The following is a 55,810-nucleotide window of genomic DNA, read 5'->3' as shown; positions in this document are numbered from 1 at the left end:
ACTGCCGCGCCCCGGCCCGCTGCCCGCACTGCGCCGGGCCGCTGGCGCTGCCCTCGGCGCAGGGCACGCCCGCCTGCCGCTGGTGCGGCCGGGTGGCCGCCGCGTACGCCTGCCCGGAGTGCGGCGGGCGGCGGCTGCGCGCCTCGGTGACCGGCGCCCGGCGGACCGCCGAGGAGCTGGGCCGGGCGTTCCCCGGCGTGCCGGTGCGGACCTCGGGGCGGGAGGAGGTGCTGGCGAGCGTGCCGGGCGGGGCCGGACTGGTGATCGCCACCCCGGGCGCCGAGCCGGTCGCCGAGGGCGGCTACGGCGCGGTGCTGCTGCTCGACTCGTGGGCGCTGCTGACCCGGGCCGACCTGCGGGCCGGCGAGGAGGCGCTGCGGCGGTGGATGGCCGCCGCGGCCCTGGCCCGGCCCGGTACGGCCGGCGGCCGGGTGGTGGTGGTCGCCGACGGCGCGCTGGCCCCGGTACAGGCGTTGCTGCGCTGGGACTCCGCCTGGTTCGCCGCGCGGGAACTGGCCGAGCGGCGGGAACTGGGCTTCCCGCCGGCGGTGCGGATGGCGAGCGTCACCGGCGCGGCCGAGGCGGTGGCCGACCTGCTCGCCGGCGCCCGCCTGCCGGGCGACGCCGAGGTGCTCGGCCCGGTGCCGGCCGAGGAGGGCCGGGAGCGGATGCTGGTACGCGTGCCCCGGTCCCGGGCCGCCGCGATGGCCGAGGCGCTGCACGCCGCCGCCGGGCAGCGCAGCGCCCGCAAGGCGGCCGACCCGGTACGGCTCCAGGTCGATCCGCTCACGCTGTTCTGACGAATGCAGGCGGGTGTGACAGTGCGCACGCGGACCCTCGCGTACGGTCGTGAGCTGGGGTTTGCCGCACACCTGGTCCGGCAATCGAGTAGCGGGCGGTGATAGCATCGCCCGTCATGCCCAGCCGCGCGGTTTCCCCGCGCGGGACGCGGCGCGGCGGGTGCCAGAGCACGTCGGGCCGACACTCGATGTCGTCAGTCAGCCGGTGAGCAGGGGTGGACCAGTCGTGACCGTTCGTCAGTCGATCGTCTTCAACGGTGACCTCGGCAGTGGCAAGAGCACCGTCTCGGTCGAGATCGCCAAGCGGCTCGGGCTGCGCCGGGTCAGCGTCGGCGACCTCTACCGCCAGATGGCCCAGGAGCGGCAGATGACCGCTCTCCAGCTCAACCTGCACGCCGAGCTGGACCAGGCCGTCGACGGCTACGTCGACCAGCTCCAGCGCGACATCGCCGCCTCCGGCGAGTCCCTGGTCATGGACTCCCGCCTGGCCTGGCACTTCTTCACCGACGCGCTCAAGGTGCACATGATCACCGAGCCGACCGAGGCGGCCCGGCGCGTGCTGGCCCGTCCGTCCGGCCCGGCCGAGAGCTACACCTCGCTGGAGGAGGCGCGGGCCAAGCTGCGCGAGCGCAGCGAGAGCGAGCGCGGCCGGTTCATCGTCCGGTACGGCGTCGACAAGGCCCGCCTGCGCAACTACGACCTGGTCTGCGACACCACCCGGGCCAACCCGGAGCAGGTCATCCAGCACATCATCGACGTCTACGAGGGCCGCCTGGGCGCGGACGTGCTGCGCGCCGGCCAGCCGTTGCTGCTGCTCGACCCGACCCGGGTGTACCCCACCGAGGACGTGTCGACGCTGCGCGGCCTCTGGGACTCCGGCGCCGCCGCCGAGGCGGCCGGCAGCGGCGACGAGCCGGAGCCGCTGAGCATCGGCTACACCGGCGAGTACTTCTTCGTCGTGGACGGGCACCGGCGGCTCAGCGCGGCGGTGCGCGCCGGGCTGCCGATGGTCCCGGCCCGGCTGGTCGCCGAGGTGGACGAGCCGGTGGTCGGCGGGATCAGCGCTGTCGACTTCTTCACCGCGCAGGCCCGCCCGGGGCTGATCCACGACTGGGAGGACGCGCACGGCATCACGCTGCCGCTGCCGGAGCACGCGCTGCTCGACGGCGGCCCGGTGCTCGCCGGGGAGCCGGGCGCCGGCGCCTGACCGCGCGGGACACCGCCACCTCGCCGTCACGGGTTCACCCGATCCGGCGCGCCGGAGCATGATGAAGGCCTCCGATGCCTGGGGAGGCGGAATCGTGGATCCGACCGACGCGCTCGCGCTGCTGATGTCCCCCGAGGGCCGTCTCGACCCCTATCCGACGTACGAGCGGCTGCGGGCGCACGGTCCGGTGGTCCAGGCCGGGCCGGTCTTCTACGTGGTCACCGGGTACGCGGAGGCCGACGCGATCCTGCGCGACGCCCGGTTCGGTGTGATGGACGACGTGCTGCGTGACCAGTTCATGCCCGGCTGGCGGGAGAGCCCGGCGGTGCTGTCGATCTCCCGGTCGATGCTGCGCACCAACCCGCCCGACCACAGCCGGATGCGGCGGCTGGCCGCGGGCGCGTTCACCCCGCGCCGGATCGCCGCCATGCGGGACGTGGTGCGGGCGCAGGCCGACGAGCTGGTCGACGGGATGCTCGCCGCCGACGGGCCGGTCGACTTCATGGCCGCGTTCGCGTACCCCCTGCCGGTCGGCGTGATCTGCGCGCTGCTCGGCGTGCCGGCGGCGGACCGGCCGTTGTTCCGGCGCTGGGCCACCGACCTGACCGGCGTGCTCGAACCGGAGATCACCGCCGACGAGCTGGCGGTGGCCGACCGGGGCGCGGCCGAGCTGCGGAGCTACTTCACCGAACTGGTGGCGGCCCGCCGCCGGGCCCCGGCCGACGACCTCACCACCGCGCTGGTCCAGGCCCACGACGGCGGTGACCGGCTCTCCGGCGACGAGCTGCTGGCCAACCTGATCGTGCTGCTGGTGGCCGGTTTCGAGACCACCACCAACCTGCTCGGCAACGGCCTGGTGGCGCTGCTGGACCGTCCGCGCGCCGCGGCGGCGCTGCGCGAGCGGCCCGACCTCGCGCCCGCCTACGTCGACGAGCTGCTGCGCTACGACTCGCCGGTGCAGCTCACCTCGCGGATGAGCACCGCGCCGTCCCGCTACGGCGACGTCGACCTGCCGCCGGAGAGCTGGGTCATCGTGCTGCTCGGCGCGGCCAACCGCGATCCCCGCCGCTATCCGGATCCGGGCCGCTTCGACCCGTGGCGGGCGCAGATCGCGCCGCTGTCCTTCGGCGCCGGGCCGCACTACTGCCTCGGCGCGGCGCTGGCCCGGCTGGAGGCGCAGGTGGCGTTCCCGCTGCTGCTGCGCCGGCTGCCCGGGCTGGCCGTGGCGGGCCGGCCCGAGCGGCGGGTCCGGCTCACCCTGCGTGGTCACGCCACGCTGCCGGTGACCGTGGGGCGGGAGGCGGCCCCGGTCACCGTTCCCGGTACGCGACCCGGGGCGGCCGGGCCGACTCCGTAGACTGGACGCGCATCGTTCGACCCAGACAAGGAGCCACGCCGAGTGACCGTCCAGCCCATCCGTCTGTTCGGCGATCCGGTGCTGCGCACGCCGGCCGACCCGGTCGTCGACTTCGACGCCGAGCTGCGCAAGCTGATCGCCGACCTGACCGACACGATGCGCGAGCAGAGCGGCGCCGGCCTGGCCGCGCCGCAGCTCGGGGTGGGCCTGCGGGTGTTCACCTTCGACGTCGACGACGTCCTCGGTCACCTGGTCAACCCGGTGCTGGAGTTCCCGGACTCCGAGGAGCAGGACGGCCCGGAGGGCTGCCTGTCCATCCCCGGGCTCTACTTCGACACCAAGCGCCGGCAGAACGTGATCGCCAGGGGCTTCAACGGCTACGGCGACCCGTTGCAGATCGTCGGCACCGGCCTGATGGCCCGCTGCGTGCAGCACGAGACCGACCACCTCGACGGGGTCCTCTTCGTCGATCGGCTCGACCCGGCCGGCCGCAAGGAGGCCATGAAGGCGATCCGCCAGGCCGAGTGGTACGACCAGGCCGCGCCGCCCACCGTGAAGCTCAGCCCGCACGCCGCCGGCAACCCGTTCGGCCTGGGGCGGTGACCCGGATGCGCCTGGTCTTCGCCGGCACGCCGGCTGTCGCCGTACCGGCCCTGGACGCGATCGCCGCCTCCGGGCACGAGCTGCTCGCCGTGGTCACCCGCCCCGACGCCCCGGCCGGCCGGGGGCGGGGACTGGTCCGCTCGCCGGTCGGCGCGTGGGCCGACGCGCACGGCGTCGAGGTGCTCACCCCGGCCCGCCCGCGTGAGCCGGAGTTCCTCGACCGGCTGCGCGAGCTGGCGCCGGACTGCGTACCGGTGGTCGCCTACGGCGCGCTGGTGCCGCCGGCGGCGCTGGAGATCCCCCGGCACGGCTGGATCAACCTGCACTTCTCGCTGCTGCCCGCCTGGCGCGGCGCCGCGCCGGTGCAGCACGCCGTGCTGCACGGCGACGAGCTGACCGGGGCCAGCGTGTTCGAGCTGGAGGAGGGGCTGGACACCGGCCCGGTCTACGGCACCGTCACCGACGAGATCCGTCCCACCGACACCTCCGGTGACCTGCTGGAACGGCTCGCGCACTCCGGCGCCGGGCTGCTGGTCGCCGTCCTCGACGCGATCGACGCCGGGACTGCCCGGGCCGTGCCGCAGCCCGCCGACGGCGTGTCGCTCGCCCCGAAGCTCACCGTCGAGGACGCCCGGGTCCGCTGGGGCGACCCCGCCTTCGCGGTGGACCGGCGCATCCGCGCCTGCACGCCCGCGCCCGGCCCGTGGACCACGTTCCGCGACGAACGGGTCAAGCTCGGCCCGGTCACCCCGCTGCCCGACGGCCCGGATCTGAAGCCGGGGGAGCTGCACGTGGAGAAGTCCGGCGTGCTCGTCGGCACCGCCACCACGCCGGTGCGCCTCGGCGAGGTGCGCGCCGCCGGCAAGAAGGCCATGCCCGCCGGCGACTGGGCGCGCGGCGCCCGGGTGACCGCCGGCGAGGTGTTCGCGTGACGGGGCCGTCGCGCCCGGACCGGCCCGCCGAGGGCGAGCGTCCCCGGGGGTACGCGCGTGAGCACGCCGACCGGCCCGCCGCCGAGCGACGGGGCGAGGACCGGTTCGGCGACCGTGAGCGCGGCGACCGGCAGCGGGCCGACCGGCCTGCCGCGGACCGGCGTGCCGGCGACCGGTTCGGCGGGGACCGTGAGCGTGCCGACCGGCGTGGCGGAGACCGGCCCAGCGCCGACCGGCGTGGCGGGGACCGATCCGGCGGCGACCGGTTCGGTGGGGACCGGCGCGGTGGGCGCCGTCCGGTCCGTCCGGCGGTGGACCTGCCCCGGCAGATCGCGTACGAGGCGATCGCGGCGGTGCACCGCGACGACGCGTACGCCAACCTGGTGCTCCCGGCGATGCTGCGCGAGGCCGGGCTGACCGGCCGGGACGCCGCCTTCGCCACCGAACTGACCTACGGCACGCTGCGGCACACCGGCACGCTCGACGCGATCGTCACCGACGCGGCCGGGCGGGACGTGCAACGCATCGACCCGCCGGTGCGCGACGCGCTGCGGCTCGGGGCGTACCAGATCCTGCACACCCGGGTGCCCGCGCACGCCGCGGTGTCGTCGACGGTGGACCTGGTCCGGTCGGTGGGGCCGGGCGCCACCGGGTTCGCCAACGCGGTGCTGCGGGAGATCACCACCCGCGACGCCGACGCCTGGGTGGCCAAGCTCGCCCCGGTGGAGGAGACGGACCCGATCGGGCACCTCGCGCTGGCGTACAGCCATCCGCAGTGGATCGTGCGGTCGTTCGCCGAGGCGCTCGGCGGCGACATGGGCGAGACGACCCGGCTGCTCATCGAGGACAACGAGCGCCCGCCGGTGCACCTGTGCGCCCGGCCGGGTCTGGCCGATCCGGTGGCGCTCGCCGACGAGGTGGGCGGCGCGCCCGGCGCGTTCTCGCCGTACGCGGTCTACCTTCCGGGCGGCGCGCCGGGTGACCTGTCGGCGGTGGCCGACGGGCGTGCGCACGTGCAGGACGAGGGTTCCCAGCTGGTGGCGGACGCGCTGGCGGCGGCTCCGCTGGACGGCCCGGACGGCCGGTGGCTGGACCTGTGCGCCGGTCCGGGCGGCAAGTCCGGCCTGCTCGGCGCGCTCGCCGCGATCCGTGGTGCCCGGCTCACCGCGGTCGAGGTGGCCGAGCACCGGGCGCGGCTGGTCGAACTGGCCACCCGCGGGCTGCCGGTGACGGTGCTGAACACCGACGGGCGCAGCGTGGGCAGCGACCCGAAGCTGCCGGAGGAGCACTTCGACCGGGTACTCGTGGACGCGCCGTGCACCGGGCTGGGCGCGCTGCGCCGCCGCCCGGAGTCGCGGTGGCGCCGCCAGCCGTCGGACCTGCCGCCGCTGACCCGGTTGCAGCGGGAACTGCTCACCGCCGCGTTGCGGGCGGCCCGGCCGGGTGGCCTGGTCGCGTACGTGACGTGCTCGCCGCACGTGGTGGAGACGCACGTGACGGTGACCGAGGCGGCCCGGCGGAGCGGCTTCGGCGTCGACTTCGTCGACGCGCGGCCGCTGCTGCCGGCCGGTATGCCGGGGCTGGGTGACGGCCCCACGGTGCAGCTCTGGCCGCACCGCCACGGCACCGACGCCATGTTCCTGGCGGTCCTCCGCCGGGTCTGACCCACCCTCTCGCAGTCGATCAAGGAGTTCGTGTCCCCGGGGGCCGCCGTGCCCGGACACGAACTCCTTGATCGTCATGCGGAGAAATGGGGAGGGACGGAGCGTGTGCGGCATCCCGGTGGGGAGAGGGGGCCGGTGGGATGTGACAGCCCGTTGACTGTTTGATCGATGCATGTAACTGTTTCGACCACCGGTCCCGGCACCCCCGCCCGCCGAACCCCCACGAGGAGTCTCCATGAGACGCAGAACGCCGACCACGAGCCTCGCGCTCGCCCTCGTCGCCACCCTGACGACGGCGAGCCTGGCCGGCACCGCCTCCGCCGCGCCCGCTCCGGCCCCCGCCCCGGCCGTCGCCGCCCTCGCCGCGCCGGACGTCTCCCTGAGCAACATCCAGGCCCACCTCACCCAGTTCAACTCCATCGCCACCAGCAACGGCGGCAACCGGCGCTCCGGCTCGGCCGGCTACACGGCGTCGGTCAACTACGTCAAGGGCAAGCTCCAGGCCGCCGGCTACACGGTCACCGAGCAGAACTGCTCCACCTGCACCTACCCCGGCAACAACCTGATCGCCGAGTGGCCGCAGGGCCCCTCCGACCAGGTCGTCATGTTCGGCGCCCACCTGGACGGCGTCTCCGCGGGCCCCGGCATCAACGACAACGCCTCCGGCTCGTCGGTGCTGCTGGAGAACGCGCTGGTGCTGGCCGCGCAGAACCCGACCATGACCAAGCGGGTCCGGTTCGCCTGGTGGAACGGCGAGGAGCAGGGCCTGCAGGGCTCCAAGCACTACGTCAACCAGCTCAGCTCCACCCAGCGCGGCTACATCAAGGGCTACTACAACTTCGACATGGTGGCCTCGCCCAACGGCGGCTACTTCATCAACCGGATCACCTCGGCCACCGCCGCGCCGCTGAAGGCGTACTGGGACTCGTTCGGCATCTCGCCGGAGGAGAACACCGAGGGGCAGGGCCGCTCGGACGACTACTCGTTCGCCAACGCCGGCATCCAGACCTCCGGGTACGCGGCGGGCGCCAGCTACACCAAGAGCTCGGCGCAGGCCAGTAAGTGGGGCGGCACCGCGGGCGCGGCGTACGACGGGTGCTACCACCGCTCCTGCGACAACACCAGCAACATAAACACGACCATCCTCAACCGGGCCGCGGACGGCGTCGCGTACGCGATCTGGCAGCTCGCGGTCGGCGGCGGCACGCCGTCCAACGACTTCTCCGTCTCGGTGAGCCCCACCTCCGGCAGCGTCGCCCGGGGCGGCTCCACCACCGCCACGGTCAGCACCGCCACCACCGCCGGCAGCGCCCAGACCGTGGCGCTGTCCGCCAGCGGCGCCCCGAGCGGCGTCTCGGTGAGCTTCAGCCCGTCGTCGGTCACCTCGGGCGGCTCGGCCACCATGACCGTCACCGCTTCGTCGACGGCCACCACCGGCACGTTCACGCTCACCGTGACCGGCACCGGCTCGGCCACCCGCACCGCCGGCTACACGCTCACCGTGACCGGCGGGAGCGGCGGCTGCACCGGCGCGCAGCTCATCGGCAACAGCAGCTTCGAGTCCGGCACCACGCCGTGGACGGCCAGCTCCGGCGTGATCACCAACAGCTCCAGCCAGGCGGCCCGCACCGGGTCGTACAAGGCGTGGATGAACGGGTACGGCACCTCGCGTACCGACACGCTGTCCCAGTCGGTCACGCTGCCGGCCGGGTGCAGCAGCTACACGTTCTCGTTCTGGCTGCACATCGACACGGCCGAGACGACCAGCTCGACCGCGTACGACAAGCTGACCGTGCAGGCCGGTTCGACCACGCTGGCCACGTACTCGAACCTGAACAAGGCCACCGGCTACACCCAGCGCACCTTCAACCTGGCCGCGTACGCCGGTCAGACGGTCACGCTGAAGTGGACCGGGGTCGAGGACTCCTCGTTGCAGACCAGCTTCGTCGTGGACGACGTGACGCTGCAGGTCGGCTGAGTGGTCCCGGGCGGGGTGGGCGCCGGCCCGCCCCGCCCGGGTCTCAGGTGATCGGCAGCGCCTTGGCGCCCGCGCCCTTGACCGACCGGGTCAGCGAACGCTCGGAGACCCACAGGAAGCACTGCACGCCCCGGTCGCCGTCGCGCCACTGCTCCTCGAACGGGTGGTAGATGATGGTGCCGGCCCGGTACTGCATGTTGCCGTCGTTCGGCAGCTTCGCGTACTTGGCGATCAGGCCGCGGCACGCCTTGTGCGTGCGCAGCGGCGTGCGTTCGAACTCCGCGTAGGTGATGTCCGGCGCCTGGTAGACGCCGACGAACTCGGCGTGGTGCCGGGAGGTGCAGGCCACCGGCCGCATCGACTGCACCTCGTCCTTGCTCAGCTTCGGGTTGAAACAGCCGAGCGCGAGCTTCGAGCCGGGCTTCAACGCGCCCCGCAGGCTGCCGGTGCGCTGGGTGACGGCGCCCTCGTCCAGATCGGTGATCTCGGCGACGTCGCAGCGGTACCAGCGGGCGCCGCCGGACCAGGCGAGCGCCGAGGGGAACACCACCGCCAGGCGCAGCCGCCCGCCGCGCCAGTCCGCGCCGACGGCCCGGGTGACCTGCCGGGCGCAGTCGGCGTGCGCGGCGCGCATCCCGGCCGAGCCGGTACGCGGCGGCGCGGAACGCTCCGCCTCCGCGCCGGTCATCGTGCCCACGTGCAGCGTCTCGGTGCGGTGCGGGGTCGCGCAGTCGACCGGCTGGTAGCCGCTCAGGTAGCCGACGTCGGCGACTGTGGGATGACAGGCCCCGCTCTGCGGCACGAAACCGGCCGGCGCGGCGAACGCCGGCCAGTCGTCGATCAGGTCGCGGTCCACTCCGGCCGGCGCGGCACAGCCGCCGAGCGCCAGCGCCAGCGCCGCGCCCACGGTGACCGCCACCCGCCATCGCCGCATCCCGACCGACCTCCCCCGCGCATCCGGCGCCGCCCGGTCGACCGGTACGCCTCGGCGGTGCAGCATACGGCAGCCGATCAGGTGACCGGGAGGCCCTCGGGTCCGGCGCCGCGCACCGAGCGGTTCAGCTTGCGGTCGTCACTCCACAGGAAACAGCGCACGCCCCGGTCGCCCTCCTCCCACTCCCGCTGCGACGGCGGGTAGAAGATGGACCCGGCCCGGTACGGCAGCTCGGCGTTGTCCGGCACCTCGGCGAACGCGGCGATGAGCGTCATGCAACGCCGGTGCGTGGCGGGCGCGCCCCGGGTGAACTCCGCCCAGCTCATGTCGCGTTCCTCGTACACGCCGACGAACTCGGCCCGGTGCGGTTCGGTGCACAGCACCGGGGCCATGTAGTTCAGGTTCTGGCCGATCAGCTTCGGGTCGAAGCACCTGTGGACCAGCGGGTTGTCGCCGACGAGCGCGCCCCGCAGGCTGCCGACCCGGTTGACCGGGCGGGTGTTGTCGATGCTGTCGGTCTCGGCCAGGTCGCAGCGGAACCACCGGGCCCCGGACGTCCAGGCGGTGACAGTGGGCAGCGCGATGTTCAGGGTCAGCCGGGCGGCGTGCCAGTCCCCGCCGATCATCTCCCGGGCCCGCTGGTCGCACTCGGCGCGCGCGGTCCGCAGCGCCGGTGAACCGGGTTCCGGGCGTGCGCCCTGCGCCGCCGGCCCGCTGAACCGGCCGACGTGCACGGTCTCGGCCAGGTGGCTGCCCGCGCAGTTCACCGTCTCGTACGTGGCGGCGGCCACCACAGTGCTCAGCCGGGGCAGGCACGCCTCGGTCGCCGGGACGAACAGCTGCGGCACCGGCAGCGCCGCCCAGTCGTCGATCAGGTCGCCGTCGGCCCGGTGCGTCTGAGCGCATCCCGCGAGCACCGCAGTCGCGGCGCCGGCCAGCGCGAGCACGTGGAGCCACCGTCGCATCGTCCGCCCCTTCCGGGAGAGATGACAGCCGGTCGCCACAGGCCCGACCGGCTTCCCCCGCGCCCGGGCGTGCAGCATACGTGACCGTCCCTGTAGGAGTTTCGTCATCTTTCAATCGATCGGCCAGTCACCGAAGACTATTCGTGCCGATTTTCTCTCCGGACGGCCCGGCGGTGCACCGGCGGTGAACGGGGAATCACCACCTGTCACTCCGGGAGACGTGCCGCGACCTCCGGGTCACCGCGTTCGTACACTGGCCCGGTGACCGTACCGCCGCCGATCGTCGCGCCGAGCATCCTGGCCGCCGATTTCGCCCGCCTCGCCGACGAGGTCCGTGCCGTGGAGCCCGCCGCCGACTGGCTGCACGTCGACGTCATGGACAACCACTTCGTGCCCAACCTGACCATCGGGCTGCCGGTGGTGCAGAGCCTGCGCGCCGTCACCGGGATCCCGTTCGACGTGCACCTGATGATCGAGGACCCGCGCCGCTGGGCGCCCGGGTACGCCGACGCCGGAGCGTACAACGTCACGTTCCACGCCGAGGCGTGCGACGACCCGGTGGCGCTGGCGAAGGACCTGCGCTCGGCCGGGGCGAAGGCGGGGCTGGCGATCGACCGGGACACCCCGATCGAGCCGTACCTGGAACTGCTGCCGAGCTTCGACACGCTGCTGATCATGACGATCAAGGCCGGCTTCGGCGGTCAGCGCTTCCTGCCGCAACTGCTGGACAAGGTGCGCGCGGCCCGCCGGCACGTCGACAGCGGGCACCTGGAGCTGCGCATCGAGGTCGACGGCGGCATCGCCGCGGACACCATCGAGCAGGCCGCCGCGGCCGGCGCCGACGCGTTCGTCGCGGGCACCGCGGTCTACGGCGCCGACGATCCCGCGGAGGCGGTACGCCGCCTGCGGGGCCTGGCGGAACGCGCGATGACCGGCGCCTGAGATGGAACCGGCCGACGATCGACCCGACGTGATCCTCGTCGTCGACGACGACGAGGACATCGCCCGTTTCGTCGAGTTCAACCTGCGCCTGCACGGCTTCGAGGTGCTGCACGCCGCCGACGGCCAGGAGGCGTTGGAGATCATCGAGCGGCAGCGGCCCGACCTGGCGGTGGTCGACCTGATGATGCCCCGCATCGACGGGCTGGAACTGACCCGCCGGCTGCGCGCCGACCCGATGACCTCGGCGCTGCCGGTGATCATGCTCACCGCCAAGGGGATGACCCAGGACAAGGTGAACGGGCTCAGCGTCGGCGCGGACGACTACCTGGTCAAGCCGTTCGACACGCTGGAGCTGGTGGCGCGGGTCAACTCCACGCTGCGGCGCAACAAGGAGTTCCGGGAGGTCTCGCCGCTGACCGGGCTGCCCGGCAACAGCCGGATCCGGCGGGAGATCAGCGACCGGGTACGCAACGGCGTCGACTACGCCGTCGGCTACATCGACATCGACCGGTTCAAGAGCGTCAACGACCGGTACGGCTTCGTGCGCGGCGACGAGTTCATCTCGGCGCTGGCCCGCAGTCTGCACCGGGCGGTGGTGTCGATCGGGTTGCCGCCGGCGTTCCTCGGCCACGTCGGCGGCGACGACTTCGTCATCGTCTGCGCGCCCAGCCAGGTCCGGCCGCTGACCAGCCGGGCCGTCGTCGACTTCGAGAAGGCCGCGGACGCGCTCTACGACCCCACCGACCGGGAACGCGGCTTCGTCGAACTGAAGGACCGGCGCGGCAACATCCGCCGCGCCGCGCTCGTCACGCTCTCCATCGGCGTGTCGCTGTCCGATTCCGGCAAGCGGTTCACCGACCCGCTGGAGGCGATCGCGGTGGCGTCGGAGATGAAGACGGTGGCCAAGAGCCAGCCCGGCTCGTACGTGGCGGTGGACCGCCGGCGCGGCGTCACCTGACCGGCCCTGTGAGGTAGCTCGCCTCTGTGGCGCGCGCCCGGGCGGAACGTGTAAGACTTCCCGTGTACCCACCACGCGCTGGCGGGGCTCGGTGAAATTCCGAACCGGCGGTGATCCACGGTCCGACCGTGGTAAGCCCGCGACCCGGACGGCTTCGGCCGGACGGTGGACCTGGTGAGAATCCGGGGCCGACGGTTGGGGTGCGGCTCGTCCGCCCCCAGAAAGTCCGGATGGGAGACAGCGCGCGGAACGGGGGAGGCCCCTGCCGGCCGCTGAGCACCCTCAGCCGCCGCGTGGGCTCCCCGGGGTCGGCGTCGCCGTCCCCGGGTTCTCCGCCGCCGCGTGTCCGCGGCTTTCGTGGCCGTTCCTCCCGAACCCGCCCGCGCGCGACCGGCGAGCGGGAGGACAGGCGGCCATGGCGAGCGTCTCCGTCGACGAGGCGATGCGTCGTGCCATCGAACTGGCCGCGCGCGGCCTCGGCGCCACGAGCCCCAACCCGGTGGTCGGCTGTGTGCTGCTCGACGCCGACGGCGAGGTCGTCGGCGAGGGCTTCCACGCGTACGCCGGCGGCCCGCACGCGGAGATCGTCGCGCTGGCACAGGCCGGCACGCGCGCCCGCGGCGGCACCGCGGTGGTCACCCTGGAACCCTGCGACCACACCGGCCGCACCGGCCCCTGCAGCCACGCGCTCATCGCCGCCGGGGTGGCCCGGGTGGTGATCGCGGTGCCCGACCCCAACCCGGTCGCCTCCGGCGGCGCGGCCACGCTGCGCGCCGCCGGGGTCCAGGTCGCCCTGGGGGTACGCGCGCAGGAGGCCGAGGCCGGCAACGTGGCCTGGCTCACCTCGATGCGCCGCGGCTGGCCGTACGTGATCTGGAAGTACGCGGCCACGCTCGACGGGCGCTCCGCCGCCGCCGACGGCACCAGTATGTGGATCACCTCCGAGGCGGCCCGGATCGACGTGCACGCGCTGCGCGGCACCGTCGACGCGGTGCTCGCCGGAGTGGGCACCGTGCTCACCGACGACCCCCGGCTGACCGCCCGCAACCTGCGCGACGGCACGCTCGCCATCCGGCAGCCGCTGCGGGTCGTGGTGGACAGCGCGGGGCGTACCCCGGCCGGCGCCCGGGTCCGCGACGGCGCCGCCCGCACCTGGGTGGCCACCGCCGCGGAGGTCGGCGCCGGCCCGGACGGCCGGGTCGACCTGCCGGCGCTGCTCGCGGAGCTGCACCACCGGGGCGTGCGGGCCGCGCTGCTGGAGGGCGGGCCCACCCTGGCCGGCGCGTTCCTCGCCGCCGGCCTGGTCGACCGGATCGTCGGGTACGTCGCGCCGAAGCTGCTCGGCGCCGGCCCGACCGCGCTGCTCGACGCCGGCGTGAGCACCATCGCCGACGCCATCGATCTGGAGATAACCGACGTTACGCGGGTCGGTCCCGACCTGCGGATCACCGCGCTGCCCCGGAAGAGGGAGAGCTGACATGTTCACCGGCATCGTCGAGGAACTGGGCGAGATCGTCCGGAGCACCGAGACCGGCGACGACTCCGCGCTGGTCGCCATCCGCGGCCCGCTCGTCACCTCGGACGCCCGGCACGGCGACTCGATCGCCGTCAACGGCGTCTGCCTCACCGTGGTCGACGTCGACGGCGGCGTGTTCACCGCCGACGTGATGGGCGAGACGCTGCGCCGCACCGCGCTCGGCGCGCTGCGCCCCGGCGACCCGGTCAACCTGGAACGGGCCGCCGCGCTCAACAGCCGCCTGGGCGGGCACCTGGTGCAGGGCCACGTCGACGGCGTCGGCGAGATCGTCGCCCGGGAGCCCGCGGCGCAGTGGGAGACCGTGCGGTTCCGGCTGCCCGCCGGGCTGGCCCGCTACGTGGTGGAGAAGGGCTCGATCACCGTCGACGGCGTGTCCCTGACCGTCGCCGAGGCGGGCGACGACTGGTTCTCGGTCGGCCTGATCCCGACCACGCTCAAGCTCACCGTGCTCGGCACGAAGCAGATCGGCGACCCGGTCAACCTGGAGGTGGACGTGCTGGCCAAGTACGTCGAGCGGCTGCTCGGCGACCGGAGCGCGGGGGGTGCCCGGTGATGGGCCCGCTCGGCTGGCTGCTCGACGCCCAGGTGCACGTGGCCGGCTCGCCGGTGCTGGTCCGGGAGATCGTCGGCAACGTCTTCGGGCTCGCCTCGGCGCTGCTCGGGCTGCGCCGGGTGGTCTGGGCCTGGCCGGTCGGCATGATCGGCAACGCGCTGCTGCTCACCGTGTTCCTCGGCGGCGTCTTCGTCACCCCGCAGGCGCACGACCTCTACGGCCAGGCCGGCCGGCAGGTCTTCTTCTTCGCCGTCAGCGTGTACGGCTGGTGGCGCTGGTCGCGCAACCGGCGCGCCGGTGGCGGGGACGAGCCGGCCGTGGTGCCGCGCTGGGCCACCTGGCCGGAGCGGCTCGGCCTGCTCGTGGCCGCCGCCGTCGGCACCGCCGCCGCGTACCCGGTGCTCGCCGCGCTGGGCTCGTGGGGGCCGCTGCCGGACGCCTGGATCCTGGTCGGCAGCCTGCTCGCCACCTACGGCATGGCCCGCGGCTGGGTGGAGTTCTGGCTGATCTGGATCGCCGTCGACGCGGTCGGCGTACCGCTGCTACTGCGCGGCGGCTTCTACCCGTCGGCCGCCATGTACCTGGTCTACGGCGCGTTCTGCGCGGCCGGCCTGTACAGCTGGTGGCGCACCTCCCGGGCCGTCGCGACCGCGCCCGCCCCGATCCCGGCGACGTACTCGGAGGCCGTGGCATGAGCACGTTCGGTTCGATCGAGCAGGCGGTGGCGGACATCGCCGCCGGGCGTCCGGTGGTCGTCGTCGACGACGAGGACCGGGAGAACGAGGGCGACCTGATCTTCGCGGCCGAGCTGGCCACGCCGGAGCTGGTCGCGTTCATGGTCCGCCACACCTCCGGCTTCATCTGCGTGCCGCTGACCGAGGACGAGTGCGACCGGCTGGACCTGCCGCCGATGCACCACACCAACCAGGACCGGCGGGGCACCGCGTACACGGTGACGGTGGACGCCCGGGAGGGCGTCAGCACCGGCATCTCGGCTGCCGACCGGTCGCACACCATCCGGCTGCTCGCCGACGCCGCCACCGACTCGACCGACCTGGCCCGGCCCGGTCACGTGGTGCCGCTGCGCGCCCGTGCCGGCGGGGTGCTGCGCCGCCCCGGGCACACCGAGGCGGCGGTGGACCTGACCCGGCTGGCCGGGCTGCGCCCGGCCGGGGTGCTCTGCGAGCTGGTGAACGACGACGGCACCATGATGCGCCTGCCCGACCTGGAGAAGTTCTGCGCCGAGCACGGCCTGACCCTGGTCACCATCGCGGACCTGATCGCCTACCGGCGGCGTACCGAGAAGCAGGTCGAGCTGGCCGCCGAGGCCCGGATGCCCACCCCGTACGGCGTGTTCCGGGCGCTCGGCTACCGCGCCGAGCACGACCCGGCCGAGCACGTCGCGCTGGTCATGGGCGACCTCGGCGACGGGCGGGACGTGCTGGTCCGGGTGCACTCCGAGTGCCTCACCGGCGACGTGTTCGGCTCGCTGCGCTGCGACTGCGGGCCGCAGTTGCAGGCCGCGCTGGCCCGGGTCGCCGCGGAGGGGCGCGGCGTGGTCCTCTACGTGCGCGGGCACGAGGGCCGGGGCATCGGCCTGCTGCACAAGCTCCAGGCGTACCAGCTCCAGGACCAGGGCCGCGACACCGTGGACGCGAACCTCGACCTGGGTCTGCCGGCCGACGCCCGCGACTACGGCACCGGCGCGCAGATCCTCTACGACCTGGGTGTCCGGTCGATGCGGCTGCTGACCAACAACCCGGCCAAGCGGGCCGGGCTGGAGGGGTACGGCCTCACCGTGACCGGCCGGGAGGGGCTGCCCGTGCGGTCCAACCCGGAGAACGTGCGCTACCTGCGCACCAAGCGGGACCGGATGGGTCACCTGCTGGACGGACTGGACGAGGTGACCGAGGCGCCGATGGGCCGCCCGGTCGCCGGTGACGAGATCGGAGCGTAGGGCGATGGCGGGTTTCGGCGAGCCGGGCGTGACCGCGGTGGACGCCGCCGGGATGACGGTCGGCGTGGTGGCCGCCCGGTGGCACGGCGACCTGACCGACCACATGACCGAGCGCGCGGTGGCCGCCGCGCAGGCGTGCGGGGCGCGGGCCGTGGTGGCCCGGGTGGCCGGCTCGGTGGAGCTGCCGGTGGTGGCCCAGGCGATGGCCCGCCGTTTCGACGTGGTCGTCGCGCTCGGCGTGGTGGTACGCGGCGCGACAGCGCACTTCGACTACGTCTGCCAGTCGGTCACCGAGGGGCTGACCCGGGTGGCGCTGGACGAGGGCAAGCCGGTGGCGCACGGGGTGCTCACCGTGGACACCATCGAGCAGGCCCGGGACCGGGCCGGGCTGCCCGGCTCGGCCGAGGACAAGGGCTGGGCGGCGACGGTGGCCGCGCTGGACGCCGCCCTGGCCGTCCGCGCGCTGGACGCCGGCTCCGCCCACCGCGTCGGCTTCGCCTGACCCACCGATCACCCCAGGAGCGCGCCCCCTCCCCACCACTCCGTCGATCATGAAGTTGACGGGGACAGAAGGGACGGCGGTTGCCGCCAACTTCATGATCGACGCGCGGCGGGACGCTGTGTGCCGCCGGGCAGGAGTGCGGGGGAGGGGTGTCCGGGGAGGGCGGGTGCTATCGGCGTGCTGAGGTGGCGGCCGGTGAGCAGGTAGGCGGCGGCAATCGTCAGTCCGGCTCCGATCGCGCCGTAGAGCAGCCGGTAGTCGACGAGGCCGACCATCAGGGCGCCCGCGCCGATCGCCGCCGCCTGGGGACCGCCGGCCACCGCGTCCAGCGCGGCCGAGGCCCGTCCGACCAGCTCCGGCGCGGTACGCCGCTGCACAAGCGTCATGACCGCCACCATGGCGACCGGCAGGCCCAGCCCGATCAGGACGCTCGCCGCCACGGCCAGCCCGAGGGCCGGGCGGGTCAGTGCCACGCTGGCCAGCGCGACGCAGGACACCGCGAGCGCCATCGCGCCCAGCTCGCCGAGACGGCGGACCAGTGCCGCCGAGGCGACGCCGCCGACCAGGCCGCCGACACCCTGCAACGACACCAGCACACCGAGGAAGGCCGGCTCCCGCCCGAGCCCCTGGTCGACGTACGCGAACCAGAGCGTCTCGCCGAACCCCAGGCCGACCGACGCGGCCACGGTCGCCACCAGGGCGCGACGCAGCGCCGGCTCGCCGAGCAGGTGACGGATGCCGGCGACCAGTTCGCCGCGTCCGCCGTGGGCCGTGCCCGCCGGAACCCGGCCCGGGTGCGCGTCGCCGCCGCCGTCCCCCTCGACCGGCGCCGGTCGCAGCCCCAGTCCGGCCACCGCGGCCAGGATGAAACCGACGGCGCAGGCCCCGGCCAGCGCCGGGCCGCCGAGCACCACGAACAGGCCGGCGCCGAGCAGCGGACCGGCCAGCCGAAGGCCCTGCTTGACGGTCTGCGTCGCGCCGTTCGCGTCGGGTAGCAGCGCGCCGGGGACCAGTTCCTGCACGAGCGCGGTGACCGTCGCGCCCAGCGCGAGGTAGGACAGGCCGTATCCGGCGGCGACTGTGTAGACCACCCAGAGCCGGCTGTCGTCGTGCACGGTGAGCAGCGGCAGCAGCAATACGGCAGTGCCGGCGTTGAGCAGCACGAACAGCCTCTGCCGGGGCACTCGGTCGACCACCCAGCCGACCAGCGGCGCGAGCACCATCGGCGCGGTCAGGGCCACGAAGGTGGCACCGGCCAGCCCGTCCGAGCCGGTCATCTGCTTCACCCACACCGCCAGTGCCAGCAGCAGCACCGACTCGGCGACCAGGCTCACGGTCAGTGCGGCGAAGAACAGCCGGAAGTCGGGCCGGCGCAGCAGGCCCCTCACCGCTCCACCTCCGGTACGCCCCACGCCATCAGGCGGACCGGGCGGGACCCGGGTGGTCGAGCGGCCGGATCCTCCAGCCGGTCGAGGTGGCGGGCGAACAGCGCTCGGAGCTCGTCGCGGAGCCCGGCCAGTTCCTCGGCGGTGTACCAGCCGATGAACTGGTTGAAGAAGCCGGCGTCCCGCCATTCGGCGGGCTCCTGCCGGCGGGCCGCCATCCAGTCCCAGAGCTTGCGGTACTCCAGATCGAGCAGCACCCGGGCGGCGGCGTCGCCGGCCCGGGCCAGTTCGGGGCTCTCGTCGCCGTCGCCCCATCGGTGCCCGTCGGTGACCATCCGCCAGGGACGCTGCCGGCCGGTCCCTCCGCCCGCCTCGGTGACGAAGCCGTACTTGGCGAGCTGGCGCAGGTGCCAGGAGCAGTTGGCCGGGCTCTCGTCGACCCGCTCGGCCACCTCGGTGGCGGTCAGCGGGCCGTACAGGCCGACGGCGTTGAGGATGCGCAGGCGCAGGGGGTGGGCGAACGCGCGGAGCGTCTCCACGTCGGTGATCTCGCGAGGATGTTGCTCGGTCATATCGAAAGACTACTTTGAAAAGGATTCTTTCGAAAGAAGTGCTTTGAAAGAATCCTCGACGTGCCGTGGTTGACTGCTGCGGTGACGGAGATCGGGTACGCGGACCTGCCAGGGCTGCGGATGGCGTACCGGAGCTGGGGCCGGGCCGGCGGCCGCCCGCTCGTGGCACTGCACGGCGGCACGGGATCGGGGGAGAGCTGGGCCGCGCTCGCGGCGGCGCTCGGCGCCACCACCCGCACGTACGCCCCCGACCTGCGCGGCTACGGCGCCACCGGGCCGGCCTCGGCGTACTCGCTGGAACTGGTCCGCGACGACGTGCGAGGGCTGCTCGACGCGCTGGAGCTCCCCCGGGTCACGGTGCTGGGGCACTCCTCGGGGGCGGCGGCGGCCCACCTGCTCGCCCGCGCGTATCCGGATCGGGTGGCGGCGCTGGTGCTCGTCGAACCTCCGCCACCGGTGCCGCTCGGCCTGCGGCTGCCACCCCGGCCGGACGGACCGCTGCCCTACGACTGGGCCGCCCGCGAAGCGTTCGTCGCCGAACTCAACGCCCCGCCGCCCACCTGGTGGGAGGGGTTGGCGGAGATCACCGCGCCGACCCTGGTGGTGGCCGGCGGTCCCGCCAGCCACCTCCCGCAGCACGAGCTGGCGCGGATGGCGGCCCGGATCCCCGCCGCCCGCCTGGTCGTCGTCGAAGGCGGGCACGCGGTGCCGGCCGCCCGCCCCGCCGAGTTCGCCACCGCGGTCCGGGACTTCCTTGCCGCGCTCCCCGGGTGAGCCGGACGACGCGGGTGGACCCGGTGGGCGCGCTCACCCGGGGCGGCTGGAAGAATCGCCTTCCGTGAAGACGTTCGAGGAGTTGTTCGCCGAGCTGCAGGCCAAGGCCGCCGCCGGCACCCCGGGCTCGGGCACGGTCGAGGCGCTCGCCAAGGGCGTGCACTTCATCGGCAAGAAGGTCGTCGAGGAGGCGGCCGAGTCGTGGATGGCCGCCGAGCACGAGGGTCCGGAGCGGGCCGCCGAGGAGATCTCCCAGCTGCTCTACCAGGCGCAGGTGCTGATGCTCGCCACCGGCCTGGAACTGAAGGACGTCTACCGACATCTGTGAGTGCCCGTCCGCTGATCATCCGATCGAACGAAGGAGCACTCCCATGCTGCGTGTCGCAGTACCCAACAAGGGCGCCCTGGCCGAGTCGGCCGCCGGGATGCTGCGCGAGGCGGGCTACCGCCAGCGCACCGACCCGAAGGACCTGGTCTGCCGGGACGAGCAGAACGACATCGAGTTCTTCTACCTGCGTCCCAAGGACATCGCCACCTACGTCGGCTCCGGTGACCTGGACGTCGGCATCACCGGCCGCGACCTGCTGATCGACTCCGGCGCGCCGGCCGAGGAGATCGTGGACCTCAACTTCGGGCGGGCCACGTTCCGGTTCGCCGCCCGGCCCGACGACGTCGCCTCCGTCCAGCAGCTCGGCGGGCACCGCATCGCCACCGCGTACCCCGGTCTGGTCGAGCGACACCTGGCCGAGCTGGGCGTCAAGGCCGACGTGATCCGCCTGGACGGCGCGGTGGAGAACGCCATCCGCCTGGGCGTGGCCGACGTGGTCGCCGACGTGGTGGAGACCGGCGCGACGCTGCGCCAGGCCGGCCTGGTGGTCTTCGGCGAGCCGCTGCTGCGCTCCTCGGCGGTGCTGGTCCGCCGCGCCGGTACGCCCGGCGGCGCCCAGCAGGAGCAGTTGCAGCGCCGGCTGCACGGCGTCCTGGTCGCCCGCCGGTACGTGATGCTCGCCTACGACGTGCCGGCCGGCCTGCTCGACCGGGCCAGCTCGCTGACCCCGGGCATCGAGTCGCCGACGGTCTCGCCGCTGCACCGGGAGGGCTGGGTGGCGGTGCAGGCGATGGTGCTCCGCGACGACGTCCACCGGATCATGGACGAGCTGTACGAGCTGGGCGCCCGCGCGATCCTGGTCACCAACATCCACGCCTGCCGGCTGTGAGGCCGCTGCCGCTCCCGGCCGCGCTCGCGGTGGTCGTGCTGGGCGGCGTGGCCTCGGCCGCCCAGGGCGCGGTCAACGCCGAGATGGGGGAGCGGACCGGTGCCCCGGTCCTCGGCGCGGTGGTCAACAACCTCGGCGGCTGCCTGCTGGTGCTGGCCGGGATCGTGGCGCTGCCCTCGATGCGTGCCGGGCTGGCCGGGCTGCGCCGCTCCGGGCTGCCCTGGTGGGCATACCTGGGCGGGGTGGGCGGCGCGGTGATCGTGCTGGTCGCGCCGGTGGTGGTGCCGGTGCTCGGGGTGGCGGTGTTCACCATCGCCCAGGTGGCCGGCGGCAGCCTCGGCGGCCTGGCGGTGGACCGGGCCGGGCTGGCCGCCACCGGGCGGATGCCGCTCACCCTGCCCCGCGTCGGCGGGGCGGTGCTCGGTGTCGGCGCGGTGGCCCTCGCCCAGCTCGGCCGCCCGGTCGGTGACCTCGCGGTCGGGCTGGTGCTGCTCTGCGTCCTGGGCGGGCTGGCGGTGGCCGGGCAGTCCGCGCTCAACGGCCGGGTCGCCGCCTCGGCCGGCCCGGCCGCCGGCCTCGCCGTCAACTTCGCGGTCAGCACCGTGGTGATCGGCGCGGTCGCGGCGCTCACCGGCGCGCTCGCGAGCCAGCCCCGCTGGCCTGCCCAGTGGTGGCTCTACCTCGGCGGCCTGCTCGGCGTCGGCATCGTGCTCTCCCTGCTGGTCGGGGTACGCGCCGCCGGGGTGCTGCGTACCGGCCTGGCGCTGGTGGCCGGGCAGCTCGGCGGCGCGCTGCTGCTGGACCTGGCGCTGCCCGGCGGCCCCGGTGTCCGGCTCCCGGTGCTGGCCGGCGCCCTGCTGACGCTGCTGGCAGTGGTGGTCACCGGGCTGCGCCGGCGCGGCCCGGACCGTGTGGCGGCCGAAGGCGCGCGCGAACCGGATGGCAGACTGGTCGGGTGAGCGATTCCGTGGTGACCGTGCGACCCCGCCGTGTCCGGGTCGTCTGCTGGGTGTCGGCCGTCACGCTGATCGTGGTGTTCAGCCTCGTCGCGACGTCGCTGACCGGTGCCACCGGCAACGGCTACGGCACGTTCCAGCGCGGCGACCAGTTCGCCATGATCGGCCTGGGGGTCTTCGGCGCGCTCGGCTTCCTGCTGTTCACCCGCCCCCGCGTGATCGCCGACGCCAAGGGCGTACGGGTGCGCAACGTGACCAGCTCGTACGAGCTGCCGTGGGAGGTCGTCCGCGGTGTCCGGTTCGACCGGGGCGCCCCGTGGGCCAGCCTGGAGCTGCACGACGACGACCTGCTGCCGATGGTCGCGCTGCAGGCCGCCGACAAGGAGAGCGCCGTCGAGGCGGTCCGCGCGCTGCGCCGCCTGCACCAGGCGCACCTGGCGGCGCTGTCCGCCGGCCAGTCGGCACCCCGCTGACCAGCGAGCCCGGTTTGGGCGGGCCTGGGCCGAGGGTGTAGTGTTGCGGAGTCGACCAGACTGCCCCCGTCCCTGACGCGCGGGCGGTCGAGAAGCGGAGCGCCCGCTCCCACCCGAGTCGCCGCCACGGTGGCCGGGTCCGGTCCCCCGGTTTCGGGCACGTCCCGACGCCGGATGCGCGATCCTATGATCGTGCCGACCGGTCGAGTGGGCCCTGGCATACGCCGGGGCCTTCTGCTTTCCGGGTCGGCTCCCACCCGGGAGCCCACGGAGTCGGCACCGTAGGAGACTCGACTCGAGGAGGCCCCATCAGCGTCGAACCACGCGTGAACGAGCAGATCCGGGCACGTGAGGTCCGACTGGTCGGTCCTGAGGGTGAGCAGGTGGGCATCGTCCCGCTGGAGCGCGCCCTGCAGCTGGCCGCGGACGTCGACCTGGACCTGGTCGAGGTTGCGCCGATGGCGCGCCCGCCGGTGTGCAAGCTCATGGACTTCGGCAAGTTCAAGTACGAGAGCGCACTGAAGGCGCGCGAAGCGCGGCGTAACCAGCAGCAGACCGTCATCAAGGAGATGAAGCTCCGGCCGAAGATCGACCCGCACGACTACGAGACCAAGAAGGGTCACGTGGTGCGGTTCCTCAAGGCGGGCGACAAGGTCAAGGTGACGATCATGTTCCGCGGTCGGGAGCAGAGCCGCCCGGAGCTGGGCTACCGGCTCCTGCGCCGGCTCGAGTCCGAGATCACGGACCTGGGATACGTCGAGGCCGCGCCGAAGCAGGACGGCCGAAACATGATCATGGTTCTCGCTCCGCACCGGGCCGTCAAGGCCTCCGCGGTCGCCGCCACGGCGTCCCGCGGTGGACCGCGCGACCGGGCAGCGGAGGAACCGGCCGCTCCGGCCGGCGAGACCCCGGCGGCCGGCGAGACCGCAGCAGCCGGTGAGACCGGCACGACCGCTGAGACCAGCGGCCAGTAACAGGGGAGAAGACGTTCCAATGCCGAAGATGAAGAGCCACACGGGTATGGGCAAGCGGGTCAAGGTGACCGGCAAGGGCAAGATCGTTGCCCAGCAGGCCGGCCTTCGCCACAACCTGGAGAAGAAGCCCAGCACCCAGACCCGTCGGCTGACCGGCACCGTCGAGCTGGCCAAGGCCGACATCAAGCGCATCAAGAAGCTGCTCGGCCGCTGACGCGAGCCACCTGAACCGAAGAAGGAGTTGAGATGGCACGCGTCAAGCGGGCTGTGAACGCCCAGAAGAAGCGTCGTACCCTGCTGGAGACCGCGAGCGGTTACCGCGGTCAGCGCTCCCGGCTGTACCGCAAGGCCAAGGAGCAGGTGCTGCACTCGATGCAGTACTCCTACCGGGACCGTCGCGACCGCAAGGGCGACTTCCGGCAGCTCTGGATCCAGCGGATCAACGCCGGCGCCCGGGCCAACGGCCTGACCTACAACCGGCTGATCCAGGGCCTGCGCCTGGCCGGCATCGAGGTCGACCGGAAGATCCTGGCCGACATGGCCGTCAACGACGCCGCCGCGTTCGCGGCGATCGTCGAGCTGGCCCGCGCCGCCGTGGCGGCCGAGGGCACCGGTGGCGCCGCGGCTCAGGCCGCCTGACCCACCCCGTACGGCAGATCGAGGCGTCTCCCATGCAGTCACAGTCGCAGGGGAGGCGCCTCGACGCCGTTCCCGGACCGTTCACCCCGCGTACCCCGAGGGTCGTGGCGGCCCGCCGGTTGCAGCGCCGGCGCGACCGCGACCAGGCCGGCCGGTTCCTGGCCGAGGGGCCGCAGGCGGTCCGGGAGGCGCTCGCCCGCGCCGGCACCGTGGTCGAGCTGTTCGGCACCCCGGCGGCGCTCGACCGGTACGCCGACCTCGCGGCCGCAGCCGCCCGCGCCGACGTACCGGTCTCCGAGGTGACCGACGACGCGCTCGCCGCGCTCACCGAGACCGTGGCCCCGCAGGGCCTGGTGGCGGTCTGCCGGCACCTCGACGTACCCCTGGAGCAGGCCGTGGCGCGCGGGCCGCGACTGGTCGCGGTGCTCGCCGGGATCCGCGACCCGGGCAACGCCGGCACCGTGCTGCGCACCGCCGACGCGGCGGGCGCCGGCGCGGTGGTCTTCGCCGGCGAGGCGGTCGACCCCTACAACGGCAAGTGCGTGCGGGCCTCCGCCGGCAGCCTCTTCCACGTCGACGTGGTGCGCGCCGCCGACCCGCTCGCCGCCGTCGAGGCGCTGCGGGCCGCCGGTCTCACGATCTTCGCCACCACCGGGTACGGCGACAGCGACCTGGACGACCTCGCCGACGCGGGCCGGCTGGCCACACCCACCGCGTGGCTGTTCGGCTCGGAGGCGCACGGCCTGCCCGAGGAGCTGACCGGTGCGGCCGACGCCCGGGTCCGGGTGCCGCTGCACGGGCGCGCGGAGAGCCTGAACCTGGCTGCGGCGGCGGCCGTCTGCCTGTATTCTTCCGCCAGAGCACTGCGTGCCCCCAGGGTCACGCACGACAGAGCAGGGGAGTCCGCCTCGTCATGAACGCGCCACGGCGTTCGTTTAGCCAGCCCGCCGGTGTCGGCGGGCGGCGGGCCTGACCCTTCCCCTGCACGACTCCCCACCGGCGGGCTGCGGCGAAGCCGCGCGTCCGTAGACTCGCCTAGCCACCCGCGAGGGTCGGCGCCGCCGTGAGGGAGTGCCCGTTCACCATGAGCTACCGCAACGATCCGTACGACCCGAAGCAGGTCGCCCTGCTCGACCCGGACGCCCTGGCCGGAGCAGTGGCCGACGCCGAGAAGGCGTTCGCCGGGGCCGCCGACCCGGACGCGCTCGCCGCGCTGCGCCCCGCGCACCTCGGTGACCGGTCCCCGGTGTCGCTGGCCCGCCGGGAGATCGGCGCGCTGCCGCCGGCCGCGAAGGCCGACGCCGGCAAGCGGGTCAACGAGGCCCGCCGGGCCATCGAGTCCGCGTACGCCGCCCGGCAGGAGATCCTGGACCGGGAACGGGCCGCGCGGGTGCTGGTCGAGGAACGGGTCGACGTGACCCTGCCGTACGACCGCCGGCCGCGCGGCGCCCGCCATCCGCTGAGCGTGCTGATGGAGCAGATCAGCGACCTGTTCATCGGCATGGGCTACGAGGTGGCCGAGGGCCCCGAGGTCGAGCTGGAGTGGACCAACTTCGACGCGCTGAACATCCCGGCCGACCACCCGGCGCGCGGCCTGATGGACACGTTCCACATCGCCCCCCAGGGCAGTGGCCTCGTGCTGCGCACCCACACCTCGCCGGTGCAGGCGCGCACGATGCTCAGCCGCAAGCCGCCCATCTACGTGGTGGTGCCCGGCCGGGTCTACCGCACCGACGAGCTGGACGCCACCCACGCGCCGGTGTTCCACCAGGTCGAGGGTCTGGTGGTGGACAAGGGCATCACCATGGCGCACCTGCGCGGCACGCTCGACCACTTCGCCCGGGCCATGTTCGGCGAGGGCGCGAAGACGCGCTGGCGGCCGCACTACTTCCCGTTCACCGAGCCGTCGGCGGAGTTCGACGTCTGGTTCCCGGAGCACCGGGACGGTCCGCAGTGGGTCGAGTGGGGCGGCTGCGGCATGGTCAACCCGCGGGTGCTGCGCGCCTGCGGCATCGACCCGGAGGTCTACTCCGGATTCGCGTTCGGCATGGGCATCGACCGGACCGTGATGGTCCGGCACGGCGTCAGTGACATGCGGGACATGGCCGAGGGCGACGTGCGGTTCACCCGCGCGTTCGGCGCCTGAGCTACGGGAACGGTGGTTTAACAGTCATGCGAGTCTCTGTCAGTTGGCTGCGGGAGTACGTGGACCTGCCGGCCGACCTGCCCACCGGCGACCTGGAGCAGGCGCTGGTCGACCTCGGCATCGAGGTCGAGTCCGTGGTGGACCTGCGCGAGTCCGTCACCGGCCCGCTGGTCGTCGGCGAGGTCCTGGAGATCGAGGAGCTGACCGGCTTCAAGAAGCCGATCCGCTTCTGCCGGGTGGACGTCGGCGCCGCGAACGGCACCGGCGAGCCGCAGGAGATCGTCTGCGGGGCGCGCAACTTCGCCCAGGGCGACAAGGTCGTGGTGATCCTCCCCGGCAGCGTGCTGCCCGGCGGGTTCGCCATCGGCGCGCGCAAGACGTACGGGCGCAACTCCCACGGCATGATCTGCTCGGCGCAGGAGCTGGGGCTGGGCGACGACCATTCGGGCATCATCGTGCTGCCCGAGGACGTCAAGGCCCAGCCCGGCGACGACGCCCGGCCCGTCGTCGGCCTGGACGACGTCGTGGTCGAGATGGAGATCACCCCGGACCGGGGGTACGCGCTGAGCGTGCGCGGTATCGCCCGGGAGCTGTCGCACGCGCTCGGCGTGCCGTTCCGCGACCCGGCCGACGCGCCCGCGCCCGGCGCGACCGCCGAGCCGGCGTATCCGGTGGAGGTCCGCGACCCGGTCGGCTGCGACCGGTTCGCGGCGCGGATGGTGCGCGGCATCGACCCGACGGTCGAGACGCCCGGCTGGATGCGGCAGCGCCTCACGGTGGCCGGGGTGCGCAGCATCTCGCTGGCCGTCGACATCACCAACTACCTGATGCTCGAACTCGGCCAGCCGATGCACGCCTTCGACGCGGACCGGATCGCCGGGACGCTCGTGGTGCGCCGCGCCGAGGCGGGGGAGAAGCTGACCACGCTGGACGGCGTGAGCCGCACCCTGTCCGCCGAGGACCTGGTCATCTGCGACGACACCGGTCCGATCTCGCTGGCCGCGGTGATGGGCGGCGAGACCAGCGAGGTGCTCGCGTCCACCACGAACGTGCTGTTCGAGGCGGCGCACTGGGATCCGGCCACCGTCGGCCGTACCGCGCGACGGCACAAGCTGTTCAGCGAGGCCGCCAAGCGGTGGGAGCGCGGTGTCGACCCGGCGCTGCCGCCCGTCGCGCTGGAGAAGGCGGTCCGGCTGCTCACCGACCTGGCCGGCGGCACGGCCGGCGAGGAGGTGCTCGACATCGACCACGTCGCGCCGCGTACGCCCGTGACGCTGCCGGTGGACCTGCCGTCGCGGCGTGTGGGTGTGACCTACTCGCCGGACCGGGTGGTGGAGCTGCTGGAGCAGGTCGGCTGCACCATCGCCCGGGGCGCCGACCGGCTCGCCGAGGACCCGGGCGCCGTCGGCACGGCCGCCGGTGGCGGTTCTGCCGCCGGGGCTGGTGAGGTGCTGACCGTGACGCCGCCGAGCTGGCGGCCCGACCTGACCGACCCGGCGGACCTGGTGGAGGAGGTGGTACGCCTCGACGGCTACGACCGCGTGCCGTCGGTGCTGCCCACCGCGCCGCCCGGCCGGGGGCTGACCTGGCAGCAGCGGCGCCGCCGGGCCGTCGCCCGCTCGCTCGCGGAGCGCGGCTACGTCGAGGTGCTGGCGCAGCCGTTCGTCGCGCCGGAGCTGGCCGACCAGCTCGGCCTGCCCGCCGACGACCCGCGCCGCCCCGCGGTACGGCTGGCGAACCCGCTGTCGGAGGAGGAGCCGCTGCTGCGCACCATGCTGCTCGGCCCGCTGCTCGGCATCGTCAAGCGCAACGTCGGCCGGGGTCAGCGGGACGTGGCGATCTACGAGATCGGCACGGTCTTCCACCCGCGTCCCGGCGCCGGCGCCCCGCCCGCGATGGGCGTGGACCGGCGGCCCACCGACGAGGAGTTCGCCGCCGCCGACGCGGTGGTGCCCGCCCAGCCCCGGCACGTCGCGGTGGCGCTCACCGGCGAGATCGAACCGGCCGGCTGGTGGGGCGCGGGCCGCTCGGCCGGCTGGGCGGACGCGGTCGAGGCGGGCCGGGTGGTGCTCGACGCCGCCGGGATCCCCGCCGACCGGGTGACGGTACGGGCCGGCGAGCGGGCGCCCTGGCACCCGGGCCGCTGCGCCGAACTGGTGGTGGACGACGTGGTCGTCGGCCACGCCGGTGAGCTGCACCCGGCTGTGCTGGCCGCGCTGGAGCTGCCCCGGCGTACCAGCGCCATGGAACTGGACCTGGACGCGCTGCCCGCCGCTCCGCTGGCGGCCGGCCCGACCATCTCCACGTTCCCGCCGGCCCTGATCGACGTGGCGCTGGTGGTGGACGACTCGGTGCCGGCCGCCGAGGTGCGGGCCGCGCTCGTCGAGGGGGCGGGGCCGCTGCTGGAGGACGTGCGCCTGTTCGACGTCTACACCTCCGAGCAGCTCGGCGAGGGACGCAAGTCGCTGGCGTACAAGCTGACGTTCCGCGCCCCGGACCGGACTCTCGCGGGCGAGGAGGCGGTGGCCGCGCGCGACGCGGCGGTCGCCGTCGCCGCCGAGCGCTTCGGCGCCACCCTGCGCGGCGCCTGACGCGAAAGGAGGGGCCCCCTCTTAACGCCTCCGGTAGAGGAGGGGGCCCCTTTTAACACGCCGGCCCACGCGAGCCGCTGGTGAACGTCATCTCATGGCTATGCAATGCGCCGTATGACCTTGCGGTGGCGTGGCCCCGGCGGGTAACCTCCATTGCATAGTCATGCGGAGGTGGGTATGGGCATTCGGGTTGCCGTGGCCGGGGCGAGTGGATACGCCGGGGGCGAACTGCTGCGCCTGCTCGCCGGTCACCCCGAGTTCGAGCTGATCGCCGCCACCGCGCACAGCCAGGCCGGTCAGCCCGTCACCGCCGTACACCCGCACCTGGCCGGCCTGGATTTGGTGTTCGCCGCGACCGAACCGGCGACCCTTGCCGACGCGGACCTGGTCTTCCTGGCCCTGCCGCACGGGCAGTCCGCGGCGCTCGCCGCGGCGCTGCCCGACACCGCCAAGGTGGTCGACCTCGGCGCGGACCACCGGCTGCGCGACGCCGGCGCCTGGTCCCGTTACTACGGCGGGGAGCACGCCGGCGCCTGGACCTACGGTCTGCCCGAGCTGCCCGGGCAGCGGGCCGAGATCGCCGCCGCGACGCGGGTCGCCAGCACCGGCTGCTACGCGGTGGCGACCACGCTGGCGCTGGCCCCGCTGATCGCGGCCGGCGCGGTACGCCCCGACGACGTGGTGGTGGTCGCCGCCTCCGGCACCTCCGGCGCGGGCCGGGCCGCCAAGGCCCACCTGCTCGGCAGCGAGGTGATGGGCGACCTGACGCCCTACAAGGTGGGCGCGCACCAGCACGTGCCGGAGATCAAGCAGGCCACCGCCGCGACCGGGCTCTCCTTCACCCCGGTGCTCGCGCCGATGCCCCGGGGGATCCTGGCCACCGTCACCGCCGTGCCCACCGGCGACGCCGACCCGCGTGCGGTGCTGGCCGCCGCGTACGCCGACGCGCCGTTCGTGCACGTACTGCCCGAGGGGGCGTGGCCGCACACCGCCGCCACCGCCGGCTCGAACTCCTGCCACCTCCAGGCGACTGTGGACGTCGACTCGGGGCGGGTGATCGTGGTCAGCGCGATCGACAACCTCGGCAAGGGCGCGGCCGGCCAGGCCGTGCAGAACGCCAACCTGATGGTGGGTCTCCCGGAGACCACCGGTCTGTCCGTGTTTGGAGTGGCCCCGTGAGCGTCACCGTCCCCCGTGGGTTCCGCGCCGCAGGTGTCGCGGCCGGACTGAAGTCCTCCGGCGCCGCCGACGTCGCCCTCGTGATCAACGACGGCCCGGACGCCGGCGTGGCCGGTGTCTTCACCGCCAACCGGGTCAAGGCCGCGCCGGTGCTGTGGAGCCAGCAGGTCGTGCACGGCGGCGTCGTGCGCGCCGTGGTGCTCAACTCCGGCGGCGCGAACGCCTGCACCGGACCGGCCGGCTTCCAGGACACCCACGCCACCGCCGAGCACACCGCCGCCGCGATCACCGCGGCCAACGCCCGGCTGATCGTCGGCGCGGGCGAGGTCGCGGTGTGCTCGACCGGCCTGATCGGCGAGCGGCTGCCGATGGACAAACTGCTTCCCGGCGTACGCGAGGCGGCGCGCGGCCTGTCCCGCGACGGCGGCCCGGCCGCCGCCGAAGCGATCATGACCACCGACACCCGGCCCAAGACGACAGTGGCGCAGGGTACGGGCTGGACCGTCGGCGGCATGGCCAAGGGCGCGGGCATGCTCGCCCCGGCCATGGCCACCATGCTCTGCGTGCTCACCACCGACGCGGTGGCCGGGCCGGACGCCCTGGACGCCGCGCTGCGCGCCGCCACCCGGGTCACGTTCGACCGGATCGACTCCGACGGCTGCATGTCCACGAACGACACGGTGCTGCTGCTGGCCAGCGGCGCCTCCGGGATCGAGCCGACCGAGGCCGAGCTGACCGCCGCGGTCACCGCCGCCTGCCACGAGCTGGCCCAGCAGCTCCTGGCCGACGCGGAGGGCGCGACCAAGGAGGTCGCGATCGAGGTGGTCGGCGCGGCGAGCGAGGACGACGCGGTCGAGGTGGGCCGCACGGTGGCCCGCAACAACCTGGTGAAGACCGCGCTGTTCGGCAACGACCCGAACTGGGGCCGGATCCTCGCCGCGGTCGGCACCACCGCCGCCGTGTTCGAGCCGGACGGCGTGGACGTCGCGGTCAACGGCATCTGGGTGTGCCGGGGCGGCGCCGCCGCCGAGGACCGCGCCAAGGTGGACCTCACCGGCCGCGACGTGACGGTCCGGATCGACCTGCACGCCGGCGCCGACGCGGCCACCATCTGGACCAACGACCTGTCCCACGCGTACGTCCACGAGAACTCGGCCTATTCCACATGAACCTCTCCGCTGACCTCACCCGGGCCCAGGCCAAGGCCGCCACGCTGATCGAGGCGCTGCCCTGGCTGGCCCGTTTCTCCGGCGCCACGGTCGTCGTCAAGTACGGCGGCAACGCCATGGTCGACCCCGAACTCCAGCGGGCGTTCGCCGCCGACATGGTGTTCCTGCGCTACGCGGGCCTGAAGCCGGTCGTGGTGCACGGCGGCGGCCCGCAGATCTCCGCCATGCTCGGCCGGCTCGGCATCGCCAGCGAGTTCCGCGGCGGCCTGCGGGTCACCACCCCGGAGGCGATGGACGTGGTCCGGATGGTGCTCGTCGGTCAGGTCGGCCGGGAACTGGTCGGCCTGATCAACGCGCACGGCCCGTACGCGGTCGGCCTCTCCGGTGAGGACGCCGGGCTGTTCACCGCCGTGCGCCGTTCCGCGTACGTGGACGGGGAACCGGTCGACGTGGGGCAGGTCGGTGACGTGGAGTCGGTCAACGTCTCGGCTGTGACCGACCTGATCGAGGCCGGCCGGATCCCGGTCATCTCGACCGTCGCGCCGGACGCCGACGGGGTGCTGCACAACCTCAACGCGGACACCGCCGCCGCCGCGCTGGCGATCGCGCTGGACGCCCGCAAGCTGGTCGTGCTGACCGACGTGCCCGGCCTGTACGCCGACTGGCCGGACACGTCCAGCCTGGTCAGCGAGATCACCGCGGACGACCTGGCGAAGCTGCTGCCGTCCCTGGAGTCGGGCATGGTCCCGAAGATGGAGGCCTGCCTGCGGGCGGTGCGCGGGGGAGTGCCCGCCGCGCACGTCGTCGACGGCCGGGTCGCCCACTCCACGCTGCTGGAAGTGTTCACGTCGGAGGGCTTCGGAACCATGGTGATCGACTCATGAGCACGCTGGTGCAGCGGTGGAACGCCACCATGATGGACAACTACGGCACGCCGCCGCTGGCGCTCGTCTCCGGCTCCGGCGCCGTCGTGGTCGACGAGACCGGCCGGGAGTACGTCGACCTGCTCGGCGGCATCGCCGTCAACGCGCTCGGCCACGCCCACCCGGCAGTGGTGGCCGCCGTCAGCAAGCAGGTCGCGACGCTCGGGCACGTGTCGAACCTGTTCGTCGCCGAGCCGCCGGTGGCGCTGGCCGAGCTGCTGCTGGCGCTGGCCGGCCGCCCGGGCCGGGTGTTCTTCGCCAACTCCGGGGCGGAGGCCAACGAGGCCGCGTTCAAGCTGTCCCGGCTCACCGGCCGCCGGCACGTGGTCGCCACCCACGGTGGCTTCCACGGCCGGACCATGGGCGCGCTGGCGCTGACCGGGCAGCCCGCCAAGGCCGACCCGTTCCGCCCGCTGCCCGGCGACGTGACCCACGTGCCGTTCGGCGACGCCGACGCGCTGGCCGAGGCGGTCACCGACGACACCGCCATGCTGATCATCGAGCCGATCCAGGGCGAGAACGGCGTGGTCGTCCCGCCGCCCGGCTACGTGGCCGCGGCCCGGCGGATCACCGCCGCGCACGGCGCGCTGCTGGTGCTCGACGAGGTGCAGACCGGCGTCGGCCGGACCGGCCACTGGTTCGCCCACCAGGCCGAGGGCGTCGAGCCGGACGTGATCACGCTCGCCAAGGGCCTCGGCGGCGGCCTGCCGCTGGGCGCCTGCCTGGCCTTCGGCCGGGCCGCCGACCTGCTCACCCCCGGCTCGCACGGCACCACGTTCGGCGGCAACCCGGTCAGCTGCGCCGCCGCGCTCGCGGTCGTCTCCACGATCGCGCACGAGGGCCTGCTCGACCACGTCAAGCGCGTCGGCGAGCGGCTGCGGCGCGGCGTCGAGGCGCTCGGGCACCCGCTGGTACGCGAGGTGCGCGGCGCCGGGCTGCTGCTCGGCATCGTGCTCGACCGGCCGGTCTCCGGTGCGGCCGCGGCGGCGCTGCGCGAGGCGGGCTTCCTGGTCAACCCGGTGCAGCCGGACGTGGTCCGGCTCGCCCCGCCGCTGATCCTCACCGCGGCGCAGGCCGACGCGTTCCTCGCCGCGCTGCCGGCCGCGCTGTCCGCCGCCGTTCCCACCGGCACCGCCGCGCCCGCCCAGGCCGCCGCGCCCGGCCTTCCCGCCGGCACCACCGCGCCCGCCGGCACCACCGCGCCCGACGCCACGACCCCGACGGAGGCTCCCGCATGATCCGCCACTTCCTGCGCGACGACGACCTCACGCCCGCCGAGCAGGCCGCCGTGCTCGACCTCGCCGCCCGGATGAAGGCCGACCGGTACGCGCACCAGCCCCTGGCCGGGCCGAAGTCGGTGGCGGTGCTGTTCGACAAGCAGAGCCTGCGGACCCGGATCTCCTTCGACGTGGGCATCGCCGAACTGGGCGGGCACCCGCTCGTGGTGGACACCCAGGTCACCCACTTCGGCCGGGGCGAGACGCTCGGCGACGCCGGCCGGGTGCTGTCCCGCTACGTCGCCGCGATCGTGCTGCGCACCCACGGCGACGACCGGATCGCCGAGGTCGCCGCGCACGCCACGGTGCCGGTGGTCAACGCGCTCACCGACACGTACCACCCCTGCCAGCTGCTGGCCGACCTGCTCACCGTGCGGGAACGCTTCGGCGGCACCGCCGGGCGGATCCTCACGTACGTGGGCGACGCGGCGAACAACGTGGCCCACTCGTACCTGCTGGCCGGCGCGACCGCCGGGATGCACGTGCGGATCGCCGGCCCGGCCGGGTTCCAGCCGGACCCGGAGATCGTGGCCCGCGCCGAGAAGATCGCCGCCACCACCGGCGGTTCGGTGCAGCTGCTCACCGACCCGGCCGAGGCGGTACGCGGTGCGCACGTCGTCGCCACCGACACCTGGACGTCGATGGGGCAGGAGTCCGACGGGCTGGACCGGATCACGCCGTTCCTGCCGTACCAGGTCAACGCCGCGCTGCTCGGCCACGCCGACGCCGACGTGATCGTGCTGCACTGCCTGCCCGCCCACCGGGGCGAGGAGATCACCGACGAGGCGCTCGACGGCCCGCACAGCGCGGTGTTCGACCAGGCGGAGAATCGGCTGCACGCCCAGAAGGCGCTGCTGACGTTTCTCCTGGAGGAATCCGCATGACCGCTCCGCTGACCCGCGCCGCGCGGCACGCCCGCATCGTCGAGCTGATCCGCGACACCCCCATCCACTCGCAGACCGAGCTGGCCGACCTGCTCGCCGGGGACGGCATCCAGGTCACCCAGGCCACGCTGTCGCGCGACCTGAAGGAACTGGGAGCGGTGACCGCGCGCGGCGGCGACGGGCGGGGCGTCTACCTGATCCCGGAGGACGGGCACCGGCCGCTGCGCGACGCCGAGGGCGCGCCGGCCCGGCTGGTCCGGCTGCTGCGTGAGCTGCTCAACGGCGTCGACTCCAGCGGCAACATCGCGGTGCTGCGTACCCCGCCGGGTGCGGCCCATTACCTCGCCAGCGCGCTGGACCGGGCGGGCCTGTCCGAGATCGTCGGCACCATCGCCGGCGACGACACCATCCTCGTCGTGGCCCGCGAGGCCGACGGCGGGGCCGCGCTGGGTGAGCGGCTCGCCGCCTGGGCCGGCCGGGACGACACAGTCGAAGGGGGCACCTCGTGACCGAGCGGGTCGTGCTGGCGTACTCCGGGGGCCTGGACACCTCGGTCGCCATCCCGTACCTGGCCGAGCGGACCGGCGCGGAGGTGATCGCGGTCGCTGTCGACGTCGGCCAGGGCGGCGAGGACATGACGGTGATCCGGCAGCGCGCGCTCGACTGCGGCGCCGTCGAGTCCGAGGTGGTCGACGCCCGCGACGAGTTCGCCGCCGACTACTGCCTGCCGGCGATTCGGGCCAACGCCCTCTACATGGACCGCTATCCGCTGGTGTCCGCGCTGTCCCGGCCGCTGATCGTCAAGCACCTGGTCGCGGCGGCGCGTGCCCACGGCGGCACGATCGTGTCGCACGGCTGCACCGGCAAGGGCAACGACCAGGTCCGGTTCGAGGCCGGCCTGGCCGCGCTCGCGCCCGACCTGACGGTCGTCGCCCCGGCCCGGGACTTCGCCTGGACCCGGGACAAGGCGATCGCGTTCGCCGAGGAGAAAGGGCTGCCGATCGACGTGTCGGCGAAGTCGCCGTACTCGATCGACCAGAACCTGTGGGGCCGGGCCGTGGAGACCGGTTTCCTGGAGGACATCTGGAACGCCCCGGTCGAGGACCTCTACGCGTACACCGAGGACCCGGCCTCGGAACGCGACCCGGACGACGTGGTGATCACGTTCGACGGCGGCGTCCCGGTCGCGATCGACGGCGAGACGGTCACCCCGTACCAGGCGATCCGGGAGCTGAACCGGCGGGCCGGGGCGCACGGCGTGGGCCGGCTCGACATGGTCGAGGACCGGCTGGTCGGCATCAAGAGCCGCGAGGTGTACGAGGCGCCCGGTGCGCTCGCCCTGATCACCGCCCACCAGGAGCTGGAGGCGGTCACCGTCGAGCGGGACCTGGCCCGGTTCAAGCGCGGCGTCGACCAGCGCTGGGGCGAACTGGTCTACGACGGGCTCTGGTTCTCGCCGCTGAAGCGGTCGCTGGACGCGTTCATCGACGACGCCCAGCGGCACGTCACAGGCGAGGTACGGCTGCGCCTGCACGGCGGCCGGGCGGTGGTGACCGGCCGGCGCTCCGAGGCGAGCCTCTACGACTTCGGCCTGGCCACCTACGACACCGGCGACACGTTCGACCAGTCGCTGGCGAAGGGATTCGTACAACTGTGGGGACTGCCCAGCAAGATGGCCGCGCAACGGGACGCCCGGATGGGAGGGGCCTGATGGTGGGCACCACAATGGGTGGGGTGGACGACAAGAGCCTGACCGAGAACAGCGCCCCCGCCAACCGGACGAGCCTCTGGGGCGGCCGGTTCGCCGGCGGTCCCGCCGAGGCGCTCGCGCGGCTGTCGGTGAGCGTCCAGTTCGACTGGCGTCTCGCCCCGTACGACATCGCCGGTTCCCGCGCGCACGCCCGGGTCCTCGCCGGCGCCGGCCTGCTCGACCCGGACGAACTGGGCCGGATGCTGGCCGCGCTGGACGACCTGGAGGCGGCGTGCGCCTCCGGCGCGTTCCGCCCGACCGTCGACGACGAGGACGTGCACACCGCGCTGGAGCGCGGCCTGCTGGAACGGCTCGGCAGCCTCGGCGGCAAGCTGCGCGCCGGCCGGTCCCGCAACGACCAGGTCGCCACCGACCTGCGGCTCTACCTGCGCGACCACGCCCGCGGCGTGGCGGCCCGGCTGGTCGAGCTGGCCGAGGCCCTCGTCGAGCAGGCGGAGCGGCACGTGGACACCGCCGCGCCGGGCATGACCCACCTCCAGCACGCCCAGCCGGTGACGTTCGGGCACTGGCTGCTGGCCCACGTGCAGCCGCTGCTGCGCGACCTGGAACGGATGCGCGACTGGGACGAGCGGACCGCGATCAGCCCGCTCGGCGCGGGCGCGCTGGCCGGCTCGGGGCTGCCGCTGGACCCGGTGGCGGTCGCCAAGGAGCTGGGCTTCCGCACCTCGTTCGCCAACTCGATGGACGCGGTCGCGGACCGCGACTTCGTGGCCGAGTTCCTGTTCGTCACCGCCATGATCGGCGTGCACCTGTCCCGTCTCGGCGAGGAGGTGGTGCTCTGGACGTCGCAGGAGTTCGGCTGGGTCGAGCTGGACGACGCCTTCGCCACCGGCTCGTCGATCATGCCGCAGAAGAAGAACGCGGACATCGCCGAGCTGGCCCGGGGCAAGTCCGGCCGCCTGGTCGGCGGCCTGATGAGCGTGCTCACCATGCTCAAGGGCCTGCCCATGACGTACGACCGGGACATGCAGGAGGACAAGGAGCCGGCGTTCGACGCGGTCGACACGCTGGAGCTGCTGCTGCCCGCGCTGGCCGGGATGATCTCCACGATGACGGTCCGGGTGGACCGCCTCGTGGCCGCCGCGCCGTCGGGCTTCTCGCTGGCCACCGAGGTCGCCGACTGGCTGGTCCGGCGCAACGTGCCGTTCCGCGACGCACACGAGATCACCGGCAGGCTGGTGGCGCTCTGCGCGGCCCGCGACTGTGCGCTGGACGAGGTGTCCGACGCCGACCTGGCAGCGGTGAGCGAGCACCTGGACCCGTCGGTGCGCGACGTGCTCTCGGTGCGCTCGGCGCTGGCCGCCCGCATCACGCCCGGCTCCACCGGCCCCGGTCCGGTCGCCGATCAGCTCGCCGCCGCGGCGGACAAGCTGACCGGCTGGCGGGAGTGGGCCGCCGAGCGGGTCGTCCCCCGCTGAGCGTCACGGCTGGCCCGGGGCAGGCGTCCGCCCCGGACCAGCCCCGAGATCTTGGTACGAAATGGCCCCCATAGTGGCGCTTTCGTACCAAGATCTGCGGGTAGCGCTTGGCGTCGGTCAGCCGGTGGGGCGCTCGCGTTTCGGCAGCTTGGCCACCACCGCGTCGTACGACCCGTCGACCGCCTCGACCAGCTCGTCGTCGGGGATGCCGCCTTCGAGCCGCAGCGTGTTCCAGCCCGACCGGCCGATGTAGGGGGAGGGGCGCGCGTCGGCCGGGAACCGGTGCAGCCACTCGTCGGCCACCTCCCGGGACGGCCCGCACTTCACCCCGAGCCGCGCCTCACCCTCCGGGGAGCCGAGGAACGCGAAGATGCGGCTGCCCACCTTCACCACCTCGTCGCCCTCCCAGGGCCGGTCCAGCCAGGCTCCCGGCTTGGCCAGGCAGTAGGCCAGCATCTTCTCGCGCGTCATCGCGTCCTCCCGTGCCGTCGTCCGGCACAGTCTCGCCCGCCGCTGTGACAGCCCGCTTCGCCCGGCCGCCGGTCAGTCGCCGGTGCCGGTGCGGACGGTGAGCCGCTCGTAGCGCTGCCGGGCCGCCTGGGCGCTGCCCAGCCCCAGCCCGAAGGCGATCGCCTGCCAGGTCATGCCCCGCCCGCGGGCCACCTGCAACAGTCCGGCCTCCAGCGCGTCCACCTCGGCCCGCACGTGCGGGATCAGCGTCAGCGCGGCCATCAGGTCGGCCTGGTCGACGGGCTCCTCACCCTCGTCCAGCTCGGCGCCACCGGCGAGCGCCATCACCAGCGTGGCCGCCTCGTAGGCGTCGGGCACGTCGGGGTGGGCATAACGCCTGCGGCGGGAGTTGGTGCCCGCGTGCCGCTCGGCGATCCGCAGCAGTGCCGCGTAGTTGCGGTGGGCCCGGGCCTGGGCAGCATCCGGAGCGGTGAACGGGTCGTTGTCCACGGTGACCATGCCGTCCATCCCACACCCGAGAACGACCTGTTGTCAACACCCTGTTGAAAGCCGTTCGTGCAAAACGCCGTGCCTTCAGGGGGTGGTGAGAAGACGCGGCGTCATGCATCACAGACGCGTCGCAGGGTGTTCCGGGTTGCCCGGAACGGCCGATTCAGGCCGGTGAGTTCCGCACCGAGGCGGTCGTAGCGGCGCGGCGGCGCGGCGTGTGCCGCCGGTAGACGCTGACGCTGGGCTCGTCCGCCAGCCAGAACCGCCACGGCAGGTCGTGCGCGGCGGCGACCCCGACGCGCGGCCCGGCGACGATCCGCGCCGGGTCGACCGGGCTCGCCGGTGGCGTCAGCAGCAGCGGGCCGCTGCCGTCGATCGCCGAGGTGCCGTTCGCCTCCCGCCCGAGCCCGAGCGCGGTGACCAGCCGGGCCGGTCCGCGGGCCAGCTCCCGGTCGGTGGCACGCGGCCGGCGCTCGCGGGCGATCTCGACGCCGTCGACCACCTCGCCGGCGCGCAGCAGCACCGCCGCCGCCTCGCCGTCGCGACCGCAGACGATGTTCGCGCACCAGTGCATGCCGAACACGAAGTACACGTACACGTGGCCGGCGGGCCCGAACATGACCTTGTTGCGCGGCGTCGGCCCGCGGTGGGCGTGCGACGCCGGGTCCTCGCCGGTGCCCGCGTACGCCTCGACCTCGGTGAGCCGGACGGTGACGCCGCCGGCCGACACGGTCCAGCCGAGCAGCGTCCGCGCGGTGTCGGCGACCTGTGCGGCTGGCGCTGAGAGCCAGGGGTACGTCATCGCGGCAAGGGTAGTCGGTGGGTGGCGCGTGATCCGGGCCACGCCGGGGCGGGCGGCCACCGGAATAGTTGACTCGTCAAATATGTTGTGAGGAGCGATCCCGGGCGACCGGTCCGGACCCCCACGCGAGGAGCTGGTCATGCAGTTCGGAGTCTTCACCGTCGGTGACGTCACCGTCGACCCCACGACCGGGCGGCTGCCGTCCGAGCGTGAGCGGATCAAGGCCATGACCGCGATCGCGCTCAAGGCCGAGGAGGTCGGCCTCGACGTCTTCGCCACCGGCGAGCACCACAACCCGCCGTTCGTGCCGTCGTCGCCGACCACCATGCTCGGCTGGATCGCCGCGCGCACCGAACGGCTGCTGCTGTCGACCTCGACCACGCTGATCACCACGAACGACCCGGTGAAGATCGCCGAGGACTACGCGATGCTCCAGCACCTGGCCGACGGCAGGGTGGACCTGATGATGGGCCGCGGCAACACCGGCCCGGTCTACCCGTGGTTCGGGCAGGACATCCGCAACGGCATCCCGCTGGCCATCGAGAACTACGACCTGCTGCACCGGCTGTGGCGCGAGGACGTGGTCGACTGGAAGGGCCGGTTCCGTACGCCGTTGCAGTCGTTCACCTCGACCCCGCGCCCGCTCGACGGCGTGCCGCCGTTCGTCTGGCACGGCTCGATCCGCAGCCCGGAGATCGCCGAGCAGGCCGCGTACTACGGTGACGGCTTCTTCGCCAACCACATCTTCTGGCCCAAGGAGCACACCCAGCGGATGGTCGGCCTCTACCGGGAGCGGTACGCGCACTACGGCCACGGCTCGCCGGACCAGGCGATCGTCGGCCTCGGCGGGCAGGTGTTCATGCGCCGCAACTCCCAGGACGCGGTACGCGAGTTCCGCCCCTACTTCGACAACGCCCCGGTCTACGGGCACGGCCCGTCGCTGGAGGAGTTCACCCGGGAGACGCCGCTGACGGTGGGCAGCCCGCAGCAGGTCATCGACCGCACGCTGGGCTTCCGCGAGTACGTCGGCGACTACCAGCGGCAGCTGTTCCTGATCGACCACGCCGGACTGCCGCTGAAGACGGTGCTGGAGCAGCTCGACCTGCTGGGCGAGGAGGTGGTCCCGGTGCTGCGCAAGGAGTTCGACTCGCTGCGGCCCGCGCACGTGCCCGAGGCGCCCACCCACGCGAGCCTGCTGGCCGCCCGCGACGCCGCCCCGGCCGCCGGGGAGCAGCGATGACCGGCCGTACCCTCGCGGTCGTCTCGGCCGGTCTCGGCCAGCCGTCGTCCACCCGCCTGCTCGCCGACCAGCTCGCCGCGGCCGCCCGCGACGAGCTGGCCGGCCGCGGCGCCACGGTGGAGCTGCGCGTGGTCGAGCTGCGCGAGCACGCCCACGACGTGGTGAACCACCTGCTCGCCGGCTTCGCGCCGGCCGCGCTGCGGCGGACGCTCGACGAGGTGGCTGCCGCCGACGGGCTGATCGCGGTGACGCCGATCTTCAACGCGTCCTACAACGGACTGTTCAAGTCGTTCTTCGACGTGGTCGACCGGGAGGCGCTGGCCGGCAAGCCGGTGCTGCTCGGGGCGACCGGCGGCACCGCCCGGCACTCGCTGGCCCTGGAGCACGCGGTCCGGCCGATGTTCACGTACCTGCGGGCGGCGACGCTGCCCACGGCGGTGTTCGCCGCGCCCGAGGACTGGGCCGGCGACGACGGCGACAGCGCGCTGCGGTCCCGGATCCGCCGGGCCGCGGCCGAGATGGCCGAGCAGGTGGACCGTCGGCCGCCCGCGACCGGCCCGGCCGACCCGTTCGCGCTCACCACCGACTTCGCCGACCTGCTCGCCGGCCGCGACCCTTCCTGAGCCGGCCGCGACCCGGCCTGCGTAAGGCCGGGGCGCGGTCGGTAGCGGCTCAGTCGTCGGCCGGCTCCGGCCGGTGGGCGACGAGCACCGGGCAGTGGGAGTGCTGCACCAGCGCCTGGCTGACCGAGCCGAGCAGCAGCCCGGCGAACCCGCCCCGGCCCCGGGAACCGACCACCACGAGCGACGCCTCGCCGCTCGCTTCGACGAGCGCGGTCTCCGGGGACGCGGCGGTCACGGAACGTTCCGTCACCCGCAGGCCGGGGTGCGCCGCCCGGACCCGGTCCGCCGCCTCGGCCAGCAACCCCGCGGCCTCGGCCCGCTCGGCGGTGGACGCCTCCGCCGCGACCTCCGGCGAGACCGCGCCGCGTTCCGGCGACCGGACGTGCATCAGCACCAGCTCCGCGTCGCGCCGCTCGGCCTCGTCCGCGGCCAGCTCGATCGCGTACGCGGCCGAGTCGGAGCCGTCCACGCCGGCCAGCACCGGGCCGTCCACCGGGATCGGCTGCTCCTCGGGCCGGACGATCAGCACCGGGCAGTGCCCGTGCTGCGCGAGCTGCCCGCTGACCGAGCCGAGCAGCAGGCCGGCGAAGCCGCCCACGCCCCGGCTGCCCACCACGACCAGCTCGGCGCGGCGGGACTCCTCGACCATCGTCGCGCCGGGACCGCCGGCGACCTGGCGCACCTGCACCCGCAGGCCCGGGTGCCGCTCGGCCAGGTCGGCGGCGACCGACTCCAGCATCTTCTCCGACTCCGCGGTGGGCGCCGGCACCCCCAGGTCGTACGGGTTGAGCGGCACGCCGTAGCCCAGCGGGTGCAGGTAGCCGTGCACCAGCAGCAGCGGCCGGGAACGGGCGACGGCGGTCGCGGCGGCCAGGTCGGCGGCGGCCAGACTGGACGGCGATCCGTCCACTCCCGCTACGACGGGTCGGTTCATCTGGTGCTTTCCCTCCGGTCGGCTCAGGCCATTGTGGCGGCACCGGCCCCGCCGGGGCCGGGGAACCGGCTCAGTGGGTCCGGTCGGCCCGGTGCCGGACGACGGCCAGCGGGCTGTGGCTGTGGTGCAGCACGGCGTGGCTGACCGAGCCGAGCAGCAGCGCACCGAGGCTACCGCGCCCGTGCGCGCCGACCACCGTCAGCTGCGCGCCGACGGACTCCTCGACGAGCACCCGGGCCGGGGCGGCGGCGGCGACCAGCTTCGGCCGTACCGTGACCTCCGGATAGCGCTCGGCCCATCCGGCGACCGCCTCGGCCAGCACCCGCTGCTCGCCGGCGCGCAGCTCCCGCGGGTCGTACGCCAGCGGCACGACGTCGCCGAACGCCTCCCGGTAGGTCACCGGCTGCGGGTAGAGCCAGGTGTGCACCACCACCAGTTCGGCGCCGCGCGCCGCGGCCTCGGCGAACGCGAAACCGACCGCCTCGTCCGACAGCGCCGAGCCGTCCACGCCGACCACCACCGGGCCGTCGGCGCGGGCCTCACCCCGGGCGACGAGCACCGGGCAGTCCGCGCGGGCGGAGAGCTGCACCGCGGCGGAGCCGACCAGCAGTTCGGCGAAGCCGCCCAGTCCCCGGTGGCCCAGCACGAGCAGCGCGGCGTCGCGGCTCTCCCGCAGCAGGACCGCGACCGGCCCGCCGTCGACCACCGCACCGGTCACCGCCAGGTCCGCGTCGGCCTTGCGGGCCTCGTCCACCGCCTCCTCGACCAGCTTCTCGGCCTCCTGCCGCAGCTCGATGTCGGGCAGCACCGGGGCGACCATGCCCAGCGGCGTGCCGACCAGCGGCCACAGGAACGCGTTGACCACCCGCAGCGGCCGGTGCCGCAGCACTGCCTCGCGTGCGGCCAGCCGTACCGCGTCCAGCGCGGACGGGGAGCCGTCCACGCCCACCACGACGGGGGCACCGGTTCTGTCGGTCATCACGTCCTCCTTCGGTTCCCCCTCAGCCTGCGCCGAGGGCCCCCACCTGGGCAGAGTCGATCCGCCCGGCACGGCCGGGACCATCGGCCCCTACCGGCCGGGGCGGCGGCGAGGTGGAATGGAACAGTGCTCCCTCCTGTCGACCCTGGAGGCGCGATGACCCCGCTGGAGATGCTCCGTGTCCACCCCTTCCTGGCCGGGCTGCCCGACGAGTGGATGCCCCGGCTCACCGGTTACGCCCGTCCGGTGGTCTGGCACCCCGGGCACCGGCTGTTCCGCGCCGGCCAGCCGGCCGACCGGTTCTGGCTGGTCCGCGGCGGCCAGGTGGCGCTGGACTTCCCGGTTCCGGGCCGCGGCGACGTGGGCATCGAGACGATCGGGCCGGGCGGCGTGCTCGGCTGGTCCTGGCTGTTCCCGCCGTACCGCTGGCAGTTCGGCGCGGTCGCCACCCAGCGCAGCACCGCCGTCGAGCTCGACGCCGACGGGGTACGCCGGCTGATGGAGTCCGACGACACGCTCGGCCGTCAGCTCACCACCCGGTTCATGAGCGTGGTGGTGGACCGGCTCCAGGCGTCCCGGGTCCGGCTGCTCGACCTCTACGGCTACCCGACGGCGGCGGCCAGCGCGAACGCGCCGGTCAGGTGACGGTGAGGCCGCGGGCGGCGAACTGGCCGCGTACCCGGGCCAGCAGCGCGGCATCAGGCGGCTCGGTGTCAGCCAACGGGAAGGTCAGCCCCAGCTCGGCGTACTTGTGCGCGCCGAGCCGGTGGAACGGCAGCACCTCGACGCGCCGCACTGTGGCCAGCCCGGCGGCCACGTCGGCCACCTGCTCCACCTCGTCGACCGCGTCGGTCAGCCCGGGCACCAGCACGTAGCGGATCCAGATCGGCGTACCCCGGTCGGCCAGCCGTTGCGCGAAGCGCAGCGTCGGCGCGAGCCGGCCGGTGCCGGTGACCCGGCGGTACGTCTGCGGGTTGCCCGCCTTGACGTCGAGCAGGACCAGGTCGGTGGCGTCCAGCAGCGCGTCGTCGGCGCGGACGCCGAGGAAGCCGGAGGTGTCCAGCGCGGTGTGCAGGCCGAGATCGTGGCAGCGGCGCAGCAGCTCGCCGGTGAACGCCGGTTGCAGCAGCGGCTCCCCGCCGCTGACCGTGACGCCGCCGCCCGCGACCTGGATGAACCGGCGGTACCGGGTGGCGAGCGTGACCATCTCGTCCACCGTGCGGCGCCGGCCGCTGCGGCCGTACCAGGTGTCCGGGCTGTGGCAGTAGCGGCAGCGCAGCGGGCAGCCGGCCAGGAAGACCACGAACCGGGTGCCCGGCCCGTCCACCCCGACCGACGTGTCCCAGGAGTGCACCGCGCCGGTGACCGCACCCGGCACCGCCGCAGTGATCTGCGGCGGCGCGGGCGGGCGGCCGGTCACAGCGACCCGTGGAAGGTCCGCGACACCACGTCGCGCTGCTGTTCCGGGGTGAGCCGGACGAAGTTCACCGCGTACCCGGAGACCCGGACGGTGAGCTGCGGGTACCGCTCCGGGTGCGCCATCGCGTCCAGCAGCGTGGCCCGGTCCAGCACGTTGACGTTGAGGTGGAACCCGCCGGCGTCGGCGTAGCCGTCGAGCACCCCGGCCAGGTTCGCGATCCGCTCGTCGCGGGTGTGGCCCAGCCCGTCCGGCGTGACCGTGCCGGTCAGCGAGATGCCGTCGCGGGCCGCGTCGTACGGCAGCTTCGCCACCGACAGCGCCGACGCGACCAGGCCGTGCGTGTCCCGCCCGTTCATCGGGTTCGCCCCCGGCGCGAACGGCTCACCGGCGCGCCGCCCGTCCGGCGTGTTGCCGGTGTGCTTGCCGTACACCACGTTCGAGGTGATGGTCAGCACCGACATGGTCAGCTCCGCGTCGCGGTACGTGCGCTGCCGGCGCAGCTTCTCCGCGAACGTCTCGACCAGCCACACCGCGATCTCGTCGGCCCGGTCGTCGTCGTTGCCGTACGTCGGGAACTCGCCCTCGACCGCGTAGTCGACGGCCAGGCCGGTGTCGTCGCGCAGCACCTTCACCCGGCCGTACCGGATGGCCGACAGGCTGTCCACGGCGACCGACAGCCCGGCGATGCCGGTGGCCATGAACCGGCGCACCGGGTGGTCGTGCAGCGCCATCTCCAGCCGCTCGTACGCGTACCTGTCGTGCTGGTGGTGGATCACGTTCAGCGCGTCCACGTACGTCTCGGCGAGCCAGTCCAGCGTCCGGTCGTACGCGGCCAGCACCTCGTCGTAGTCGAGCGTCTCGCCGCCGACCGGCGCGGCCGGCGGGGCGACCTGGGTGCCGGTCAGCTCGTCCCGGCCGCCGTTGATCGCGTACAGCAGCGCCTTCGCCAGGTTCGCCCGGGCGCCGAAGAACTGCATGTCCCGGCCGACCCGCATGGCCGACACGCAGCAGGCGATCGCGGTGTCGTCGTCGTACGCCGGGCGGATCAGCTCGTCGTTCTCGTACTGGATGGCGCTGGTGTCCAGCGACACCTGGGCGCAGAACCGCTTGAACCCCTCCGGCAGGCGCGGGGACCAGAGCACAGTGAGGTTCGGCTCCGGCGCCGGGCCGAGGTTGTAGAGCGTCTGCAGGTAGCGGAACGTGGTGCGGGTGACCAGCGGCCGTCCGTCCGCGCCCATCCCGCCGAGCGACTCGGTGACCCAGGTGGGGTCGCCGGAGAACAGCTGGTCGTACTCGGGGGTGCGCAGGAAGCGGATGATCCGCAGCTTGATCACGAAGTCGTCGATCAGTTCCTGCGCGCCGCTCTCGTCCAGCCGCCCCTCGGCGACGTCCCGCCGCAGGTACGCGTCGACGAACCCGGCGGTGCGTCCCAGCGACATCGCGGCGCCGTTCTGCTCCTTCGTGGCCGCCAGGTAGGCGAAGTAGAGCCACTGGATCGCCTGCGCGCCGGTGGCGGCCGGGCGGGAGATGTCGAAGCCGTACGAGGCGGCCATCGCCTTCAGCTCACCGAGCGCGCGGATCTGCTCGGCCAGCTCCTCCCGGTCGCGGATCACGTCGTCGGTGCTGCGCCGGTCGTCCAGCGCCGCCTTGAGCGCGCGGCGTTCCTCGGCCAGCCGGTCCACGCCGTACAGCGCCACCCGGCGGTAGTCGCCGATGATCCGCCCGCGCCCGTACGCGTCGGGCAGCCCGGTGATGACGTGCGAGCGCCGCGCCGCGAGCACCCTCTCGGGGTACGCGTCGAAGACCGCGTCGTTGTGCGTGCGCCGGTACCGGGTGAAGACCTCGTGCACCCGCGGGTCCGGTTCGCGCCCGTACGCGCGCAGCGCCGTCTCCACCATCCGCAGTCCGCCGGCCGGCATGATCGCCCGGCGCAGCGGCGCGTCGGTCTGCAGCCCGACGATCAGCTCCCGCTCGCGGTCGATGTAGCCGGGTGCGTGCGAGGTGATGGTCGACGGGGTGGCCGCGTCGACGTCGTACACGCCGCGCCGCCGCTCCTCGCCGAACATCTCCCGCAGCCGGTCCCACACCGCGAGCGTGCGCGGCGTCGGCCCGGCGAGGAACGACGCGTCGCCGGTGTACGGCTCGTGGTTGTGGCGGACGAAGTCGGCCACGTCGACTGTCTCCTGCCACGCTCCGGCGTGGAATCCGCGCCAGGGGGCCAGGGGTTCGGTGGCGGTCATGTCGGTCCCTCTCCGGGCGTCGGCGGTGCCCCGGTCCCCGCACCGGTGCGGGGACCGGGGGCGGGGGTCAGGGCTGGAGCACGAGCCGGGCGGCGACCCGGCCGGCGAGGACGTCGTTCACCGCGTCGTTGATGTCGTCGAGCTTGCGGGTCTCGTAGACGACCCGGGTGCGGCCGGCGGCGTGCAGCGCGAAGACCTCGGCCAGGTCGGCGCGGGTGCCGACGATCGAGCCGAGCACCGTGATGCCCTTGAGCACCGTCTCGAAGACGGGCAGGGTGATCGCGTTGTCGGCGGGCAGCGACACCAGCACCAGCCGGCCGCCGCGGCGCAGCGAGCGGTGGGCCTGCTCGATCACCCGGGGGCTCGCGGCCAGCACGATCGCCACGTCCACGCCGCCCAGGGCGGTGATCCGCTCTACCGGGTCGGTGGTGGCGGCGTCGACCGTGTGCGCCGCGCCCAGCGACGTGGCCAGCTCCAGCTTCTCGGCGGTCACGTCCACCGCGACCGTCTCGGCGCCGAAGATCTGCGCGTACTGCTGGGCGAGGTGGCCCAGGCCGCCGATGCCGAAGATCGCGACCCGCTCGCCCGGCCGTACCCCGGCGACCTTCACGGCCTTGTACGTGGTGACGCCCGCGCAGGTCAGCGGCGCGGCTTCGAGGGGGTCCACCCCGTCGGGCACGCGGACCGCGTAGCGGGCGGCGGCGACAGCGTACTCGGCGTGCGCGCCGTCGATGCTGTAGCCGGTGTTGCGCTGCGACTCGCACAGCGTCTCCCAGCCGGTCACGCAGTACGCGCAGGTGCCGCAGGCCCAGCCGAGCCAGGGCAGCGCGACCCGGTCGCCGGCGGCGTGCTCGGTGACGCCGGGGCCGACCTTCTCGACCAGGCCGACGCCCTCGTGACCGGGCACGAACGGCGGGGCAGGCTTCACCGGCCACTCGCCGCGGGCGGCGTGGATGTCGGTGTGGCAGAGTCCGCTGGCCTCGATGCGGACCAGGATCTCGCCCGGGCCGACCTCCGGCACGGGACGCTCGGTGATCTCCATCGGACGGTCGAACGCGGTGACGACACTGGCGCGCATCGGGGGCCTCCCTCGGTCTCGTTCTCCCCCTCAGCGTCGTCCACCCGGGAGCTGCCGGGCAGGGGCGCAGGACCGCGGTGACCCGGGACCAACGGCCCCCCTGTGGCGGGCCGGCGGAGAAACGGCGGTACGGCCGCCGGTGACGTGCCGGCGGCCGTACCGCGGGGGTGGTCAGCGGTCGACGACCAGGCGGCGGGCCCGCAGCAGGCGCGCCCACCAGGGCCGGTCGTCCGGGCGCAGCCGCGGCGCCGGCACGCCGCGCAGGCTGACCCATCCGCCCGGTCCCATGGTGACGGTGCCGACCGACGGCGGGCGGCGCCGCGACCACACCGCCACGGCGGCGGTGAGCGCCGCGACCGCGAACGCGCCGGTGGCGGCGGCGACGAGCCGGTCGGGTTCGACCACGCGCCGGTAGCGGACCCGGCCGCCGGCCGCGACGAACACGCCGACCGGACGGCCGTCGCGGTTCACCGGCACCAGCGCGGCGTCCCCGGGCAGTTCCAGTACCGGGCCGACCGGCCCGGCCGGCGCGGGGGCGGGCGTCGCGGCCGGGGCGGGGGCGGGCGTCGCGGCCTGCGGCGGCGCCGGGCGGGGGACCGGCGCGACCGCCGGTCCGGTCGGGTTGAAGATGGCGGTCATGACGCTGCCCTCCTAGCGGGATTCGGACTTCTCGGTGCGGGCCTCGACCGCGGCCCGGCCGGCGGCCAGCCGCGCCACCGGCACCCGGTACGGCGAGCAGGAGACGTAGTCGAGCCCGGCCGCGGCGAAGAACCCGATCGAGTCCGGGTCGCCGCCGTGCTCACCGCAGACCCCGACGGTCAGGTCCGGCCGGGCCGCCCGCCCCTCGGCGACGGCGAGGCGGACCAGCCGGCCCACCCCGGTGGCGTCGATGCTCTCGAACGGCGACACCGGGAAGATCCCCCGGGCCAGGTACGTGGCGAAGAACGCCCCCTCCACGTCGTCCCGGGAGAACGCCCAGGTCATCTGCGTCAGGTCGTTGGTGCCGAAGGAGAAGAACCGCGCCTCGGCCGCGATCTCCCCGGCGGTCAGCGCCGCGCGGGGCGTCTCGACCATGGTGCCGACCGGGATCTCCGGTGCGTCCGGCACCTCGGCCAGCACCCGCCGCGCCTCGTCCGCCACCGCGGCGAGTTCCCGCACGTCACCGACCAGCGGCACCATGATCTCCGGGCGCGGGTCACCGCCGGCCCGGATCCGCTGCGCGGCCGCCTCGGCCAGCGCCCGCACCTGCATCGCGAACAGCCCCGGCACCACCAGTCCGAGCCGTACGCCCCGCAGCCCCAGCATCGGGTTCGTCTCGTGCATCCGGCGCACCGCCGCCAGCAGCACGCCGTCGTGGCCCGGTTCCTCGCCGCGCGCCTGCGCGCCCGCCACCCGGGCGGCCAGCTCGGCCAGCGGAGGCAGGAACTCGTGCAGCGGCGGGTCGAGCAGCCGGACGGTGACCGGCAGCCCGTCCATCGCGGTGAGCAGCCCGAGGAAGTCGGCCCGCTGCAACGGCAGCAGCTCGTCCAGCGCCGCGCCCACCTCGGCCGGGCCGTCGGCCAGGATCAGCCGCTCGACCAGTTCCCGGCGCTCGCCGAGGAACATGTGCTCGGTGCGGCACAGCCCGATCCCGGCGGCGCCGAGTTCGCGGGCCCGGCGGGCGTCGTCGGGGGTGTCGGCGTTGGCGCGGACGCCGAGCGTGCGGACCGCGTCGGCGTGTCCGAGCAGCCGGTGCACGGCGGCGACCAGCGGGTCGGCCTCCGGCCGCAGCTCACCGGTCAGGTACCGGGCCACCGGGGACGGCCGCACCGGCACCTCGCCGAGCCAGATCCGCCCGCTGGTGCCGTCGATCGAGATCAGGTCGCCGGCGCGCACCACCTGCTCGCCCACCGTGAACTCGCCGCGCTCGACGTCGATGCGCAGCGCCTCGGCCCCGCACACGCAGGTCCGGCCCATGCCCCGGGCCACCACGGCGGCGTGCGAGGTCTTCCCGCCGCGCGAGGTCAGCACCCCGGCCGCGGCGATCATGCCGGGCAGGTCGTCCGGGTTGGTCTCCGGCCGGACCAGGATCACCGGTCCGTCGGCCGCCGCCGCGGCGGCCGAGTCGAACACCACCCGCCCGGCCGCCGCGCCGGGCGAGGCGCCGACGCCGGCCGCGAGCGGCTCGGGCGCGCCGGCGGCGTCGAAGGCCGGGAACATGAGCTGGGCGAGCTGCGCCCCGGTGACCCGGGTCAGCGCCTCGTCGGCCGTGATCAGGCCCTCCTCGGCGAGCTGCGCGGCGATCACGAACGCCGCCGCCGCGGTGCGCTTGCCGACCCGCGTCTGGAGCATCCACAGCCGGCCGCGCTCGATGGTGAACTCGACGTCGCACAGGTCGCGGTAGTGCCGCTCCAGCGTCGCCATGATCTCCCGCAGCCGGTGGAAGCTGACCGGGTCCAGCCGCGCCAGCTCGGTCAGCGGCACCGTGTTGCGGATGCCCGCCACCACGTCCTCGCCCTGCGCGTCGGTCAGGTAGTCGCCGTACACGCCGGGGGCGCCGGTGGCCGGGTCGCGGGTGAACGCCACCCCGGTGCCGGAGTCCGGGCCGAGGTTGCCGAACACCATCGCCATCACGTTGACGGCGGTGCCCAGGTCGTCCGGGATGCGCTCCTGCCGCCGGTAGATCCGGGCCCGCTCCGAGTGCCAGGACTCGAACACCGCGCGCACGGCCAGGAACAGCTGCTCGTGCGGGGCCTGCGGGAAGTCGTGCCCGACGTGCCGGGCGAAGATCTTCTTGTACGTCTCGACCAGGTCGCGCAGCTGGCCGGCGCCCGGCCCGTCCGGGCCGGCGGTGGCTCGCAGCGCGGCCAGCTCGTGCTCGAACTCCTCGGCCGGGATGCCGTGCACGGTCCGCCCGAACATCTGGATCAGCCGCCGGTACGAGTCCCAGGCGAACCGCTCGTCGCCGGTGCGGGCGGCCAGCCCGGCCACCGTGGTGTCGTTGAGCCCGATGTCGAGGATCGTCTCCATCATTCCCGGCATCGAGTACCGCCCGCCGGAGCGCACCGCCAGCAGCAGCGGGTCACGCGGGTCGCCCAGCCACCGGTCCAGCCGCGCCTCCACCTCCCGCAGATGCGCGTTGATCTCCTCGTACAGGCCGTCCGGGGGCGCTCCGCTGGCCAGGTACGCCCGGCAGGCGTCGGTGGTGACGGTGAACCCGGGCGGCACCGGCAACCCGAGCCGGGTCATCTCGGCGAGGTTCGCGCCCTTGCCGCCGAGCAGGTCGGCCTGGCTGCGATCACCCTCGATGAAGTCGTAGACGTACTTCGGCATGGTCCGGCCTCCTCGACTGCGTCGTTCCACCTCCTTGGTAACCGGGCCGTCCGGCGGCGCGGCAGGGCCGGACGGGACACACACCGGGCCGGAGGTCCCGACCGTGTCGGTGGGGCCACGTATCGTTCCGGCCGTGACCAACGAGGTGCTGCTCCGTCCGGTGCGCGACGACGACCTGCCCGCCTTCTTCGCCCACGAGCAGGATCCGCAGGCGAACTGGATGGCCGCGTTCGGCCCGAAGGATCCGTCCGACCGGGCCGCGTTCGACGCACACTGGGCGCGCATCCGCGCCGACGAGCGGATCGTCAACCGCGCCGTCACAGTCGGCGGCCGGCTGGTCGGCCGGGTGGCCGCGTTCCCGGTCGGCGAGCAGACCGAGGTCAGCTACTGGATCGACGCGGCGCACTGGGGGCGCGGCCACGCCACCGCCGCGCTGCGCGCGCTGCTGCGCGAGGTGCCGCACCGGCCGCTGCGCGCCCGCGCCGCCAAGGACAACGCCGCCTCGCTCGCGGTGCTGCGCAAGTGCGGCTTCGTCGTGGTCGGCGAGGACTCCGGGTACGCCCCGGCGCGCGGCACCGAGGTCGAGGAGTACGTGCTGGAGCTGCCCGCCGAGGGGTCTGACCAGGCAGACCGCTAGTCTCCCGGGGTGAACTGGCTGGAACTCGCCGGCTGGGCCGGCTCCGCGCTGCTGGTCTGGTCCCTGCTGCAGACCCGGATCCTGCGGCTGCGCGCGCTCAACCTGGTCGGCTGCCTCATCCTGATCGGCTACAACACCGCCGTGCAGGTCTGGCCGATGGTGGGGCTGAACGTCGTCCTCGCCGTGATCAACGTGTGGTACCTGCGCAAGCTGCTGGCCACCCGGCACGACGAGCAGACCTACCAGGTGGTCGAGGTGGGCACCGGCGACGCGTTCCTGGCGCACACGCTGCGGGTACACGCCGCCGACATCGCCCGGTTCAACCCGGGCTTCGAGTGGGATCCGGCCGCCGCAGACCGCTCGGCGTTCCTGGTGGTACGCGCCGACGAGGTGGTCGGCGTGATGCTCTCGCATGCCGAACCGGGCGGGGTGGCCCAGGTCGACCTGGACTACGTGACCCCGCCGTTCCGCGACTTCACCCCGGGCGAGTTCGTCTACCGGCGCAGCCGGCTGTTCACCGACCGGGGTTTCCGCCGGGTGGTCAGCCCGCCCGGCATGATCGCCCCCTACTACCACCGGCTCGGGTTCCGCCCCGAGGGCGGCGCGTACGTGCTCGACCTGCCCGTACCGGCCTGAACCCGGCTCCGGCGGGCCACGCCGGGGCCGGTCATGATTCAGCGACGGGCCCGCGGGGCAACAGAGGGGCCACGCCGACCGGATCTGCCGGCCGGCGAGTCGGCCATCGGCCGACCCGGATCGGGCCGAGGGAGATAACCGGTCGTGCAGAGCTACTGGAGCCAGCTTGCCCTGGTCGGTGTGCTGGTGATCCTCAACGCGGCGTTCGCCGGCAGCGAGATGGCCCTGGTGTCCCTGCGGGACAGCCAGGTGCAGCGGCTGGAGCGCAGCGGCCGGGGCGGACGCACGCTCGCCCGCCTCGCGAAGGACCCGAACCGGTTCCTGGCCACCATCCAGATCGGCATCACGCTCGCCGGGTTCCTCGCCTCCGCCGCCGCCGCGGTGTCCCTGGCCCGGCCGCTCGTGCCGCTGCTCAGCGCGTTCGGCAACGCCGCCGAGACGGTCGCCATCGTCGCGGTCACGCTGGTGCTCACGTTCGTCACGCTCGTCTTCGGCGAGCTGGCCCCGAAGCGGATCGCCATGCAGTCGGCCGAGCGGTGGGCGCTGCTGGTGGCCCGGCCGCTGGACGTGCTCTCCAGCATCGCCCGGCCCGCCGTGTGGGCGCTGGGCGCCACCACCGACCTGGTGGTACGCCTGTTCGGCCTGGATCCGAAGGCCGAGCCGGACGAGATCGGCCCGGACGAGCTGCGTGACATCGTGGCCGGCAACCACGGGTTCACCAAGGAACAGCGCACGATCATCGCCGGTGCGGTGGAGATCGCCGACCGGCAGTTGCGGGCTGTGCTCGTACCCCGGTTGCAGGTCTTCACGCTCGACAGCGGCACCACCGCGGAGGCCGCCCGGCTCGTCCTCGCGGCGACCGGCCACTCCCGGGCGCCGGTGGTGCGCCACGGTGGCCTGGACGAGGCGGTGGGCGTCATCCACCTGCGGGACCTGGTCGGCGTCTCCGACGACCGGCCGGTCGACGAGATCGCCCGCCCGCCGATGCTGCTGCCCGACTCGCTGCCGGTGGTCGACGCGCTGCGCCAGTTCAAGGCCGAACGCCAGCACATCGCGCTCGTGGTCGACGAGCGTGGCGCGGTCGACGGGATCGTGACGCTGGAGGACATCCTGGAGGAGATCGTCGGCGAGATCTACGACGAGACCGACCGGGATCTGCGTGCCGTGCGCACCGAGGCCGACGGCACGCTGGTGCTGCCCGGCACGTTCCCGGTGCACGACCTGACCGACCTCGGCGTGGAGCTGCCGAACCGGCCCGCGGGCGACTACACCACGGTCGCCGGGCTGGTGCTGATCTGCCTGGGGCACATCCCGACGGTGGCGGGGGAGCAGGTGACCGTGGACGGTTGGGAGCTGTCGGTGGCCGGCGTCGACCAGCGGGCCATCACCGAGGTGCACGTCCGCCGCCGCGGCCGCCACGACGGCGCCCCGGACGACGACACCACCGACGACGCCGCCGGCCCGGCCGACGCCCCCGAGCTGGACGACGCACGCCGCTGACCGGCGCGCGTCCTCCCGGCGCCCGGCTCAGCGGCGCCCGGCTCAGCGGCGCCCGGCTCAGCGGCGCCCGGCTCAGCGGTGCCCGGCGGGCGAGCCGAACGGGAAACCGGGCACCGGCGGGAGCAGCTGCACCGCGTCGGCGGGCAGCTGACGGGTGCTCCGCCCGACCAGCCGGGCGATCACCCGCAGCAGCCACGGCCCGGACGGATGCAGCTCGGGGCCGATCAGCCGGCTGATCACCCGGGTCCACCAGTGCCCGGCGACGATCACGTCGGTGACCCGCAGCCGCTCCGGCGGCCACCCGCCGCGCACCACCACGTCCACCACCCGGCCCAGCCGCCGCCCGTGCAGGTCGTACGCGGTGCGGCCGAGCAGCTCACCCGCTCGCACGGCCGGACCCCGGGATCCGCTCGATCAGGTGCCGGCGCAGCCACGCCTCCACCGGTGACGGCGGCAGGTCCGCCGCCGGGCAGCGCAGCCGCACCGCGCTGTCCACGCGGGCGACCTGGGACAGCGGTATGCGCAACGGCGGCACCGGCGGGTCGTCGATGAACCGGTCCGCCACCGCCACCAGCAGCCGCCCGACCCGCCCGCCGATCCGCTCTCCGAGCGCACCCTGCCCGGTGAGCAGGCAGTCCACGTACGGGAAACCCTCGCCGTCGACCGCGAACGCGATGTCGTCGACCCGCCCGACCAGCAGCCCGTCCACGTCGACGATCTGCCGGTCGAGCAGCCGCTTGGCGAGCTGAACCCTCATCGCCCCATCCCCGTCATGATCGCCAGTGGGATCGCCGCCACCGAGGCCGCGACGATGAGCAGCAGGAACACCGCGCCGAGCAGATTCGTCCACCGCCCGTTGACCCGATCGCCGAGATACCCCCTGTCGTTGGCGACCACCAGGATCGGCAGATACGTCAGCGGCAGCACCACCGCGCTCAGCACCAGCATGTACTCGGTCAGCCGCACCGGGTCCACAGTCGTCATCAGCATCACCACACCGAGCAGCAGACCGACGAGCAGGACGCTGTGGAACCGGGCCGCCTCCCGCGGGCGGACCCGCTTGCCCCACTGCCACCCGAAGTACTGCGACGCCGCGTACGCCGCCGACAGCCCGGTCTCCAGCGCCGCGCCGAACGTCACCGCGAAGAACGCCAGCACGGCGGCGGCCAGACCGGCGCCACCGAGCGCGGTCGCCACCGGCCGCGCCACCTCGTCCAGCGTGCTCAACGACGCCCCGGACGGGTGGTATGCCACCGTCGCCACGGCGATCAGCGACAACGCCAGGAACCCGCCCACCGGGAAGCCGACCAGTACGTTCGAGCGGGCCCGCGCCAGGTCCGCCGCGCTCCACCGCTCCTCCACACCACCGGAGGAGAAGAAGAACACCTCGTACGGGCTGACCGTCGAGGCGAACAGCGCCACCGCCACGAACCAGTACAGCGGCCAGCCGTGCCCGGCCGCGCTGACCTGCCACACGCCCTGCCCGAGTGCCGGCCAGTCGGTCGGCAGCGCCACCAACGCGACCGCGAAGACCAGCAGCGCCAGCCCGGCCAGGCCGAAGATCCGCTCCATCAGCTCGAACCGCAGCCGCCACAGCACGAGCCAGACGGCCAGCGCGGCGAACGGCACCCAGAACAGGTGGCTCACCCGGGTCGCCAGCTGCAGCGCCAGCGCCACCCCGCCCAGCTCCGCGGCGAGCGTGACCACCGTGACCAGCCACGACGCGACCAGGTTGAGCAGCGCCACCCGCGGCCCGAGCCGCTCCCGGACCAGGTCGAACACCGCCCGTCCGCTCACCGCCGCGATCCGGCCGGCCATTTCCGCGTACGCGCAGATGCCGACCACCCCGGCCAGCAGCACCCAGGTGTGGGCCATGCCGAACAGCGCGCCGGCCTGACTGGCCGCCACCAGGTCACCGATGTCGACGAACCCGCCGACGGCCGACAGCACGCCGAGCGTGGCGGCGAACAGCTTCCTCACGTCGGGCCGGGAGCGGACGATCTCACCGAGGCGACGATATCGGCGTCAGCGCCCGGTTTCGGGCGAATGCGTCAGGCGGCGGTGAGGTTCTGCAGCCGCACCTGACCGCGGGCCACCAGCCGGCCGTCGGCGTCGGTGATCTCCACGAGCCAGAGCTGCTGGCTGCGACCCCGGTGCACCGGCGTGCCGACCGCGGTCAGCTCGCCGTCACGCACCGCGCGCAGGAAGTCGG

56 protein-coding genes, 2 pseudogenes and 1 riboswitch (2 of these 59 cut by a window edge) are annotated in these 55,810 nt (G+C 74.2%); of the genes and pseudogenes, 40 read left to right on the top strand and 18 right to left on the bottom strand.

The window, feature by feature from the left end; translation table 11 throughout:
• The 7 genes from ABIH81_RS27420 to ABIH81_RS27390 all read left to right on the top strand — a co-directional run.
• Window positions 1–800, top strand: partial view of a primosomal protein N' gene (locus ABIH81_RS27420; protein WP_349877792.1) — the final stretch only. It extends 1,228 nt beyond the left edge of the window; 800 of the gene's 2,028 nt are visible here — the last part of the coding sequence; its start codon lies off the left edge, out of view; the stop codon is at window positions 798–800.
• Between the two features lie 226 nt (window positions 801–1,026).
• Entirely contained in the window at window positions 1,027–2,007 is a 981-nt protein-coding gene (locus ABIH81_RS27415) for an AAA family ATPase (RefSeq protein WP_349877791.1), read from the top strand.
• A 94-nt stretch (window positions 2,008–2,101) separates the two neighbouring features.
• Entirely contained in the window at window positions 2,102–3,364 is a 1,263-nt protein-coding gene (locus ABIH81_RS27410) for a cytochrome P450 (protein WP_349877790.1), read from the top strand.
• 42 nt (window positions 3,365–3,406) lie between these two features.
• On the top strand, window positions 3,407–3,967 hold the full coding sequence (def, locus tag ABIH81_RS27405) for a peptide deformylase (protein ID WP_349877789.1): 561 nt from the start codon (window positions 3,407–3,409) through the stop codon (window positions 3,965–3,967).
• 5 nt (window positions 3,968–3,972) lie between these two features.
• Window positions 3,973–4,899, top strand: coding sequence for a methionyl-tRNA formyltransferase (gene fmt, locus ABIH81_RS27400; RefSeq protein WP_349881215.1), 927 nt, complete (start codon window positions 3,973–3,975; stop codon window positions 4,897–4,899).
• Complete coding sequence (locus ABIH81_RS27395; protein ID WP_349877788.1) at window positions 4,896–6,563, top strand: transcription antitermination factor NusB; 1,668 nt, start codon at window positions 4,896–4,898, stop codon at window positions 6,561–6,563. The genes fmt and ABIH81_RS27395 overlap by 4 nt, the downstream gene beginning before the upstream one ends.
• Window positions 6,564–6,798: 235 nt before the next feature.
• Window positions 6,799–8,541, top strand: a complete 1,743-nt coding sequence (locus ABIH81_RS27390; RefSeq protein WP_349877787.1) for a M28 family peptidase — start codon at window positions 6,799–6,801, stop codon at window positions 8,539–8,541.
• Window positions 8,542–8,584: 43 nt separating this feature from the next.
• On the opposite strand, the gene ABIH81_RS27385 is transcribed toward ABIH81_RS27390, so the two are convergent.
• On the bottom strand, window positions 8,585–9,475 hold the full coding sequence (locus ABIH81_RS27385) for a septum formation family protein (RefSeq protein ID WP_349877786.1): 891 nt from the start codon (window positions 9,473–9,475) through the stop codon (window positions 8,585–8,587).
• A gap of 77 nt (window positions 9,476–9,552) precedes the next feature.
• Window positions 9,553–10,440 (bottom strand): septum formation family protein, encoded by an 888-nt coding sequence (locus ABIH81_RS27380; protein ID WP_349877785.1) that lies wholly within the window; start codon window positions 10,438–10,440, stop codon window positions 9,553–9,555.
• 261 nt (window positions 10,441–10,701) lie between these two features.
• On the opposite strand from ABIH81_RS27380, the gene rpe reads away from it, so the two are divergent.
• The 7 genes from rpe (at window position 10,702) to ribH (ending at window position 16,889) form a co-directional block, all read left to right on the top strand.
• On the top strand, window positions 10,702–11,382 hold the full coding sequence (gene rpe, locus ABIH81_RS27375) for a ribulose-phosphate 3-epimerase (RefSeq protein WP_128137820.1): 681 nt from the start codon (window positions 10,702–10,704) through the stop codon (window positions 11,380–11,382).
• A 1-nt stretch (window position 11,383) separates the two neighbouring features.
• Window positions 11,384–12,340 (top strand): response regulator, encoded by a 957-nt coding sequence (locus ABIH81_RS27370; protein ID WP_349877784.1) that lies wholly within the window; start codon window positions 11,384–11,386, stop codon window positions 12,338–12,340.
• Between the two features lie 73 nt (window positions 12,341–12,413).
• Window positions 12,414–12,586, top strand: a riboswitch (FMN riboswitch).
• Window positions 12,587–12,755: 169 nt separating this feature from the next.
• Entirely contained in the window at window positions 12,756–13,817 is a 1,062-nt protein-coding gene (ribD, locus tag ABIH81_RS27365) for a bifunctional diaminohydroxyphosphoribosylaminopyrimidine deaminase/5-amino-6-(5-phosphoribosylamino)uracil reductase RibD (protein ID WP_349877783.1), read from the top strand.
• A gap of 1 nt (window position 13,818) precedes the next feature.
• Complete coding sequence (locus tag ABIH81_RS27360) at window positions 13,819–14,430, top strand: riboflavin synthase (protein WP_349877782.1); 612 nt, start codon at window positions 13,819–13,821, stop codon at window positions 14,428–14,430.
• The gene (gene pnuC, locus ABIH81_RS27355) at window positions 14,430–15,125 is read left to right on the top strand and encodes a nicotinamide riboside transporter PnuC (RefSeq protein ID WP_349877781.1); all 696 of its coding nucleotides are present in this window, start codon (window positions 14,430–14,432) and stop codon (window positions 15,123–15,125) included. Before ABIH81_RS27360 ends, pnuC begins: the two co-directional genes overlap by 1 nt.
• A complete protein-coding gene (locus ABIH81_RS27350) occupies window positions 15,122–16,387 on the top strand; it encodes a bifunctional 3,4-dihydroxy-2-butanone-4-phosphate synthase/GTP cyclohydrolase II (protein WP_349877780.1) in 1,266 nt (421 codons plus the stop codon). Before pnuC ends, ABIH81_RS27350 begins: the two co-directional genes overlap by 4 nt.
• 4 nt (window positions 16,388–16,391) lie before the next feature.
• Window positions 16,392–16,889, top strand: a complete 498-nt coding sequence (ribH, locus tag ABIH81_RS27345) for a 6,7-dimethyl-8-ribityllumazine synthase (RefSeq protein WP_128137818.1) — start codon at window positions 16,392–16,394, stop codon at window positions 16,887–16,889.
• A gap of 92 nt (window positions 16,890–16,981) precedes the next feature.
• Here the strand turns inward: ribH and ABIH81_RS27340 are convergent, their stop codons facing one another.
• Both ABIH81_RS27340 and ABIH81_RS27335 read right to left on the bottom strand, forming a co-directional pair.
• Window positions 16,982–18,463, bottom strand: a complete 1,482-nt coding sequence (locus ABIH81_RS27340; protein ID WP_349877779.1) for an MFS transporter — start codon at window positions 18,461–18,463, stop codon at window positions 16,982–16,984.
• A gap of 245 nt (window positions 18,464–18,708) precedes the next feature.
• A pseudogene (locus ABIH81_RS27335) lies at window positions 18,709–18,846 on the bottom strand (ArsR family transcriptional regulator); the annotation flags it as partial.
• An 81-nt stretch (window positions 18,847–18,927) separates the two neighbouring features.
• Here ABIH81_RS27335 and ABIH81_RS27330 point away from each other — a divergent pair.
• From ABIH81_RS27330 to argH, 19 genes are all read left to right on the top strand, one after another.
• Window positions 18,928–19,620, top strand: coding sequence for an alpha/beta hydrolase (locus ABIH81_RS27330; RefSeq protein WP_349877778.1), 693 nt, complete (start codon window positions 18,928–18,930; stop codon window positions 19,618–19,620).
• Between the two features lie 46 nt (window positions 19,621–19,666).
• Window positions 19,667–19,948 (top strand): phosphoribosyl-ATP diphosphatase, encoded by a 282-nt coding sequence (locus tag ABIH81_RS27325; protein WP_198039659.1) that lies wholly within the window; start codon window positions 19,667–19,669, stop codon window positions 19,946–19,948.
• A gap of 43 nt (window positions 19,949–19,991) precedes the next feature.
• On the top strand, window positions 19,992–20,837 hold the full coding sequence (gene hisG / locus ABIH81_RS27320) for an ATP phosphoribosyltransferase (RefSeq protein WP_349877777.1): 846 nt from the start codon (window positions 19,992–19,994) through the stop codon (window positions 20,835–20,837).
• Entirely contained in the window at window positions 20,834–21,796 is a 963-nt protein-coding gene (locus ABIH81_RS27315) for a DMT family transporter (protein ID WP_349877776.1), read from the top strand. The genes hisG and ABIH81_RS27315 overlap by 4 nt, the downstream gene beginning before the upstream one ends.
• The gene (locus ABIH81_RS27310) at window positions 21,793–22,266 is read left to right on the top strand and encodes a PH domain-containing protein (RefSeq protein WP_349877775.1); all 474 of its coding nucleotides are present in this window, start codon (window positions 21,793–21,795) and stop codon (window positions 22,264–22,266) included. Before ABIH81_RS27315 ends, ABIH81_RS27310 begins: the two co-directional genes overlap by 4 nt.
• A gap of 326 nt (window positions 22,267–22,592) precedes the next feature.
• Window positions 22,593–23,240, top strand: a complete 648-nt coding sequence (gene infC / locus ABIH81_RS27305; RefSeq protein ID WP_013285540.1) for a translation initiation factor IF-3 — start codon at window positions 22,593–22,595, stop codon at window positions 23,238–23,240.
• A 19-nt stretch (window positions 23,241–23,259) separates the two neighbouring features.
• Window positions 23,260–23,454, top strand: a complete 195-nt coding sequence (gene rpmI, locus ABIH81_RS27300; protein ID WP_184684674.1) for a 50S ribosomal protein L35 — start codon at window positions 23,260–23,262, stop codon at window positions 23,452–23,454.
• A 32-nt stretch (window positions 23,455–23,486) separates the two neighbouring features.
• Entirely contained in the window at window positions 23,487–23,879 is a 393-nt protein-coding gene (gene rplT, locus ABIH81_RS27295; protein WP_013285541.1) for a 50S ribosomal protein L20, read from the top strand.
• A gap of 32 nt (window positions 23,880–23,911) precedes the next feature.
• Complete coding sequence (locus ABIH81_RS27290; protein WP_349877774.1) at window positions 23,912–24,796, top strand: RNA methyltransferase; 885 nt, start codon at window positions 23,912–23,914, stop codon at window positions 24,794–24,796.
• Between the two features lie 167 nt (window positions 24,797–24,963).
• Window positions 24,964–26,025, top strand: coding sequence for a phenylalanine--tRNA ligase subunit alpha (pheS, locus tag ABIH81_RS27285; RefSeq protein ID WP_030502471.1), 1,062 nt, complete (start codon window positions 24,964–24,966; stop codon window positions 26,023–26,025).
• 26 nt (window positions 26,026–26,051) lie between these two features.
• Complete coding sequence (locus tag ABIH81_RS27280; RefSeq protein WP_349877773.1) at window positions 26,052–28,616, top strand: phenylalanine--tRNA ligase subunit beta; 2,565 nt, start codon at window positions 26,052–26,054, stop codon at window positions 28,614–28,616.
• Between the two features lie 177 nt (window positions 28,617–28,793).
• Window positions 28,794–29,795 carry an N-acetyl-gamma-glutamyl-phosphate reductase gene (gene argC / locus ABIH81_RS27275; RefSeq protein ID WP_349877772.1) on the top strand — a complete coding sequence of 334 codons (1,002 nt, stop codon included), beginning with the start codon at window positions 28,794–28,796 and terminating at the stop codon, window positions 29,793–29,795.
• Entirely contained in the window at window positions 29,792–30,964 is a 1,173-nt protein-coding gene (argJ, locus tag ABIH81_RS27270; protein WP_349877771.1) for a bifunctional glutamate N-acetyltransferase/amino-acid acetyltransferase ArgJ, read from the top strand. Before argC ends, argJ begins: the two co-directional genes overlap by 4 nt.
• Window positions 30,961–31,848: an acetylglutamate kinase gene (argB, locus tag ABIH81_RS27265; protein ID WP_349877770.1), complete on the top strand. Its 888-nt coding sequence runs from the start codon at window positions 30,961–30,963 to the stop codon at window positions 31,846–31,848. Before argJ ends, argB begins: the two co-directional genes overlap by 4 nt.
• The gene (locus ABIH81_RS27260; protein WP_349877769.1) at window positions 31,845–33,125 is read left to right on the top strand and encodes an acetylornithine transaminase; all 1,281 of its coding nucleotides are present in this window, start codon (window positions 31,845–31,847) and stop codon (window positions 33,123–33,125) included. Before argB ends, ABIH81_RS27260 begins: the two co-directional genes overlap by 4 nt.
• The gene (argF, locus tag ABIH81_RS27255) at window positions 33,122–34,048 is read left to right on the top strand and encodes an ornithine carbamoyltransferase (protein ID WP_349877768.1); all 927 of its coding nucleotides are present in this window, start codon (window positions 33,122–33,124) and stop codon (window positions 34,046–34,048) included. The genes ABIH81_RS27260 and argF overlap by 4 nt, the downstream gene beginning before the upstream one ends.
• Window positions 34,045–34,557, top strand: coding sequence for an arginine repressor (locus ABIH81_RS27250; RefSeq protein WP_349877767.1), 513 nt, complete (start codon window positions 34,045–34,047; stop codon window positions 34,555–34,557). The genes argF and ABIH81_RS27250 overlap by 4 nt, the downstream gene beginning before the upstream one ends.
• Entirely contained in the window at window positions 34,554–35,759 is a 1,206-nt protein-coding gene (locus tag ABIH81_RS27245) for an argininosuccinate synthase (RefSeq protein WP_349877766.1), read from the top strand. Before ABIH81_RS27250 ends, ABIH81_RS27245 begins: the two co-directional genes overlap by 4 nt.
• A gap of 14 nt (window positions 35,760–35,773) precedes the next feature.
• On the top strand, window positions 35,774–37,237 hold the full coding sequence (gene argH, locus ABIH81_RS27240; protein WP_349881214.1) for an argininosuccinate lyase: 1,464 nt from the start codon (window positions 35,774–35,776) through the stop codon (window positions 37,235–37,237).
• Window positions 37,238–37,354: 117 nt separating this feature from the next.
• On the opposite strand, the gene ABIH81_RS27235 is transcribed toward argH, so the two are convergent.
• The 3 genes from ABIH81_RS27235 to ABIH81_RS27225 all read right to left on the bottom strand — a co-directional run bounded on the left by ABIH81_RS27235 (window position 37,355) and on the right by ABIH81_RS27225 (window position 38,999).
• Window positions 37,355–37,708: an MmcQ/YjbR family DNA-binding protein gene (locus ABIH81_RS27235; protein WP_349877765.1), complete on the bottom strand. Its 354-nt coding sequence runs from the start codon at window positions 37,706–37,708 to the stop codon at window positions 37,355–37,357.
• Window positions 37,709–37,780: 72 nt separating this feature from the next.
• Window positions 37,781–38,206 carry a hypothetical protein gene (locus tag ABIH81_RS27230; protein WP_013285554.1) on the bottom strand — a complete coding sequence of 142 codons (426 nt, stop codon included), beginning with the start codon at window positions 38,204–38,206 and terminating at the stop codon, window positions 37,781–37,783.
• Between the two features lie 154 nt (window positions 38,207–38,360).
• Entirely contained in the window at window positions 38,361–38,999 is a 639-nt protein-coding gene (locus ABIH81_RS27225) for a DNA-3-methyladenine glycosylase (RefSeq protein WP_349877764.1), read from the bottom strand.
• 139 nt (window positions 39,000–39,138) lie between these two features.
• On the opposite strand from ABIH81_RS27225, the gene ABIH81_RS27220 reads away from it, so the two are divergent.
• Both ABIH81_RS27220 and ABIH81_RS27215 read left to right on the top strand, forming a co-directional pair.
• Window positions 39,139–40,239, top strand: coding sequence for an LLM class flavin-dependent oxidoreductase (locus ABIH81_RS27220; protein WP_349877763.1), 1,101 nt, complete (start codon window positions 39,139–39,141; stop codon window positions 40,237–40,239).
• Window positions 40,236–40,862 carry a CE1759 family FMN reductase gene (locus ABIH81_RS27215; protein WP_349877762.1) on the top strand — a complete coding sequence of 209 codons (627 nt, stop codon included), beginning with the start codon at window positions 40,236–40,238 and terminating at the stop codon, window positions 40,860–40,862. The genes ABIH81_RS27220 and ABIH81_RS27215 overlap by 4 nt, the downstream gene beginning before the upstream one ends.
• Before the next feature lie 49 nt (window positions 40,863–40,911).
• On the opposite strand, the gene ABIH81_RS27210 is transcribed toward ABIH81_RS27215, so the two are convergent.
• Window positions 40,912–41,796, bottom strand: a complete 885-nt coding sequence (locus ABIH81_RS27210; RefSeq protein ID WP_349877761.1) for a universal stress protein — start codon at window positions 41,794–41,796, stop codon at window positions 40,912–40,914.
• 70 nt (window positions 41,797–41,866) lie between these two features.
• A complete protein-coding gene (locus tag ABIH81_RS27205; protein WP_349877759.1) occupies window positions 41,867–42,775 on the bottom strand; it encodes a universal stress protein in 909 nt (302 codons plus the stop codon).
• Window positions 42,776–42,931: 156 nt separating this feature from the next.
• Between ABIH81_RS27205 and ABIH81_RS27200 the strand changes: the two genes are divergently transcribed.
• Complete coding sequence (locus ABIH81_RS27200; RefSeq protein WP_349877757.1) at window positions 42,932–43,420, top strand: cyclic nucleotide-binding domain-containing protein; 489 nt, start codon at window positions 42,932–42,934, stop codon at window positions 43,418–43,420.
• On the opposite strand, the gene pflA is transcribed toward ABIH81_RS27200, so the two are convergent.
• The 5 genes from pflA to ppdK all read right to left on the bottom strand — a co-directional run bounded on the left by pflA (window position 43,413) and on the right by ppdK (window position 50,825).
• Window positions 43,413–44,195 (bottom strand): pyruvate formate-lyase-activating protein, encoded by a 783-nt coding sequence (gene pflA / locus ABIH81_RS27195; protein WP_349877755.1) that lies wholly within the window; start codon window positions 44,193–44,195, stop codon window positions 43,413–43,415. The two genes, ABIH81_RS27200 and pflA, sit on opposite strands and share 8 nt — an antisense overlap.
• Complete coding sequence (gene pflB / locus ABIH81_RS27190; protein WP_349877753.1) at window positions 44,192–46,435, bottom strand: formate C-acetyltransferase; 2,244 nt, start codon at window positions 46,433–46,435, stop codon at window positions 44,192–44,194. Before pflB ends, pflA begins: the two co-directional genes overlap by 4 nt.
• 67 nt (window positions 46,436–46,502) lie before the next feature.
• Window positions 46,503–47,513, bottom strand: a complete 1,011-nt coding sequence (gene adhP, locus ABIH81_RS27185; RefSeq protein ID WP_349877751.1) for an alcohol dehydrogenase AdhP — start codon at window positions 47,511–47,513, stop codon at window positions 46,503–46,505.
• Between the two features lie 171 nt (window positions 47,514–47,684).
• Window positions 47,685–48,152: a hypothetical protein gene (locus tag ABIH81_RS27180; RefSeq protein WP_349877749.1), complete on the bottom strand. Its 468-nt coding sequence runs from the start codon at window positions 48,150–48,152 to the stop codon at window positions 47,685–47,687.
• 12 nt (window positions 48,153–48,164) lie between these two features.
• Window positions 48,165–50,825 (bottom strand): pyruvate, phosphate dikinase, encoded by a 2,661-nt coding sequence (gene ppdK / locus ABIH81_RS27175; protein WP_349877747.1) that lies wholly within the window; start codon window positions 50,823–50,825, stop codon window positions 48,165–48,167.
• 133 nt (window positions 50,826–50,958) lie between these two features.
• Here ppdK and ABIH81_RS27170 point away from each other — a divergent pair, with 133 nt between their 5' ends.
• The 4 genes and pseudogenes from ABIH81_RS27170 to ABIH81_RS27155 all read left to right on the top strand — a co-directional run.
• Window positions 50,959–51,462: a GNAT family N-acetyltransferase gene (locus tag ABIH81_RS27170; RefSeq protein WP_349877746.1), complete on the top strand. Its 504-nt coding sequence runs from the start codon at window positions 50,959–50,961 to the stop codon at window positions 51,460–51,462.
• Window positions 51,463–51,471: 9 nt separating this feature from the next.
• Window positions 51,472–52,098 carry a hypothetical protein gene (locus tag ABIH81_RS27165; RefSeq protein ID WP_349877745.1) on the top strand — a complete coding sequence of 209 codons (627 nt, stop codon included), beginning with the start codon at window positions 51,472–51,474 and terminating at the stop codon, window positions 52,096–52,098.
• Between the two features lie 144 nt (window positions 52,099–52,242).
• Window positions 52,243–53,598: a hemolysin family protein gene (locus ABIH81_RS27160; protein WP_349877743.1), complete on the top strand. Its 1,356-nt coding sequence runs from the start codon at window positions 52,243–52,245 to the stop codon at window positions 53,596–53,598.
• Window positions 53,595–53,648, top strand: a pseudogene (locus ABIH81_RS27155) (hypothetical protein); the annotation flags it as partial. The gene ABIH81_RS27160 and the pseudogene ABIH81_RS27155, both read left to right, overlap by 4 nt.
• Before the next feature lie 22 nt (window positions 53,649–53,670).
• Here the strand turns inward: ABIH81_RS27155 and ABIH81_RS27150 are convergent.
• The 4 genes from ABIH81_RS27150 to ABIH81_RS27135 all read right to left on the bottom strand — a co-directional run.
• The gene (locus ABIH81_RS27150) at window positions 53,671–53,988 is read right to left on the bottom strand and encodes a PRC-barrel domain containing protein (protein WP_349877741.1); all 318 of its coding nucleotides are present in this window, start codon (window positions 53,986–53,988) and stop codon (window positions 53,671–53,673) included.
• Window positions 53,975–54,355 (bottom strand): hypothetical protein, encoded by a 381-nt coding sequence (locus tag ABIH81_RS27145; protein WP_349877740.1) that lies wholly within the window; start codon window positions 54,353–54,355, stop codon window positions 53,975–53,977. Before ABIH81_RS27145 ends, ABIH81_RS27150 begins: the two co-directional genes overlap by 14 nt.
• Entirely contained in the window at window positions 54,352–55,578 is a 1,227-nt protein-coding gene (locus ABIH81_RS27140) for a divalent metal cation transporter (protein ID WP_349877738.1), read from the bottom strand. Before ABIH81_RS27140 ends, ABIH81_RS27145 begins: the two co-directional genes overlap by 4 nt.
• Window positions 55,579–55,649: 71 nt before the next feature.
• Window positions 55,650–55,810, bottom strand: the 3' portion of a protein-coding gene (locus ABIH81_RS27135; RefSeq protein ID WP_175438812.1) for a PaaI family thioesterase. It continues 223 nt past the right edge of the window; only the last 161 of its 384 coding nucleotides appear in the window; the start codon falls outside the window, past its right edge — the gene reads right to left on this strand; it ends in the stop codon at window positions 55,650–55,652.

The organism is Micromonospora sp. HUAS YX12 (assembly GCF_040215685.1).
In the GTDB taxonomy this organism is placed as follows: Bacteria; Actinomycetota; Actinomycetes; order Mycobacteriales; family Micromonosporaceae; genus Micromonospora; species Micromonospora tulbaghiae.
Note: the sequence above shows the minus strand (reverse complement) of the source record. Positions and strands in the feature narration are given on the sequence as shown.

What these genes read in the sequence shown, in the direction of transcription:
- ABIH81_RS27235 (WP_349877765.1), bottom strand. Translation starts at nt 37,708, where the DNA reads ATGACGCGCGAGAAGATGCTGGCCTACTGCCTGGCCAAGCCGGGAGCC.
- argC (WP_349877772.1), top strand. Translation starts at nt 28,794, where the DNA reads ATGGGCATTCGGGTTGCCGTGGCCGGGGCGAGTGGATACGCCGGGGGC.
- ABIH81_RS27385 (WP_349877786.1), bottom strand. Translation starts at nt 9,475, where the DNA reads ATGCGGCGATGGCGGGTGGCGGTCACCGTGGGCGCGGCGCTGGCGCTG.
- ABIH81_RS27210 (WP_349877761.1), bottom strand. Translation starts at nt 41,796, where the DNA reads ATGAACCGACCCGTCGTAGCGGGAGTGGACGGATCGCCGTCCAGTCTG.
- ABIH81_RS27215 (WP_349877762.1), top strand. Translation starts at nt 40,236, where the DNA reads ATGACCGGCCGTACCCTCGCGGTCGTCTCGGCCGGTCTCGGCCAGCCG.
- ABIH81_RS27290 (WP_349877774.1), top strand. Translation starts at nt 23,912, where the DNA reads ATGCAGTCACAGTCGCAGGGGAGGCGCCTCGACGCCGTTCCCGGACCG.
- hisG (WP_349877777.1), top strand. Translation starts at nt 19,992, where the DNA reads ATGCTGCGTGTCGCAGTACCCAACAAGGGCGCCCTGGCCGAGTCGGCC.
- ABIH81_RS27280 (WP_349877773.1), top strand. Translation starts at nt 26,052, where the DNA reads ATGCGAGTCTCTGTCAGTTGGCTGCGGGAGTACGTGGACCTGCCGGCC.
- ABIH81_RS27205 (WP_349877759.1), bottom strand. Translation starts at nt 42,775, where the DNA reads ATGACCGACAGAACCGGTGCCCCCGTCGTGGTGGGCGTGGACGGCTCC.
- ABIH81_RS27380 (WP_349877785.1), bottom strand. Translation starts at nt 10,440, where the DNA reads ATGCGACGGTGGCTCCACGTGCTCGCGCTGGCCGGCGCCGCGACTGCG.
- rpmI (WP_184684674.1), top strand. Translation starts at nt 23,260, where the DNA reads ATGCCGAAGATGAAGAGCCACACGGGTATGGGCAAGCGGGTCAAGGTG.
- adhP (WP_349877751.1), bottom strand. Translation starts at nt 47,513, where the DNA reads ATGCGCGCCAGTGTCGTCACCGCGTTCGACCGTCCGATGGAGATCACC.
- rplT (WP_013285541.1), top strand. Translation starts at nt 23,487, where the DNA reads ATGGCACGCGTCAAGCGGGCTGTGAACGCCCAGAAGAAGCGTCGTACC.
- ABIH81_RS27230 (WP_013285554.1), bottom strand. Translation starts at nt 38,206, where the DNA reads ATGGTCACCGTGGACAACGACCCGTTCACCGCTCCGGATGCTGCCCAG.
- ABIH81_RS27350 (WP_349877780.1), top strand. Translation starts at nt 15,122, where the DNA reads ATGAGCACGTTCGGTTCGATCGAGCAGGCGGTGGCGGACATCGCCGCC.
- ABIH81_RS27250 (WP_349877767.1), top strand. Translation starts at nt 34,045, where the DNA reads ATGACCGCTCCGCTGACCCGCGCCGCGCGGCACGCCCGCATCGTCGAG.
- argB (WP_349877770.1), top strand. Translation starts at nt 30,961, where the DNA reads ATGAACCTCTCCGCTGACCTCACCCGGGCCCAGGCCAAGGCCGCCACG.
- ABIH81_RS27200 (WP_349877757.1), top strand. Translation starts at nt 42,932, where the DNA reads ATGACCCCGCTGGAGATGCTCCGTGTCCACCCCTTCCTGGCCGGGCTG.
- ABIH81_RS27340 (WP_349877779.1), bottom strand. Translation starts at nt 18,463, where the DNA reads ATGGCGGGACGCCGGCTTCTTCAACCAGTTCATCGGCTGGTACACCGC.
- ABIH81_RS27370 (WP_349877784.1), top strand. Translation starts at nt 11,384, where the DNA reads ATGGAACCGGCCGACGATCGACCCGACGTGATCCTCGTCGTCGACGAC.
- pnuC (WP_349877781.1), top strand. Translation starts at nt 14,430, where the DNA reads ATGGGCCCGCTCGGCTGGCTGCTCGACGCCCAGGTGCACGTGGCCGGC.
- ribH (WP_128137818.1), top strand. Translation starts at nt 16,392, where the DNA reads ATGGCGGGTTTCGGCGAGCCGGGCGTGACCGCGGTGGACGCCGCCGGG.
- ABIH81_RS27260 (WP_349877769.1), top strand. Translation starts at nt 31,845, where the DNA reads ATGAGCACGCTGGTGCAGCGGTGGAACGCCACCATGATGGACAACTAC.
- ABIH81_RS27225 (WP_349877764.1), bottom strand. Translation starts at nt 38,999, where the DNA reads ATGACGTACCCCTGGCTCTCAGCGCCAGCCGCACAGGTCGCCGACACC.
- pheS (WP_030502471.1), top strand. Translation starts at nt 24,964, where the DNA reads ATGAGCTACCGCAACGATCCGTACGACCCGAAGCAGGTCGCCCTGCTC.
- argF (WP_349877768.1), top strand. Translation starts at nt 33,122, where the DNA reads ATGATCCGCCACTTCCTGCGCGACGACGACCTCACGCCCGCCGAGCAG.
- argH (WP_349881214.1), top strand. Translation starts at nt 35,774, where the DNA reads ATGGGTGGGGTGGACGACAAGAGCCTGACCGAGAACAGCGCCCCCGCC.
- ppdK (WP_349877747.1), bottom strand. Translation starts at nt 50,825, where the DNA reads ATGCCGAAGTACGTCTACGACTTCATCGAGGGTGATCGCAGCCAGGCC.
- ABIH81_RS27145 (WP_349877740.1), bottom strand. Translation starts at nt 54,355, where the DNA reads ATGAGGGTTCAGCTCGCCAAGCGGCTGCTCGACCGGCAGATCGTCGAC.
- ribD (WP_349877783.1), top strand. Translation starts at nt 12,756, where the DNA reads ATGGCGAGCGTCTCCGTCGACGAGGCGATGCGTCGTGCCATCGAACTG.
- fmt (WP_349881215.1), top strand. Translation starts at nt 3,973, where the DNA reads ATGCGCCTGGTCTTCGCCGGCACGCCGGCTGTCGCCGTACCGGCCCTG.
- ABIH81_RS27390 (WP_349877787.1), top strand. Translation starts at nt 6,799, where the DNA reads ATGAGACGCAGAACGCCGACCACGAGCCTCGCGCTCGCCCTCGTCGCC.
- ABIH81_RS27360 (WP_349877782.1), top strand. Translation starts at nt 13,819, where the DNA reads ATGTTCACCGGCATCGTCGAGGAACTGGGCGAGATCGTCCGGAGCACC.
- pflB (WP_349877753.1), bottom strand. Translation starts at nt 46,435, where the DNA reads ATGACCGCCACCGAACCCCTGGCCCCCTGGCGCGGATTCCACGCCGGA.
- ABIH81_RS27180 (WP_349877749.1), bottom strand. Translation starts at nt 48,152, where the DNA reads ATGACCGCCATCTTCAACCCGACCGGACCGGCGGTCGCGCCGGTCCCC.
- ABIH81_RS27220 (WP_349877763.1), top strand. Translation starts at nt 39,139, where the DNA reads ATGCAGTTCGGAGTCTTCACCGTCGGTGACGTCACCGTCGACCCCACG.